Below are 57,671 nucleotides of genomic sequence, written 5' to 3'. Positions count from 1 at the left end.
TACGCAAGCTGTCACGCCGGAACCGCAGTAAACGATGATTTCTTCGGCTGTTTCTACTTCCGCCCACCGCTGTTTTTGTTCGGAGGTCGATCGCACTTTTCGAGTTTCATCCGTCACCGCTTGCCAAGGGTAGTTGACAGCACCCGGAATGTGACCTGCGATCGGGTCGATCGGCTCCCGCAAGCCCTCGTATCTCTCGCTTTCTCGCGAATCAACCAAAACCGTGTTCGGTAGGTCTTTGCGCTCTTTTACAGCCTCAATATCAACCGCCATATCAGGCTGCAATTTCACCACTAATTTACCCTCGCGGGGTTCTGACAAAGTATTTGTTACCGGATATCCCGTCGCTTTCCACGCGCTGAAACCGCCGTCTAACAAAGCGACTTTGCTGTGTCCCATATATCGCAGCAGCCACCACAAACGAGATGCAAAAGCCAGCCGCGAATCGTCATAAGCCACGACTAAAGTTTCTGCTGAATTAATACCGATTGCGCTCAATTTATCAGCTAATTCTTCAATGTTTGGTAGCGGATGTCTGCCGCCGTGCGCGCCAACTGCACTCGCGATATCCCGATTTAAATCTAAATAGAAAGCTCCGGGAATGTGACTTTCTTGATATTGTTTTTCTCCCAATTCTGGGTCAGCGAGGGAAAACCGACAGTCAATAATTACAACTTGCGGATTTGCGGTATTGGCTACCAACCATTCAGACGAAATGATTAAACTGTTGTCAGTCATAACTATTTAATTTTGGGGTTTGACATCATGTCCGGTCGATTGAACGCAATCAGTAAGGTTCGTAGTGCGGACTTCAGTCCGCAGGATAAGAGCGGACTGAAGTCCGCACTACGAACGAACTGTTTTTGTTGTGATTTTAATCGACGGGACATGATATTACTTTTATGTGGGCTGTAACGAAATTGTTCGTAAAAACCGGGTTTATGAACGGTGTTTCTAGGACTAATCTATCGGGAAGGAGTTACTTTCTCCGGTTCGGCTTTTTCAGAATTAGCTTTTTTGGGAGTTTCTTTCTCAGGTTCGGCTTTTTCAGAATTAGCTTTCTTGGGAGTTTCTTTCTCAGGCTCGGCTTTTTCAGAATTAGCTTTCTTGGGAGTTGCTTTCTCAGGCTCGGCTTTTTTGGGTGTTGCAGGAGTTGGCTCTGGCGGCGGGGGATTTACTGCTGATTCTTGAGCGTAAAGCAGATATTTCTGATACTCGATTACTTTTGTCTGAGCTAGTTCGTGGTTGGCGCTAGACACGGGTACTCTTCTCATCAACGATACTGCTTCTTGCCAGCGATCGGCAACGATCGTCCAATCTTGCTTGGTTTTTGCTGCTCGCCCTAACTCTGCTGCTTTGACTGCGCTGTTAACTGCATCTCGAAAAAAAGTATCCGCTACAGTTGCTACATTGGCTGTTTCATCTGGATTCTTCAGAGCAGTTGCTGGCTGCTGGTTCAAAATCTTGCTGACAAAAGCCACCACGGCTAGGGCCAACATACCCGTCACCAGCCCGACTACAATGAAAGTCGATCGCAGCCGCTTCTCAAATGCAGCCAATTCTGGCGATTTCTCTTCATCCATATTACTTTCCGTTTCTGTGCGATCGTCCACATTAGCAACCGCAATATTTGAGACGGATTCTCCTGCAAATCTCTGTGGTGCCAAAATGCTGCTCTCCAAACTAAACTCCTGACTCCAAGCAGCCGCAATCTCACCGCTTTCTCGCCCCTGCACCTTCACTTTCCGAATCGCCTCCGGCTGCAAATTCGCCAGTTCATCGCGGACAAAATCAACTAATTTATCTTCTTTCGGTACTTCCTCGGCCTCCAGAATTACATCCAAACAGTCGCCGTCGAGATTCGCGGAGGCTGCGATGCCTTCTGATTGTAACTTGCTGTTGAGCCAAGATGCGATCGCCTGTGGATTTCCCTGCTTGGCAAGTTCCGGAAAATTAAGCTCAGTCATAGCTGGACACCTGATGAAGAAGGAAGAAGGAAGAAGGAAGAAGGAAGAAGGAGGAATGAGCAACTAATAGTTTTTTTGAGTTAAAAACACCATAACTGAAATTCAACGAATAGTATAATCTATCTCGGTAAATTCAACCCCAAAGATGCAAATAATCTCTCTCCGTCTCCGTCGCGTCCCTTGGGGAAGGACTGAAGTCCGAACGATCGAACCTGAGTTCGGTTCTTAGTAAGGACTTCAGTCTTCAGAAATTTGATACCGGGCGCGCAACTCCAGATACCACAACCGTAGCGCCTCAAACGGACATCCGGCCCGAAAAAGACGCTGTACGCCAGGATTTGAGATCGGAGATTAAAAAATTGTGCGATCGCACCACCACCGACAGACAGCGAGTGATATCATCATTTAGTCAATATTCTAGTTTTTATAGCAAATAGCTCGATCGCACAATGATAGCAATAGCAATTTTAGCTGCTGGACGCGGCACGCGCATGAAATCTGACTTACCCAAAGTTCTACACGAGTTGGGCGGGCGAACCCTAGTTGAGCGAGTCCTCCAAAGTTGTCAAGAAATTGAAATTTCCCGGCGGCTTGTCATCGTCGGTTATCGAGGAGAACTTGTTAAAGAAGCCCTCCTGAGAAGTCAAGAAATACCCGAAAGTTCCGAATTTCCTCCCCTAGAATTTGTCGAACAAACTGAACAATTGGGAACCGGCCACGCCATCCAGCAATTGTTACCTCATTTAAAGGGATTTCCAGGAGATTTGCTGGTTTTAAATGGCGATGTACCTTTGCTAAGAGCAGAAACAATCAAACAATTGATGGCAATTCACCAACAGCACCAAAACTCTGCTACTATATTGACAGCTAATTTGCCGAATCCCCAAGGATATGGGCGAGTATTTACCGACAGTCAAAACTTAGTGCAGCAAATTGTCGAAGACCGCGACTGCACAACAGCTCAAAGGAAAAATCAGCGAATTAATGCAGGTGTTTACTGTTTTCACTGGCCGCATTTAGAGAAAATTTTGCCAGATTTGAAAGCAGACAATGACCAAAAAGAATATTACTTAACTGATACCGTAAGTATCCTGTCTCCCGTCATGGCGGTGGATGTTGAAGATTATCAAGAAATCTTGGGAATTAACGATCGCAAACATTTAGCCACAGCTTCTGATATTTTGCAAGCGCGGGTAAAAGACAAGTGGATGACGGCGGGCGTGACGCTGCTCGATCCGCACAGCATCACGATTGACGATACCGTAGAGTTGCAGCCGGATGTGGTAATTGAACCGCAAACCCATCTGCGGGGGAAAACTTCGATCGCCTCTGGGAGTCGCATCGGGCCCGGTAGTTTGATTGAAAACAGTCAAATTGCAGAAAATGTGACTGTGCTTTATTCAGTAATTTCTGATAGTATGGTGGCTGAAAATTCCCGAATTGGCCCCTACGCACACCTGCGGGGACACGCGCAAATAGGTGCGAACTGTCGCGTCGGCAATTTTGTCGAATTGAAAAATGCTCAAATTGGCGATCGAACTAATGTCGCTCACTTATCTTATTTAGGCGACGCAACTTTGGGAGAAAAAGTCAACATCGGTGCTGGGACAATTACCGCCAATTATGATGGCAAAAACAAGCACAAAACTCAAATAGGCGATCGAACTAAAATCGGTGCCAACAGCGTGCTGGTGGCACCAATAACTTTGGCAGAAGATGTTACCGTAGCCGCAGGTTCTGTCGTAACAGAAGATGTCCCAAATGACTCTTTAGTAATTGCCCGATCGCGGCAAGTTGTCAAACCCGGTTGGAAGTTGAAAGATTGAAACAAATAACTAGGTTTGTAGTGAGGACTTTAGTCCGCAGAAGGTTTGCAACTAAAATCCTCACTACAAACACCTTGGAGCGATCGCGCGTGCAGATAGTTGTTAATCGCTTTGGTCATTTCTACTTGCTCGTAGGGGTTCATTGTCTGGGGAAGGGATATGCGATCTCCTCCACAAACTAACAATCTCACTTGATACCAAATATCATGATCCCGATCTATGGTGCGATCGACTTCCACCCCATAAATGTCGCCCAGACAGCGTTGCATTACTGTACGCCCCAACAAACCCCGCCGTTTAACAGTCAAGGTGTTTGAACTTCCATCGAAGCTGTAGGTTTCTTTATTTCCCAAGGCGATGACTCCGACTCCTGCGAGCAAAAATATGCCTCCTGTCCATCCCAAAAAGCGATCGTCTTGGCTTAAGCGCAGCAAGCGAGATTTTGCGTTTTTAACAAAAAAATTAATGTCCGAAGCAGCAGCGTCTTTATTCCCCCAGTTAGTAGAGTTAGCACTGAAAGGAACATCGCCAACAGAAGTCACAAGTATAACTCTGCTTTTGTAGCCCAATCTTTCTACTTTAGCTCCCTGCAACGTAGCAAGCTGAATTTCTTGGATGTTCGATCCCAGTAAGTGCGATCGTACCAACTGGCAATTTCCTTGCTTTTGGTGCGATCGCTCGCAGCTAAGTGTTACTGCATGATAGTCAAAAGTCAGCCCGATCAGTCCAAATGTCATTAATAAACAACTAGCCAACCAAAAATCTAATATGCTTTTAGTCTGAATGATTAGTTCATCTGCTGTCTGCTTGATTATTTTCATTTATTTTAGCCTTTAACTCCAAAATTGCTACCACCGATCGACTTGCTGACCCATCTCCGCCCAATTGTTAACTTATATATTATTTGAAGTAGTCCTATGCCATGACTATTTTCATATTAATAATAGGCTAACACTAAAATTTGTAACCGACAACAAATGTCGCAAGTTCACCTGCGCCTTTGTTGGAGATAGCCTTCCGTTATTTATCGTTGGTGATTGACTTTGGCGATCGCTCGTCGAGATAGCCACGAATCAAATCAGCCATTTTTTGTTGCTCTTCCCGATTTGAGCTACGGCTTAAACATAGGATATCTCCCTCATTCATTAGCAAACGTACCTCGTACTCGTGGATATAGCTGTCCATATGTTCTGTTTTGTATTGAACTGTTTTTAATTCGACTTCAGAAATTTTACTGAGCGATTTCTCGACCACTTTATTCGTCCTTATCCCCCTTTTTTTAAGAGTTAAGATACTTGTATTTTTGTCAAAAATGTAAGTATCAACACTGAATAAATCATCGATCATAGAATACACCGCAGCGAAACCAATAACGACAAAGCTACCAAAAATAAGTATCCCACCGAAATCTAACACCCGATTATCTTTTTCTATTACTAATTTTTCAACAGAGTTTTGTATATATTGATTGAACGAGTTTGCATCGTCAACAGTTTGGGACGGTAGGTAAACACTTCCTTGGTTAGTTACCAAAAATACATTGTGTTTGAAAGTTGAGTTCCCATCGCTATCAGTAGTATCTATTTTGTCAACTCTAGCCTCCTTGACTTGTGGGATGGACTGTAATTCTCCTTTAACTAATCCCATAAAACTTGACTTACTCATTTCGCAACTTGCGATTTTTGGCTCAATTTTTTTGCACGAAAGTCTTTCCACTCCTGAAGAGGACATCGGGATAAGTATCATTGACAAGGGTATTCCCGTAAATCCTATCAGCCATAGAGCAGGAAATACCAAACCAAACAAACTTAATCCATTTTTAAGTTTGAGAAGATGTTCGGTTTTTTCAATTATTTTCATCATCGGTATTAACTCCTGTTTAATTGATTGACATCTTTTGCAGAATTTTCCAGATCACTTTTGAGGTAAGTGTATTTATTCAGACGGATCGCCCGTCGAGATAGCCACGAATTAAATCAGCCATTTTTTGTTGTTTTTTATGGTTCAAGCTACTACTTAAAAATAGGCGATCGCCCCCATCTATTAGCAAATATATCTCGCATAAGATACCATTTTCGGTGTGTTCTGTTTCTAATTTGACTTCCGAAATTTCAGCGAGCGATCGTTCGGCAACTTTATTCACCCATATTCCCCTTTTCTTCGTAGTTAAGGTACTTGCAGTCTTGTCAAAAATGTAAGTTTCAACAATAGAATAACGCAATGTACGAGAAAATACTCTAAAACCAATAACTAAAAACAAGCTGGGAAAAAGCATTATCCCAAAAAATAATAACCGATTATCTGTTTCTATCACCAACCCTCCGGTCGATTTTTGTATATATTTATTGAATGAATTTGCATCCTCGGCACTTTGAGTTGCCAGCAATAATTCCCCTTCCTTAGTCACCAAAAATACATTTTTAACAGTCATGGGAGTGCCTTCACTATCGGTAGTCTTGCTTGTCTCAAATCTAGCTCCTTTCACTTGCTCAATCGGTGTTACTTCGCCTTTATTTAATCCCATAAAACTCGATCTACTGAGTTGGCAAGTTGCGATTTTTGGCTCAATTTTGTTGCAGGAAAGTCTTTCCACTCCAGCAGATGCCATAATCAAGAGCATCATAAATAAAGGTATTCCTGAAAATCCCATTACCCATACTGTAGGAGATATCGCACCATAAATCATTTCTCCTAAATTATTAAGCTTTAGAAGATGTTCGGTTTTTTTGATAACTTTCATCTTAGGTATTAACTCCTGTTTAATTGATTGACAATTGTTAGACAACTTTTGAAATCGTTAATTAAGTAAGCTGAATTAACATTGATTAATCACCGCCACCGCCACCACCGCCACCGCCACCGCCACCGCCACTATCGCCACCACCACCGCCACCGTAGCTTCCACTATCGCTACTACCGCCACCACCGTAGCTTCCACTACCACTACTAGGCTCTGTGTAAGTTGTCACCACTATTTTTTCATCGTGATAACCACAACTCTTACAGTCACAAATATTTTTAGTCTCCCCATGATTACTTCGGGTTGGCGAAGAGATTACTTTCGTCCTCTTGATTAGTGTTGGCTTTTTACAGCTAGGACATCTTTTGCTAAAAAAAGACCAAACTTTCATTACCAAAAGCAGAGGTATCCATATCGGTGATGTAAATACTATGAACATTATCGATCCTAGTATGAATCCGAGAAATCCTCCTAGTGGAGAGGAACCATCTATTGTGAAACCGCCGGCACTATTGCTAGCCTGTGCAGATGGAGTTGACAACTGAAGAATACCTGTAGGAAACGTAACTTGAACTTCTAATTCTTGTTTGGGTGGTAGTGCTTGGTTTCCTGTGAATACAAAGGTTTGACCGTCCACTTGACGCACTGTTGTCGGTATCCCAAAGCTTTTGAAGGAAGAGACTTTGGCTGCTAAAACATCCGGTAGTTTAACTGTGACTTGGCTGGCATTAATCGGGGATTTGCGATCGGGCCAAATGGCTTTCCAGTAAACTTGAGTATTTTGACCATTAACCTGCAATCCACCTATCACACGATATTTCACGACAAAAGTATGTGACTCTGGTGGTTTCAATTCATGTTGCCAACGAATCCAAAGTTGATTGTTTTCAATCCCAGTGGTACTGGCAATTATTTGATTATTTTCTGCAACTGTCACATCTTTAATTTCACCAATCTTATCCAAAGGAATATAGCGAGACCGTTGATTACTATAGTTGCCTGTAAACACATATTTTTGGGTTTCCGTAACCAACATATCTCCGTTCGCTTGAACGTCGATGTTGACATTAACATTTTCCCAGTAAAATGGTGCTGCTTGGGCTGCTACATGAGTGACTGTGGCGAAAAATAAGCTCAAGGAAGCAATTAATAAAAAAACAAGTTTCTTCAGGATTCGTTTATTCATATTTCCTCATGTGTGATTAGTTGATTTAGAACTTGATTCGTTATCAATGTTTTATAGCTAAGTTACTAGCTACAATTATTCAACAGTTTTCTTGTTAGGTCAATTCATAAATGTCATTGATTAACCTCATAAAAGTCATAATTGTATTCTTGAAAATGCAGCCCAGAAACCGGGTTTTTCTGGAAATACTTCGTTTCAGCCGGCGATTTGGCAAAAAACCCGGTTTCTTGAGTCTAAGTGCATCAATCTTGATAATCTGAACCTCACTTTCCCATCATTCCCCAATAAGCCACACTGTAAAGTTGTAAAGCCTGCGTAGCTTCCTCGTCATAGCCTTGAGCTTTGAACAAAGTCTGGGCTTCTTTTAGATAGCCCATTGCTTCTTCTTTGTTGTTGGTTGCATCTTGAAGCATCAAAGCTAATCCCAATTTCATGTGAGCATCAGCATCATTGGAATCACTTTTAATTGCTGTTTTCCAGTGGGTAATCTCCTCTTCTATACTGTCCCATTTAAGTTCATTAGAGTTGTCTGTGGGAAAGCCGTCAAGACCGTAATTTCGGATATTCAAGAATGTCGCAATGATTTCGGCTTTTTTGTCCTTGTCTCCTAAACCAGTGCTGAACGAAGAAGTTAGAGGAACACGTCGCTTACCTGAGTCCAACACCAGACAGACGCGATAGGTATTGCCCTCGCTACTTGATGTCCCCTGTATTTCCACACCTGAAATATCTTGAAGTAGATGCTTGATAATTTTCTTTTTGGTAATCAGTGGTTGATGCCGCTTGATAGTCATGTGACCGAGATTTTTGTCAAGGGTAATTGTCTCGATCTCTGCTAATATCATAATAATCAAGCCAAGTGGAGCGAATAAATAAACCCAAAAATTGCCGGAAGACGAACCCACAAATAAACCAGTTACAAAAAAAACTCCCCCAACAAATAGCGGCATCCAAAATGCGAACATTTCTACGAATTCTAGTTTGTCTGATGTCTGTTTCATAATTTTATGTTGAATTGATTTTAAGTGGATGTGTATGTAGATTATTTAGCCTTTGCTTGGGCGATCGCCTTTTTGGTATCCGCAATACCCTTGAGGGCCTCAGTTGTAGGGTGCGCCGCTATGAACAATCCCTAAATTTTACGGCAGATCTGATAGCGACGCACCTTACACATTGGGGTGGACGAAACCAACCCAACAATTCTATTGTAGTAAGCTTTTTTCTACATGGCATAACTTTGCATCCCACTAAATTATCCAGAGATATTTCTTGAGTCTTTGAACCCGACAAGCTCGATTCTGTGAGTTTACAATTGCCTTATTTAGCTTCTATTCGTTGGCAAGTTATAGTTCAATACGGTTTACTTAAGACCCTCCTAGGGGTAAAACACGATGAAAAATCAACTCTGCGATTGCTTCGTTCCTCGCAATGACAATCTTAAGTAAACCGTATTGAGTTATAGTTGTATTTGCTAAATAATAATCCATATTTCTGCCAAAATAAAGGGCAACCTATACAACAGATTCAGTAAAAAGCAGGCTTGGCTGATAATCTTCATGAATTCATCTTTTTGATGAAACAACAACTTGAATCTATGATTTTTGTGTTGTTTTGATTTTATCATATACAGATTATTTGACAAGACCTCCGGTGCACTTGCTTGGCAAAAATATTGCTTGATTGCGACGATCGCTCGTCGAGACATAGGTGCGAATCAAGTCAGCTATTTCGCATTTTTCTGTTACTGAATTGCTTCTCAAATAGATGCGATCGCACCCCAACATTAACAATTCAACATAGTAACTAGAATTTCCCTCACTATCTTCTATTTCGCCTAATTCCACCGCACAAATATCGCGATTTGAGCGTTCGGTAACATCCCCGCGCGACAAACTCCGTCGTTTAGCCGTCATTTTGCACAAAGTTCTATCAAAGATATAGATTTCAGATATCGCGCCGTCCGATAAACACAGCGAGAATAATAGAAAGATACCTCCACCTATCCAATTTGATGCAAAGATAATCTGCAATAATCCAATGATAATGAAGGGAGAGATTAATCGCCAACCATCCCAAATGCTAGAAGTTTGAATTGTTAGTTCATCTGGTGTTTGGCTGAGAACTTTCATCCGTTTATCCTTTTACTTTTACAAACAACCTGAATTACTAATCTCTCCGCTGTACGCAATTTATCATGGAACAATTATTTGACACGGCCTTGGACGATCGCACTTTTGGTATTCTCAACAGCCTTGACAGCATAGGTATTGCTAGGGCGTACCTGCAAAGCTCTGTTAAAATTGATTAAAGCTGTTTGATAGTCTCCCTGTCCGTAGTAGGCATAGCCGAGTTTCATTGATTTTGTGAAGTCATATAGTTGAGCGCCAACAGTACCAGAAGTAGGCTCAGGAATAGGTGCTGGTGAAAGTTGAGGGGATGACTCGGAACTAGGAGATTGCTCTGGAGTTGGTGATGAAGAAATACTGAAATCTGAAGGAAAAGAAGAGGGGGATTGCTCGCTAGATCCTTCGCTTATGGTTATGGTTCCAGACTGAGACATTTTTGTAAACTCTGTCCCATAAGTGACCATAGTAATAATCCCTGATAATAAAAGCATTGGCCATGCAGCAAGTTGAATAAACAATGTTTTTCTGATTTTTTTATTGCTCCATTTTTTAATATAAAAAACTAATGAAGCAAATGGAATGAACCAGTAAAGCAATCCCCAAACAACGTCTTCTTGGAAAGCTTGAACTAATCCCCAGATATAACCAACAATACTTAAAAGAATACCGAGAACAAAAAATAAGCCGATCGCAATTCCAGACATTTTATATTTCTCCGTTTGATATATAGTTGTTTGGCAAATCGATTGCTTCAAGTCAGATGGTTGAGCAGCAACAAGCACAGAATTAAGCTCCGAAGGGTTGCTGCACAAACTTAAGGAGATGATTTTGGTTTGGGAGCAGGCGATTTGTTAGGTGATGGAGAAGTGTTGAAATCCGAAGGAAAAGCAGAGGGCGATTGCTCGTTAGAACCCGGATCTACATTAGGTGATACTGGGGGTGGAAAAATTGCTGTAGTAATACCTCCCAATACAAACATGAATAATCCAGCACATTGAATTAAAAAGGTTTTTCTGATTTTTAGATTACTCCATTTCTTCGCATAAAAAACGTAGCCAGCACATGGGACAAAGAAGTAAAGTAATCCCCAAACAATGTCCTCTTGGAAGGCTTGAACTAATCCCCAGATAGAACCAACAATAGTTAAAAGAAAACCCAGACCAAAAAATAAGCCGATCGCAATTCCAGACATTTTCTATTTCTCCGTTAATGTATAATTGTTTGGCAAACTGTCAAGGTTAGGATTAAAAGGTATTTTTAACCCGAAACTCTTTTGGCTTTTTGCTGTGTTAAAAATAGATTAGCGGTGAATGCAGTTCGATCGCGCACAGCGAATGTTAGGATTTTGGTTAGGAATTTGACTAGGAACCCGATCGCGACTGCCACAAATGACACCCTCAAACCTCGATCGACCCGAAGAGCCATTTACACGGGCAATCCATGACTGGGACATCGAAAAGCTTTACAGCGACTTGGCAAACGCCAAACTAGAATTTGCCCCCCACACCAGAAGAGGGCTGACACCCGTGGAAAAAAGGCACTTGTGCGGCTTGCTGTGTGGCTACAGCCCCGCTGAGATGGCGGTATTTCTGAACAAACAAATCAAGGGCGTAGAGGTTGACTTATCCAAAACTTTGTACCGATACATAGAAATATTGACAAATAGACCCCGAAATGCACTTAAAAATTGGAGAGATGCGATCGACTGGCTGGTAATAGCCGGGTATAAAAAACAACAGAAAACCTCATCCGGTGCGATCTTAAAAGCTACTCTCCACCATTCAGACAGCATTCTCTCCGCCGCCATCAGTCCCGACGGAAAATTACTCGCAACCGGTTCCCACGACAGTACAGTGAAAGTCTGGAGTTTGCACAGCGGGGAATTGTTGCGGACTATTTCCGGGCATTCAACAGCGGTGTTGTTAGTGGCTTTCAGCCCCGCTAGCAAAACGCTGTTAACTCGATCGCGCGCGGGGACAGTCAAAATCTGGAACCTGCAAAACGGCGAACAGATCAAGCGTTTAGCAGACGTACACCGCCACGAATCTGTCGCTGTGAGTCCCGACTGGCAAATTTTGGCGATCGGCACTACCTGCGGCACTGTCAAGCTGCAACACCTCAACAGCGGCCAACTGCTGCAAGTTTTGAAAGGCTATCAAGGGGATGACATAAGTGCGATCGCATTGAGTCCCAACGGTAAAATGTTAGTAGCTAGCGGGCTGAATGCAGCCAGTGGTTTCTGTCGCGCTACCGTGACTTTGTGGGAATTGCCGGGGGGAGAAGTGCGGCGAACATTTGGCAGCGAAAATTATGTGGCAATTACTCCAGATAGCCAAACTCTCGTCTGTCACGGTAACAAAATGATCTCCCTGTGGAATTTGGAAACAGGCGAATTATTGCATTCCCTGCAAACCGGAATTCGCATCACTTCCGCGGCCGCGATTAGCCCGGATGGGAAATACTTTGCAGTGGGCTGTTTTGATGGTACCGTCAGACTCTGGAATCTGCGCGGCGAATTGTTGCACACTTTAGACGGACATTCTAGCCCGGTGTCGGCGCTGGCGATCGGGCAGTTGGGGGAAACTTTGGTTAGTGGCAGCGATAATGGTACAGTTAAACTTTGGCAGTTGCGAATTTAATAAATTACTCATTAAATATCGGAAGAAGGTGAACAGTTTACGCACTACGAATATTGTTTTATTTAGCGCGACTAACTGCTAAACGTGCAGCGTTTAAATTTTGCTGATACTGCACAACTCTATTCTTAGCTACAGCATAGTTAGAATTTGAAGGCGGCACAGATTTCATAGACGCGAGGGCTTCCTCCCAGTGAGTTGCCACGAACTCCCACTCAGCTTTAGATTTAGCTGTTGTAGCAAAAAAAGCTGCATTTTGAGCTGCATCAATTCCCTGTTGAAAAGGGCGACTGATTCTGCGCTTAATCGCAACTACATTATCCTGGTACTGTACAACTCTATTTTGAGCTACATCATAATTTTCACTCGACTGTGGGACAGATTTCATTAGGGCGATCGCCTTTTGCCACTCAGCAACTACCGCCTGCCACTGCGTCTGAGTTTGAGCATTCTGAGCAAGATTTGCTGCATTAGTTGCTTTATTTACTGCATCCCCAAAAGAGTCTGATTTAACTGTTTCAGGATTCGGAGGTAATGGTTTGGCTGTGGGTGCAGTTGGTAAAGAAGGTGTTGGCTCAGAATTCACTGCAATCGGTACTTTTGTCTGTTCAGGGAAATTTATAGCCTGCCTAACCTCTGAATTTTTCGACAGCAGCGAACTCGCTGAAACTGCCAAAAAAGCTAAAAATCCCAGTAGAATTAATTCTGCTAGTGTTTTTATAGAAAAGTTATTCCGAATCAAATAATCTATTTGGTAAAGATATGCAGATGTCACTATCCAAATTACTCCCGCAACTTCAGTAATAGTAGATAGATAATTTGATACATCTGCTTCATGAGACTTCAGACAACTAGCTAATTCAAATTCTGCTCCGTAGTTGCAGCTTGGAACAATTGGGAAAAATGGTAATAGCAAAACTACTACCATTATCAAAGATAACAGTACCACAATAGGGGCATATACACCTTCCCACAAACTTCTGGGACTGGGAAACCACCTGTACGGTGTCTTGGCTTCATCAAAAAACAAAATGTGGTGAATGTAAGATAGTATGGCTACAGACAGAGGTATGATTAGTCCCAAGCCTCGCCAAAATGAACCCATATCTTCTTCAAGTGCTGATAAAGTTATGCCGATGACAGCAATCCAAAAAGTGACGATTCTCACCACAACAGCTATCCACAATGTTAAAGCTACAGCTCTTAGCCAAGAACTGGGGTAGGGAAACCATGCAGGCCACTTTCCGTTTTTAACTTGCTGATTATTAGCTGTTTTCCAAGGAGTTTGTCCTGTTAAGAATTCAACTTTTTTTCTAGCTCTGAGAATAGCGGCGCAGTTGTCAATAGTAATTCCCAGGGAAACCAGTAAAGACACTGTATAAAATGCAGTAATAGGAATTGTACTGCCATTGGGTATTGGTCTAGAAAAAACTATGAATATCGTCAGTAAACCAATTAAACCGCCAAGCAGAAGAGAAATATAAGCAGCAATTCTTCGTTTAGTGTAAATGTAGGCAAAAATTGGAAATGTCAAGCCCAATACAGCAGCTACCCACAGACTGCGCCCAGATAAATTGATTAACTTTTCTAAGTCTTTTGGATCGATCGCAGGTTGAGCGATCGCATTGAGATTGCTCTGTGGAGTCATAGGTATTGGCGGTGAGGAGGATGTAAATTACGATACCACGCCGCCAATACAGGTTTCCAGCAATTTGTCAAAAATGTTCTAACTTGTTGTATGCCGAAAATCAAAGGCCTTTTCTAAGCACTAAAAACTAGCGTTCCCTTGTTTGTTTCCAAAGTGTCGCCCATTTCTGTACCATTGTGAAAAGCACCGAGAATGATCTCGCTAGTTTTGCCGATCGCGATCGCACCATTAGCATCAATCCCGATCGCACCAAAGTCTCGTTTGCGATCGTCAGCCTCCGCAAAAGAACGCTCAAAAGCAGCTTTCAAACTCAAACCATCCGTTACCCGAATCACAATTCGCGCCGCCAAACACTCATCCATGATGTGCTCGCCGATACCCGTACAGCTAACCGCCGCATTCGCAGTCGCGTAATTCCCCGCAGGCATTGCAGAGTCGCTCACCCGCCCGATGCGCTCAAAACCCTTGCCGCCAGTCGAAGTTCCAGCAGCCAAGCGTCCCTGAGTATCCAAAGCTACAACTCCGATCGTGCCAACACCCGCAGGTTCTGCCACCACATTAGCCATTGCTCTGTTAAAATTGCCTTGGCGTTCCTGCATCCACTCGTGCAAACGCAAATCCGTCATCGGATCGTAAATCGGCAAGTGAAGTTCTCGCAGCAATTCCGCCGCACCAAAATCAGATAATACGCGATCGTCCGAAGTCTGTAAAAATTGAGCAAGTTCGATCGGATTTTGAACCCGAGCCACATTAATCGTACCGCTGAAACGCTGCATCAAGCCGTCCATCAGCGAAGCACTCATGCGAATTTGCCCGTCCGACTGTACCACAGAACCCGTACCCGCATTAAATCGCGGGTCATCTTCCAACAACCGACAGCCATGCACCACTGCATCTACGGCACTTGCGCCATTTTTCAGCAGCGGATACACTGCCTCCAAAACATCGTAAAGCGATTTGCGTACCGCTTCAATTCCGCCCTTGCTTTGCAGACAACTACCGGCACCGCCGTGAATAACTAGCTTTGGTTGCACCTGTTGCGATGCCATACTTCTAACCGTGAAATTTTTCCTTTGCAATCTTAGCCTCAGTTTGGCAAATGGCAAGAGATTCTTAACTTTCGGTGCTATTACGGCGGCGGCGACAGCGATCCGAGCAGTATTTTACTTCATCCCAGCAGTCGGCCCATTTTTTGCGCCAAGTAAAAGGTCGATCGCACACCGGACACATCTTAGTCGGTAAATCGGACTTCAATCGCTGCTTTGCCATGCTAATTTTGACAATACGTTATCTTAAATTATCTCCGTTAATCTGCGTTAATGGGGATGATATCTGCGGTTTCCAATTTTCGATCGAAGATTAATAAAATTCAGTCTAATTTCAGCAAAAAATCTGCCCAGTAAAAATGATCGCAACGGCATTAGCCAACATCCGCATCGTCTTAGTCGAACCCGCCGGGCCCTTGAATGTGGGTTCAGTCGCCCGCGTGATGAAAAATATGGGTTTGCGTCAATTAATTTTGGTGAATCCTCAGTGCGATTATTTAGGGGAAGAAGCCCGATTGATGGCTGTGCGGGCGGCCGATATATTGGAAACGGCTAAGGTAGTTGAGAGTTTGCCGGCTGCTTTGGTAGGATGTGTCAGGGCGATCGCAACTACAGGAGATGATAGTCGATCGCACCCAATGCCGCTAGAATCACCAGCAGATGCTTTACCTTGGTTGCTAGAAGCCCCCAGCGCCCTAATTTTTGGTCGAGAAGATTGTGGATTGACTAACGCCGAATTGAACCGCGCCCAGCGCTTGATTCGGATTCCCAGCAGCGATGCTTACACTTCGTTAAATCTGGCTCAAGCTGTGGCTATTTGCTGCTATGAATTGTATCGGGAAGAAGGAAGAAGGAAGAAGGAAGAGGGAAGAAGGAAGAAGGAAGAGAGTTCGGCAACAAGCAATATGCGGGATGTAACCGATGTAACGGATGTAGCGGATGTAAGTTCGGCAACAAGCAATGTGCGGGATGCAACGGATGTAACGGAGAGAAAGAAGCAATCCCAGGGAATATTTTCCCCCTCTCCCCCTCTCCCCCTCTCCCAATCTCCCCCTCTCCCAATCCCCCCCTCTCCCAATCCCCCCAACAGTGCAACCTTGGAAAATTTGGAGGGATATTACGAGCAATTAGAAGGGCTGCTGCTAAAAATTGGTTATTTGCAGCCGCACACAGCAGCAAGTCGGATGGAAAAATTTCGGCGTTTGTACAATCGCGCGTATCCCACGGTGGATGAAGTCTCCATGCTGCGGGGCGTGATTCGTCAAACAGAATGGGGATTAAAAAGTTATCCGCGATCGCCAGTTTCTGATACTCTGGATGGGGCGTTGCCGGAAAATCCGGGCGACATTCAGCCAGAATAGTAGCAATTTGAGATTGGAGATTGTCGATCGCAGATTGTTTTGATATAAATTTGCTGATTTATGGGTATTGTTAGCATAAAGTGCGATCGTCATCCCAAACCCGCACTTTCGTCCCAGATTTCGGTTAAATCCCAAATCCCCAAATCTAAAATCGATAAAATCCCCAAATCTAAAATCTAAAATCTAAAATCTATTGGCTCACAAGCTAAAAAATCTTAAACTAGAAATTTACAGTGCAGAAGGAGTAAGACGTGGCAGAGCGGTTTCCCAAACGATCGATATTATCAGTGATGTCCTCGCTAGCCTCTGCCAACTCCGGCCCAAAGCCGCCTAAATCCGGCGCTGCAACTGAGTCTGGCAAATCCGGCCGCCGTCGCCCTCCTCAAGCGCCAAACAGCAATCCGGAAATTCCCACATCACAACCTGCGATTTTTCCACCCCAACCAACCCGCGCCCCCAGAAGTAGAGCCAATTCTCCCGCACCTTCCCCCGCAGAATTGAGCGCACAGGACTTTTTGTCCAATCCCCAATCAGCAATTAATCCCAAAAAACCCAAAACCGCTAAAATTGGTCAGGCCAAGAGCCGCCAACCTCGCAAAAAAGGCCTTGCTGCTGTCGATATGTTCGCTTTTCCCGAACCGAATGCGCCTGTAGAGACTCCCGCCAGCAATCCCATCAGCGAGCCCCAGACGAAGACTCCCCCGGCACCTAGCAAAAATCGCTCCAGTACCCCTCCAGCGAGCATTCCCGACCAGGTAACACCCGCAAATGTCAAAAAAGCCCCGGTGCCGAAACCGCGCCCCCAAAGAAGCCAGAGACCGGGGAAACGTTCTGCAACTCGGAACGTGCCGCCGTTGGTGTACGCTACTCGGTTGCTGATTTTGGGAGTTGGGATAGCGGTGATTTGCGGTACGCTGCTGTCGGTGGTGAATGCTGTGAGTCGATCGAGTGTAGCGACACAGGAAACCCCCGCAGGCGAGAAAAACCCAGCCGATAGCGCAGTTGCTGCCCCAGCCGCCCCAGAAGCATTGCAACTAAATCAAGAAATAGCAGCTTTGAAAACACAAGTTCAGGTGATAGCAACAGAAAATCCAACTTTAACAGCGGGAATATTTCTAGTTGATTTAGATACTGGAAGCTACCTAAATTTTAACGGCGATGCTGCTTTTGCTTCAGCGAGCACGATTAAAGTACCGATTTTAGTGGCTTTTTTCCAAGCAGTAGATGAAGGCAAAATCCAGCTAGATCAGATGCTGACGCTAAAACCAGAACACATTGTCGGCGGTTCTGGGGATATGCAAGACGATGCACCGGGCCAGAAGTATTCCGCTTTGGAAGTTGCCAAAAAAATGATTGTTGTCAGCGACAATACGGCGACAAATATGATGGTTGAATTGTTGGGAGGTGCCGAGGTTTTGAACCAGCATTTTGCAAGCTGGGGATTGAGGGCGACAGTGCTACGCAATAAGTTGCCGGATTTGGAGGGAACGAATACTAGCAGCCCGAAGGATTTGATCAATATTATCGCTCAAGTCGATCGCGGAAATTTGGTTTCTGTCAAATCGCGCGATCGAATTTTGCAAATCATGCGCCAAACCAAAAACGATAGTTTGCTACCAAGAGGCTTGGGTGAAGGAGCAGTAATTGCTCACAAAACCGGCAACATCAATACAATGCTAGCCGATGCGGGGATGGTGGATTTGCCAAACGGGAAGCGTTATTTAGTAGCCGTGATGGTAAAACATCCGCCGGAAACCGAGAAACCAGCTCAAAGTTTAATTAGAGATATTTCTCGCATGAGTTACCGCTATTTGAACGACGGGGAAACAGCCGCCGAGTCAAAAGTGAAAATTAAAAATTAAACACCGCACAACCGTTCGTAGTACGGACTTCAGTCCGCTTCAACCGTTCGTAGTAAGGACTTCAGTCCGCGGAGGGCCCAGAACTCCCACAACACACAACCGTTCGTAGTACGGACTTCAGTCCGCGGAGGGCCCAGAACTCCCACAACACACAACCGTTCGTAGTACGGACTTCAGTCCGCTTCAACCGTTCGTAGTAAGGACTTCAGTCCGCGGAGGGCCCAGAACTCCCACAACACACAACCGTTCGTAGTACGGACTTCAGTCCGCGGAGGGCCCAGAACTCCCACAACACACAACCGTTCGTAGTACGGACTTCAGTCCGCGGAGGGCCCAGAACTCCCACAACACACAACCGTTCGTAGTAAGGACTTCAGCCCGCGGAGGGCCCAGAACTCCCACGACACACAACCGTTCGTAGTAAGGACTTCAGCCCGCGGAGGGCCCAGAACTCCCACAACACACAACCGTTCGTAGTACGGACTTCAGTCCGCGGAGGCCCCAGAACTCCCACAACACACAACCGTTCGTAGTACGGACTTCAGTCCGCGGAGGCCCCAGAACTCCCACAACACACAACCGTTCGTAGTACGGACTTCAGCCCGCGGAGGGCCCAGAACTCCCACGACACACAACCGTTCGTAGTACGGACTTCAGTCCGCATTCCGGCCCAGAACTCCCACAACACACTACAAACCTTTTTTGTGATCGTAATCGATCGCCATCAAATAATTAGCTGTTCCGAGTTTTGTAGTTACACAATCAATCCCGCATCCAATCTTACCTCAACAGCATCACATAATTAACTGTTCCGGGTTAGTTAACGCAATTGCCGTAGAGTTTACAAACTATAAATGAGTTTGTATGATGAAACTACGCACCCCACTTGCTTGTTTGCTAGCACTTTCAACATTAGCTGCGGGAGTTTCCCCGGCGTTGAGCAATCCCCTTCGTTCAACAGAAAGTCAACTCACCGATATTACAGTAATTTCCAACAATATCGAACTCAACCGAGCGAAAAACTTAGCCCGTCAAACAGCAGAAAATGCTAACGGAGGCTTGGGACAATATCGAGCCGAAGCATCAATGCACGGTGCTTCAGCCGAATCGCCTTTTGTAGAAAATGCCGATGGTAGCTGGACATTTAATTTTCAAGGACACAAACCCGGTGCGTCTGTGTATACGGTAGAGACGGTGGTTACAGTTTACCCAGATGGGAGAGTGAGAGTCGATTACAACGGGCGCATCCGCAACACGTTTAATATCCGGTAAAATCAGCGCGGTGGCGCCCTCCCGTCGTAGGGAGGGCGACGCTACGGGTTAGCTGAGCCGCTAAGCCCAAAAAACTCTCCGCGACGCGCTTTCAGCTTCGGGCCCCCAGCCGTCGCGGCGATCGCACCTTGGGTACAAGCCATCAGAACAATTGACCTAATCAACAAAAAGGTAGAGGGAATGTTTGGTTTATTTAAATATACTAAAAACCATCAGCTCAACTACTTAAGGTAGTCAGTAACTCAGGGTTAAAGCCACTGAGCTTGTAAGAGTAATCAAACAAGCTGTACTGACCAGCCTAAGACTTTCGAGGTCTACGTTATTTGGGTCACGACACCCTGTGGATGCGAAGCTAGTCCCCTGCTCTGTCGAAGCGTGGTTAAACAGTTTTAAAGTCACTGAAACAGTGCTACCAGCCTAACAAGCCCTCATAACATTGACCGACAAGCTAACATTACCCCGCAAGGGAGGCTCCAAAAGAGCAAACATTATGCGTACAGGATTGTAAGGTTTGAGATGGTAATTGTCAAGAGTGAAAGTACATTACAAAAGTACACAAGAGCCAAGCAATTCCCTTGCGCGGTAATGAAAAGATTCAACGCGACTAAAAAAGTCGCTCGCGTCGTTTTCCTATCAGCCCTAAAGGGACTGAGTTTCCCACTTACCGTATTTCTTTTATGACAAATACAGCATTCGATCAAATATTCCGCGATAGCAACGGCGAAATTGTTATCGCTCAGCCGCCCAACCTACCGCTGATTGTCACGATTGCAGCGAGTGTGCTTAAGCTATTGTTTACAACAGGTAATATCTATACAGGGTTAGACCTAATAGCTTTTGGCTCGTTGTTTACTTGGGCGTGGGAAGAATTATTTCAAGGTGTTAATTATTTTCGGAGAGCGCTAGGTTTCTGCGTGCTGGTTGCTGCGATCGCCTCAAAAATTTGACACTCACAGCGATCGAATTGAAACGCGCTATCGCTTTAATTAAATTTGGGAACGGGCTTTGGGGCCCGTTTCTCGTTATTTTTGCAAGAGATATAAAGTGTACCTGATCTTTTTGAGACTTGGCGATCGCTTAACTAAGAGATAAATTTAGCGATCGCATTCAAACTCCACGGGACTTTAATAGCGATCGCCAACCGGGCTTATTCAGTCTTGAGGCCTCCCTCGCCGATCGAGCAATTCATTACCTAGAACACTGGACATCACAATATTTTGTCCCTAGCGAGGAGCTGTTCTAATTCTGAAGACCGTACAAAAATTATTATTTTTAAGTACACATTAATGCTCTGTAGCCTTTTTTACCCAAATTACGAACAGCTCTTGAGAGTAAATATTTGTTAATAAAACTATTAGCATAGAATATTATTGTGCAATGCCATTGAGTAACATTTTGTTGTCGGGAGCGATCGCGCGCCAGAGCCATCCAGCGTATCTGTTGGTCGCTCTCGTTTCACCTCCCATACAGTCCGATCGCAACTGTATAGGATTGCGAGATCCTGACTGAACAACTATTTTTGTGAATAAAAAAGTAGGTAAAAAATTGTTTTTGGTGTTTGTTAATTTATGTGATGTATTATGTTTTTACTTGAATTGACAAAAATATAAAAAGTCAAGTTTTGTAAATAAAATTGTGTGCATTCACTCAGAAACAGTGAATCTTTAACAGATTTATTAAGATTCAACAAAGCAATGAATGAATAGGCAAGTTTTTATAAAGATTGAGATAAGAACTCGTAGAAGGGCAACATAGTCGGATAACTTGATAACACCTGAAAAAGCTTTAAAATTTAAACAAGGTGACATTAATGAATCCAGAAGCTCTAAATATACTAACTGCTGAAAATTTACTTCCCTCCCAAGGGGCTTTAGGAGCTAAATTTAGCAGGATCGATTTACCCAAGACTATTGAGATGGGCGATCGAGCGCAAGTTAACGTAACCGTGACAAATCAAGGCTCCGCAGCTATCACAGGCCCCGTCACAGTCAAACTCTACGCTTCTACAGACGACGTTATCGATCGCGCCCCAGACGGCAAATTAGTCAACGATTGCTTGCTTACCTCGACTATCAAACAACTCAGCTTGCAGCCGGGACAATCCACAACAGTTAAATTGAAGTATGCCAACAACACCTCAGTGGGAGCTCCAGGGGCTTGTAACCTGATTGCCGAAATTGAGCAAAACAACGGCACCAAACAAATCTCGCAACTAATTTCTGCACCAGGAAGCGATGTAGTCCTCGACTGGAATGCGACTGCTTTAAATGCGATCCAAGCTGAAGGGAAAGCGGGGCGGGGCGTACCGCCTACTTTAGGATCGCGCTTGCTAGCGATTACCTCCCTCTCGGTTTACGATGCAGTCAATGCGTTCGATCGCACTCACAACTCCTACGCCGTCAACACACCCGCCCCCGCCGGCGCATCCCGAGAAGCAGCAGCAGCAGGCGCAGCCCACAAAGCATTAGTCGCGCTGCTACCGAATCAAACAGCATTATTCGATCGACAACTCGCGCTATCCTTAGCAGAAATCAACGACACGCCACAAGCAGAAGCCGATGGAGTCGCCTTTGGGAACTTCGTCGCCGACACCATCATCGCCTCCCGCACTAACGACGGTTCCAGCAACAACGCCCCTTATGTTCCCCCAGCCGGCGATTACGTTTGGCGCCCGAAAACAGAAGGCCCCACCAAAGGCGTAGCGCTGGGCGCCAACTGGGGGAAAGTTAAACCCTTTGCAATTCCAGACACCGCAGCATTTGCACCAAACGGCTTAGATGGCGTACCCGGAAGCGATCGCTTCGTGCAAGACTTAGAAGAAGTTCGACAGTTGGGCGGCAAACAGACTACCGCAAACACCACCGTAACGCGGACTCCCGACCAAACCGAAATCGCTTTTTTCTGGGCGGACGATCGCCCCGACACTTTCCGACCCTACGGACAATTAAACCAAATTGCCGAAGAAGTCGCCATGCGCGAGGAAAGATCCGTCCCGGAAAATGCCCGCTTGTTTGCTGAGTTGAACGTCGCTTTGGCCGATGCAGCAATTGTCGCGTGGGACGCCAAATACAACGGGAAAGTAATTCAACCGCGCCCAGACGATTTGATTACCGGCGGATTTGCGGCCAACCACGGCATTTCAGGAACCGTAACCGATCCGGAATGGGAACCTCTTCTCAATCCAACTCCGCCATTCCCAGATTACATCTCGGGACATTCAACTTTTGCCGGTGCATTTGCGGGAGTGATGACGAACTTTTTTGGTGAAAACTACTCATTTAGCGCAGTTTCCCAAGAAATGCCCGGTGTAACGCGCACTTACAACAGTTTTTACGATGCTGCATACGATGACGCGATCAGTCGCGTTTACGGCGGCATTCACGTGCGCGAGTCTACGGTTGACGATGCACTGCCAACTGGTTTGGCGGTGGGCAATTTCGTCGCGCAAAATCTGTTTAAGACAGTGGTTTAATGGATATAGAAGATGCAACAAGTCTCAGGAATAAGATCGATGACATTTTTTATTGAGACTTGTTGGCTCAATCTTTGATATAGCCAGTCAACCGCAGATTTAAGGCAGATGCAACGCAAATAAACGCAGATAATTTCCCAAGGGTCGGGCCATGAATTCAATCAGGTCTAAGATGGAAGAAAGAAGAAGATTTATTGATGATTTTTTTTCCCTCTTCCCTCTTGCTTATTCTAGGAAGCGTCAACTATTAACTGATATCATGTCCGGTCGATTACTATAACAAAAATGGATCGCACGTGCGGACTGAAGTTCGCAGAATTTTGCGGACTGAAGTCCTCACTACGAACCTTACTTATTGCGGTTAATTGAGCGGACAGGGTATATTAACTGTCAACTGTCAACTGCCAACTGTCAAACGTCAACTGCCAACTGTCAACTCTTCGACTCCCCTCGACTTCGCGGGCGGGCAAGTCGCGAGCGCGCAAGCTGTCAACCCCTCGACTCCGCGGGCGGGCTCTTCTGTCAACTGTCAACTCTTCGACTCCGCGGGCGGGCTCTTCTGTCAACTGTCAACTCTTCGACTCCCCTCGACTTCGCGGGCGGGCAAGTCGCGAGCGCGCAAGCTGTCAACTGTCAACCCCTCGACTCCGCGGGCGGGCTCTTCTGTCAACTGCCAACTCTTCGACTCCCCTCGACTTCGCGGGCGGGCAAGTCGCGAGCGCGCAAGCTGTCAACTGCCAACTGCCAACTATTTAAAATCGCTGTTTTGTACCGAGGATAAATTTGATGTCGCCCGCATCGCTAACACCCACATCTAAGCGAATTAATCCCAAGGACGATCGCACCCTCACACCCAAACCAACACCAGCCCCAGTCCCAGGTTTGCCCCTAACTACCGCCGGTTTTCCCAACACGCTGTCACCCGTGCCCAAATCCGACGCAAAATCTACAAATAGCACGCCGCCTACATCCTCGCCCACAGGAAACCGATATTCGCCCGAAGCCAAGAAATAACTGCGCCCGCTGCCAATTTCCCCACCGTCGTAACCCCGCACAGAATTGCGGCCCCCGAGGCGAAATGCTTCCGTCGGTGGCAAATCTCCAATTACCGTCCCGCCTTGCAAGTTAAAAGCCAACATTTCTGGCAAAGTTTCCGACTCGCTGATGCCGAGTAAAGTTACTGGTACATATTGTATATAATTTGCCAGCAGGCGGTTGCTCACAATGTTACCTCGCCCCAGAGGTATCGACTGCTCGGTGCTGAGGCTGAGAATCGAGCCGCTGGTGGGGTTGAAGGGATTGTTTCGCCGATCGCGCACCGCGCCGAAAGACACAGTGTATAACTCGTCAACGCCCGCACCGCTGAATGTGAGAGGATTGCCGAGTTCGTCGCGGCGGGCAATATTTAAATTGCGATCGCGCGTGCTGATATTGGTATAATTGAGTCCCAAAGTTCCGCGCCAATCGCCCAAAGGTCGCGTAACAGCGAGATTTCCGCCCATCCGAATTTCCCGAACTCGATCGCCGTTGGGCAAATTAATATCCTTGTTGAAAATTTCCGAGATTCTGCGATCGCCAAAACCTCTGACACTGTATCCCAAACGGTCATCAGCCGCAACGTAAGGGCTGACAAACTGGACATCGTACTCGATACCTCGGAGACTCGGCGCAATTTCCACCGACAGGCGCTGTCCGTTGCTGCCGAAAGTGCGATCGACATAGGAAAGAGGAACAGCAACACCAACATCATCACTCAGAGTAACACTCGCGCCAAAAGAACGAGCCGATCGCTCTTGGACATTGTAAATTACATTAATATCCGTCCCCGCTGCTTCAGTTGCAACAGTCACCTTGTCAAACAATCCCAACTGCTGCAACTGCTGCAAATCCGATCGCACAACTTGCGGGCTGTAATTATCCCCCGCCTTGAGTTGGAGCTCACCTCGGATAAAATCTTCCGAAACTCTACCTTTAATCGGATTCCCTTGTTTATCCACAGCTTCGTCTCGGGAATTAACAAAGCGAATTTTCACCTCGGCTACATAAAGGCCCTCAGGATTTGGCGCTTGACTGATTTGTGCAGTACCAGCTAACTCTCCGGCGTTGCGGTTGACAGCTTCCGGGATTTCGCTGGTGGTAGCTATGGTTGCTGGAGTTGGTAACACAGATGTAAAATCTTTAGGGCGATCAAACTTGATTGAGGGCGATCGAACTTCTGGAGCAACTGCAACCTCATCAGATGCCACCATTGTGGGACAGGCGTCTCGCCTGTCAATGGATGTCGGCAAATCCCGCACAGTTAGAGTCACCTCATGATCCTCCCTCTGATCCCTTGTGGGACAGGCGTCTCGCCTGTCAATCTCTGCGGTTTTTTCTGCAACCTCCACCTCAGCCGGTGGGACATTCAGATCGATCGCCCGCGCCACCAATTCCCCACCAGCCACCGCCGCCAGACTCAAAAAAGCAATAATCGGAATTCGCATAAACATAAAACTAAAGCATACTCAACGCATATTACCTAAAACCGGGTCTGATGCCTATTCCCCAAAAAGAAACCCGGTATTTGTGAAGATACCGGGTTGAGGGAATGTTGAAAATTGAGAAAAAACCGATCGCGGGCGATCGTATAATTTGCTAATTGGCGAAACCGAAAAATTATTTAAAGAGATTGCCGAGAAACACGCTTTTCAAAATGAGCCTGAGTCTGCTGCAACAGTTGTTCGCGACTATCCTTAGCAGTGGTAATCGCCGGCAGCAAATTTCGAGCTTGTAAAGTCATGTGAAGCTGTAAGTGTGCCACGTACTCGCTGACATCTTCGCGCAGGGAGCAAGCCGGGTAACGTTTTAAAGTAGAGTTCAAAGTTTTCTCCTGCTTTGATTTTGCAGTATTTTTCAAATAATAATAGAGACTATCACGCTCTCTTTCTAATTCTGTACTCTGTAATGAAGTTTAACCTTTGGACTGCGTTTTTGTTACAATTGTTTACATATAATATTTCAGAAGCCTCAGGAGTCGATCGCCCATGCAGTCTCAAGCAGCAGCAAGCAAGCACACTTTAAGTACAGTTGTCAACGGCAGCAGCCAAACAGCCGCCTACCTCGACATCGGGAGAGGCAAACCCTTATTGCTGCTGCACGGTTTCTTTGGAGAAAAAAAATGCTGGCTGCCATTAATTGAATTATTGCAATCTCAGTTTCGGTGCATCAGTTTAGATATGTTGGGCTTTGGAGAATCCAGCAAACCACAAATCCAGTACGACGTAGCCGTAGAAGTTGCCTTCGTGCGGCAAGTTGTAGAACAACTAAACATCGAACCCTGCACCATCATCGGACATTCTTTTGGCGGTTGGGTAGCATCTGCATATGCCCTCAAATATCCTAATTCTGTCAGCAGTTTAGTATTAGCAGCACCTGCGGGAATTCGGGACGACAGTTTTTGCGGTCAGTACGATGCTTTGCGCCCCTTGCTGTGGCAAACCCCAGTCGTCGATTGGGCATTGCAGTTGGCAAAACCTTTTGCTAGTTTAGCCCGAAAAAGTGACAAATTGCAGGAAATTTCCGGGTGGCGCAGGGAGTTAATGTATCAGCCAGTAGCAAGGTCATTTTTAATGAGCCGGATGCGGCCGGAAGACGCAGTTGATACCGTAGAAAAAGAAGTTCATAAATTGCAAATTCCTACATTAGTCATCGCAGCTATGGGCGACGAAACAATTCCTCTATGGCACTGCCAAACCTACGCTAACGAGATACCGGGAGCAGAGTTAGCAATTATTCCCAATGCTACTCACGGATTGCCACAAACTCAAGCTCCTATCATGGCAAAATTGATTTGTAGTTTTTTGAATAATTAAGAAAAAATGTCCAACCAGCCGAATGCTAAAAAATGTGATATGTCAACCTCCTCCGACGGTTAAAACGCTCTTAATTGAATTTTAGCCATGGGGTTGATTGCTTGTTGGTTCTTCGTTCTGTCGCGACGATAAATAAAGTCTTATTTGTGCCACATCTGCTACCAGTAAGCGACCAATAAAATGTATTTCATTATACTACTTAAACAGAATGTACAGCATATATTTATGACTTACTGTATTGTAGATTTTTTTTATGGCGCTCATCTCTTGTTTAAGTACGAGCTACAAAAAATTAGTTGATTCGAGGATATTACGAATGGCAGCATTGAGCAACTACTTTAATCTGGAAGAAATTACGACAGCCAGAAAAGTTAGTGCAGCGGTAATTAATATTAGCGGTCGCCAGCGAATGCTGTCTCAACGAACCGCATTTTTTTGCATGAGGTTAGTTGGCTCTGAGAATACCGCAGAAAGAGCAACACTGCGCGAGAATTTGTTAGAGGCGATCGAGCTAATGGAAAAATCTCATCGCGATTTAATTAATAGTGACAGCACCAACTTATTAAGCCCACCTTCACCCGCTGTGAAGGCGATGTATTTTGAGGCGCCGCTGTATCTAGACCAGCAAGTATGCGAATATATCGATCGCATCAAAGCATTGGTGCAAGTTCCCGACGGCGAACTCGGGCTGGAAAATCCCCATCTAGCGTACATTGTCCGAGCTGCTGGCGGCGACTTGCTAGCAGCTTTCGATGCTGTGGTGAGTCAGTACCAGCAAGAAAGCGAAATCGAACAATTTGAAATCGACCTCAAACAAGTTGAACTTTATCAAGAAAGCTGTGCTGCTACATCGAAAGCGGAAGCTCAAGCCGCCGAGATCGATCGCGCGCTTCGCGAACTCAAACAAACTCAAGCTCAACTTCTCCACAGCGAAAAAATGTCTTCGCTGGGAGCACTAATGGCGAGTATCGTCCACGAAATTAATAACCCAGTTAGTTTTATTTACGGTAACTTGAGCCATGCCGAAATCTATACAAAAGATTTGCTGTACCTGCTGCGTCTCTATCAAGAACAGTATCCCAATCCCTCTGCTGAAATCAAATCTCAAATCCAACAGATGGATTTGGAATTTTTAGTTGAAGACTTGCCTAAAGTTATGTCCTCCATGCAAATGGGTTCCGATCGCATTCGGGAAATTGTCAAATCCATGGGCAGCTTTTCGCGAACCGATAACAGTAACATGACCCTGTGCGATGTGCACGACAGCATAGACAGCACCATTTTAATTTTGCGAAACCGCCTCAATTCTAAAATAGACCGTCGAGATATTCAAATAGTTAAAAATTATGGAAAACTGCCTCCTGTAGAATGTTATGCCGGACAGCTAAATCAAGTATTTATGAATCTAATTAGCAACGCGATCGATGCTTTGGACGAGGCCGCAAAAAATCAGCCCCATGCTGCCCTAAAAATTTCGATCTGCACAGAATTAGCTGGGTTCGATCGCGTGAGAGTGCGGATTGCTGACACGGGATCGGGAATAACAGCAGAGGTTAAAAAACGAATGTTCGAGCAGTTTTTTACCACGAAGGCGATCGGTAAAGGTACGGGTTTAGGACTGTCTATTGTCTACAAAATTTTAGTAGAAAATCACCGAGGAACCCTCAGGTGCGAGTCTGAACCGTCCCAGGGAACCGAGTTTATCATTGAACTACCAATGCACCAAACTTAAAGACTTGACAAACATCCAAATTGAGCTGTAAAAATTGTGTGTGGCAGAGGCGGGTTTGTAGTACGGTGACATGAAATATTAAAATCCCTCGCAGGCTTTACCAGATTTGCGATCGTCCCCGATCGCACGATAACTGTAACCCAAAAAATCACACACCCGATCTGCTTCCGTTCATTTGCCTCAGAAGCCAGTATGTTTGCAATCAACTTCTTCAACTGATTAACGTATTATACATTAAGACTCTTACACAATACGCTTGGGCTCAGAAACTTAGATCGCAATACAGTTCAGTTAACGGTTTTTTTGTACTTCGAGAGGAACGAAGCAATCTCCGTGTCTACTTTTCAGGTCGTTTTACTTCCAGAACGCTCTTAACCCAACGCTATTGACTTATATCCTGTCGGCTCGATTCACCGCAATAATATTCGATCGTTCGTAGTGCGGACTTTAGTCCGCTTTCAGTCTGCGGACTAAAGTCCGCACTACGAACCTTTTTTTTGTTATGGTAATCGACTGGAGACGCTCCCATTATGCGAAACGTCGCCCTGTTGCTTTAATACTACCAAAGTAATATCATCAAATACTTTTTGTTCACCAATAAAATTCCGTAAATCATTAATTGCTGCTTGCTTAATTTCTTCCGCACTGTGGTGCCAATTCACAGAAATTATTTCACAAAGCCTTTCGATCCCGTAAAATTTTTTGCTACTATTTGTTGCTTCCGTTATCCCGTCAGTGTACAGCACCACCCCGTCCCCCGGTTCTAACTTTACTAAAACATGGGCTATAAAACCAGCAATTTCTTCATCTAAACCGATGGGAAATCCTAAATCTATTGTATCAATTCGTTCAATTTTACCGTCTTTTATGACGACGAGAGTTTCCTCGTGCTGGCCGCTAATGCTAATTCTGCCGTCGGCGTAGTTGAGGAGAGCCAGCGTCAGGTTTTTATCCGAATTCATGCGCTGAATGTTTTTGTATATAGTGCGGTTGAGAGTATCTAAAAAGCGTACCGGATCTGATTCTTGCATTTCTTGAAGAGTGCGGACGGCAGTTTGAGCCATCACCATCAAAATCCCACTTTCTAGTCCGTGTCCGGTGACATCGCCGATCGCAATCGTTACAATACCCTCAGTGGAAAGTACGTCATAGTAATCGCCGCCAACTTCCTCGGCTGGTTCCATGAATCCGGCAATATCCAAGTCGGCAATTGCTGCGAGTTCTGATTGTTTGGGCAGAATCAACTGCTGCATTTGTCTGAGCATACCGAGTTCGGAGCTCATGCGCCGATTTTCTGCTTTCAGCCGCTTGTTCAGAGCAGCAATTTCTTGATTGGCTGTAGCGAGTTCCGAGGTGCGTTCTTTAACTTTATCTTCGAGAGTTTCAAAGGCTTCTTTTAGTTGTCCCGCCATGATGTTGAAGGAATTAGCTAATATCTGAACTTCAAAAATTCTGCTAGAAGCAACTTTCTGCTTGAGAGCGCCACCTACGAGATTTTCTGAAGCTCGAGCAATTTCCAAAATCCGGCGAGCAATCTTGCTAGCGGTGAGAATTCCCACTCCAACCGAGGCAATTAAAGCAGCAATACAGAGCAATATGGTGTTACGATTGTTAGCATAAATTTGCCCCATAAAGTCGGATTCGGGAACCACAACTACAATCAGCCAGTTGAGACCGTATTTGTCAGTTAGCGGAGAAGCTTGGAGAAATTGCCGCTGACCGTCGAGCAGAAAATTAAGTTCAGCAGTTTCTTGAATGTCTTGCAAACTGTGGAAGCGATCGAGCAAATAAACCACACTTTTTCGCATCAACGAGTTGCTGTTGTCCTGGGTTTTGAGTCGCTTTCTGTTTTGCCCTTCTCCCAGCGACAGAGGCTGATTTTTTAACGAACTGGCGATTAAGTCGCCATTCGGCTCAATGATAAATACTTGACCGGAATTACCGACGTTTAAGGTTTGCAGGAAACCGCGAATTTGATCGAGCCCCATCTGACAAGTCAGCACGCCAATCAGTTTCCCTGCGCCATCATAATAAGGCTGACTGGCATTAATTTGCAGCGTACCGTAGCCAAAATTAATGTAAACGTCGCTCCAAGCTGCCTGTTTTTTCTCAACAACAACCTTGTAAAAGGGGCGGGTGCGAACGTCATAATTAGGCTGAGACCTCTCAAGTTCGATCGGGTTTCCATCACTGTCAATGTTGTAATAGAGCAAGTCGCCACCCCCGGGAATTAGTTGCTGAGCAAGCTGAGGTTGCTCAGCTCCCGCCAGTCGGTTCACCCAACCAATTCGCAGGTACTGACCTTTTTCATTAGCAATTCCCGCGTAGCCGATCGAATTAAAACGCAGAACTTGTTGCCAGAGATACGGTCGAGAGCGCTGTAAATCCTCGAAGTCCAACACTCCTAGCGGTAAAGAATCCTGATTGATTTGATTGACTAGCGGCGGAGCTTCTAAGTAGTTTTGGACGCGCTCGTTAACTCTAGCACTGACGGAGCGTCCCAACTGATTTGCCAGCTCGTTGACTGTTTTCTCTCCGTTTCTGTAAGAGAGATAGCCCACCCAGCCAACAGCAGCGACAATTTGCAACACAAAGGGAATTACCAGGATGCTGCGGAGACGGAATTTTGCCTTGGTGCGGACGATCGCGCGTTGTTGAGAAACCATTGTGAAAAACACTCCCCAGGGCTGTTGGCGTTGTCTCAGCATTGCGAACAAAAGACACAAGGAGCGATCGACTGCCAAATATGCGATCGCCACGACGAGTCCGATCGATCGCGCGATCGTTTCCCAGTCTCAAGCTGCTCAAATTATATCAAATCCGCCACAAAATCCCCGCTTTCTGCCCACAGGTTCCAACCCTCGCTACAGCCACAAAAACCCGCGATTGCGGGTAAATGTAGCAAAGTATTTTGATACAGTATTCTCTGGTGTAGGTCAAGCCTCTTTTGACTTGTTTTCGAGTGCGATCGACTATGCTACTCCAGTTCTAACTTCAAAGTTGGCAACAGCTTTTCTAAATTCTTGAGAGACTTTTGTTGCCAAGGAACATCTGTCGAACCCACTACCAATAGTTGAATAGTTTTCTTTTTTCGCACAGTAATGACAAACTTAGACAGCATATTAATCCCAGAACTATTAACAAAATCCAATTTTTTGAGGTTCAAAGTAATGTGAGGGGGTTCGGGATTGGCGACCCCCTCTAATAAATCAACTATTGGCTTATAATCTGACGCCCCGTCTAAGCAGAGTTCGCCTTGAAAACAGACTGTCATCGATTGTGGATCGTATTGAATACTGTAGTCTTGACCTTTGATTTCCTGAATATCCATTGTTTTGTAGTTTCCTGAGTTAATTATGGCGATCGCACAACAAAGTCAATCGATTTGAGATTTGAGATTTGAGATTATAGATTTACTCCAAACATAAATCTCAGAGATTGAACAAAAGTCAAATATTTTGGGAACCACACGACTTTTGTCGCGGAATTATATTTCTTTTTGGGCTAGTTAACATAGAAACAGTTAAAACTAAACGCTAATTTGAACTAGCGTCGTAATACAGAGCAGGTTGGGACGATCTGGCATTGCTTCAAATTTCCAACCAATCTTAGCTGAATAGTCATTAATCATCGTCAGCAATCCCAGTCCCGATGTTTCACCTTCACATTCAGCATTCTTTTCAAGCTGCTGTAAATACAGTTCATTCGAGTCAGAATTCAACACTTTAGCAATGAATTCCTGCAACTTTTTAGCCACTGGTTCCTGCACGCAGTTAGTGGCAAAAATAACCGCTATTACATCAAATTTTCCCAGAAAATGGATGCCAAAATTAACCTTATAATTACTATTTTCATCTGTAAACTTTATCGCATTTTCTAACAGTTCATTGGCGATATAGCTCACGGCTCCCTTGCTTTGTTTAATCCGTTTTTCGCTGCTAGCATCCTCCTCGTCCACCGGGATAAAACTGGACAAATAATCTGCCACAAAATGAGCAGATACCCTATTGTTGCGCCAGCGCTGCTTGATGGGGCGAGAAGTGGGCGTAAATGTAAGTTCTAGGGAGTCGCGATCCGGTGCAAATTCGTCGATGAATTCTCCAAATATTTGTGGTACAGTTTGTAAGCTTCCAGATGTCATTATTTTTATTACTCCAATTAATCTATCAATGTCACTTCTGGGTAAATTTCCACAGGCTATTCCAGTTAGCAGGAATACTATTTTATAACAGTGCTTGGATGCGTTTTAGCTAGATTCGGCTGGGTTTATCAGCGGGATTTAGCGCCACAATGTGTTCAAAATAAAGTTGAGCCTTAGCAAAATTTCCCTGACAATATTGTTCGAGCCCCTCCTCAAAAACAGGCAAAATTTGAATTTTGAGCGATCGCACTGGTTCCACCTCAACATCTAACACCTCACACACAGTAATCGCTTCTTGTCTGCCTTTGACAATTGCCCGATCCAAAAATCGAATATGATACTTTTCAGGTTTACTAAAACGTTGTACCACATCTCCTGAGATTAATAAATATACGCCATAATACTGAGTTAAGCTTTCCAGGCGAACCGTGAGATCGATCCGAGCCGACAGCGCATCGGCTTGCATCCGATTCGCCTTTCAAATAATCACCACCATCGTATCACTGACATGGATACCAATGCCACTATTCAGCGGAATCTCCCATTTATTATACGGTTTTGATTGAATTTTTGCAACTGTTCAAGCTTCAAAATTCTTGCCTGAACAGCATGATCGACGCCCTCGGGAAAAACGGCCATCAGTCCATTTCCCGTATACTTGACAATAAAACCGTTATGGTTGGAAATTTCGGGACTACTTTGCTGTAAATCAGTGTAAACCACCACCCCATCCCCGGCTCTATGTTTACTAAAACATGACAGAGCCAATCTGAAATATCCTCATCTAAGCCGAATCGCATTTACCATTTACAAGTCTATAAGGACTTGAGAATTAACTCTTGAGTATCAACCACGGCTCCCAGCTCAAAAGTGCTTGACTGTCAACCCATCCTTAAGCTTAACAATTACTAAAGTAATGTCATCAAAAACCTTTTGTTCTCCAATAAACTCTCGTAAATCATCGATCGCCGATTGCTTGATTTCTTCGGAGCTTTTATGCCAATTAATCGAAACCACTTCACACAGTCTCTCAATCCCGTAGAATTTTTTGTAAATATTTCGGGCTTCGGGAATGCCATCGGTATACAGCACCACTCCGTCCCCCGGTTCTAACTTTACTAAAACTTGGTGGATCAACTCTGAAATATTCTCATCCAAGCCGATGGGAAATCCCAAATCTATTGTATCAATCCGCTCGATCTTACCGTTTTTTCTGACAACAATAGTTTCCTCATGCTGACCGCTAATGCTGATTGTTCCACAGGCATAATTGAGAATAGCCAGCGTCAGATTTTTGTCTGAGCTCATGCGCTGAATATTTTGATAAATAGTGCGGTTGATGGTATCTAAAAAACGCACCGGATCTGATTCTCTCAGTTGGTGAAGAGTGCGGACAGCCGCTTGAGTCATCACCATCAAAATCCCGCTTTCTAAGCCATGTCCGGTGACATCGCCGATGCCAATAGTGACCACGCCGTCAGTATGGAGGATATCGTAATAATCGCCACCTACTTCATCGGCTGGTTCCATAAATCCGGCAATATCTAAGTCTTCAATCTCCTGCATTTCTGGGTGTTTAGGCAAAATCAACTGCTGCATTTGTTTGAGAATGTATAGTTCAGCACTCATTCGCATATTTTCGGCTTTGAGTCGCTGATTGAGCGTCACAATTTCGGCGTTAGCTGTGGCGAGTTCACTGGTGCGTTGTGTAACTTTATCTTCTAGAGTTTCAAAGGATTCTTTTAGTTGTCCTGCCATGCTGTTAAAAGAGTTCGCAAGTTTTTTTAGTTCGATAAGGGAGCTAGTTTTTACCTGTCGGTCTAGATCGCCGTTAGCCATGTATTCCGAAGCTTGGGTGATGGCTTCAATCGGGGTAGCAATCCAGCGGGCTGTGAAAATTCCAATTGCCGTTGCCACAGTAAATGCGATCGCACACAAGATAATTGTGGTGCGGGTATTCGCATTGATTTGACCCATAAAATCAGATTCGGGAACCACCGTCACGATCGGCCAGTCCAGCCCAAACTTGTCTTGCCACGGAGCAACGAGGACAAAGTAATTTTCACCTTTAATTTTAATATTAATCCTGGCGCTATTTTTAAGATTTTTAAAGCTACCGAACCGTTCTTGCAACGCTTTAGCAGCAGCTTGGATCGCAGGGTCGGAGATGTTGAGAGCGCTAAAGCGTTTGACTTGATTATTCACCTTGATAAAAGAGGGTTGCGGCCCAGAATTTCCAATCAATTGTCCGTCTCGTTCCATAATGAAAATTCGCCCGGATTTACTAAAGTTTAAGTTGTGCAGAAAATTAGTAATATTGGATAGTTGTAAATCGACCCCAATCACTCCGATTAGCTTGCCCTTGGCATACATGGGACGCATTGCCCCGACAGCAATAAAGTTAAGCTCATCTAGCGAATAGACAGAAGTCCAGATCGGTTTCCCTGCTTGAGCTGCCTGAGTGTACCATTCTAATGTCACCGTATCGTAAGGAGCAACCTGCGTTACCTTAATTCGATTGCCCTTGCCGTCGGTTAAATGCGCGTTAATTTTCCAGTTTGTCCTTGCTGAAACTTCGGCAATGCTGATGCCTTCTCCCGCTCTTACTGGCCCAGCACCAATAAAGCGTCCATCTGAAAGTCCATAGGAAATGAAGCCAAGATTATCGAATGCTTGCACCTGTTTCCAAAAATAAAGTCCTGCAATATCTAAGTCATTTATATCCAGCAATCCTGTTTCGATCGCATCGATATTGATCTGATTAATTTGATGTGGAGTTAAGAGATAATCATCTAAGTGCCGATAAGTGCGATCGCTTACTTGAATCATTAACTGGTTAGCTAAATCTGTTACCGCTTTTTGTCCGTTACGGAAGGAAAGATAGCCGACTAAGCCAACGGCTGCAACGATTTGCAGCACAAAGGGAAGTACGAGGGCGGTGCGGAGACGAAATTGCCAAAGAGTGGAGGCCATATAGCTTTTCTCAGGTTTCTAAAGGTACAGGATTTGATTTTTGATTTTTGATTTTTGATTTTTGATTAGGTAATTGATAAATTGTTAATTGCTTGGTGAATACTTCGCTCATTTTAAAACTGCTATAGCACGAGCTCAATTCAAAATAGATTTAAGAGCAACCGCTCGTGTTATCATATCAATAAAACACAAAATATCAGCCATTCTGCCTTCATCAGCGCAGATATGCCTGGCTCGGTGGTTAAAAAAATCAATGCCAAACACAAATGGAAATTACTAATTGCCTCCACGCCGCCATAATCGTTTCCAATCTCGAAAAATCCCAACACTTTTACAGCAACGTATTAGGACTGCCAAAAATCGATCGCGAATTAAAATTTCCGGGAATCTGGTATCAAATCGGCAACTTCCAGCTCCACCTAATTTTAGCTGCAACAATTCTACCAGATGCCGTAGATTCCGAAAAATGGGGACGCAACCGACATCTAGCGTTTGCTGTGGCTAACTTAGAGGCTGCAAAACAGCAATTAGCAGCCAACAATTGCCCGGTACAAATGAGCGCGTCAGGGCGATCGGCATTATTTACCCAAGATCCAGATGGGAATATCATTGAACTCAGCGAGTAAAAGATGAGATTCGGCAGTTGAAACCGCGTATATAGTAAAACTTTAGTCCTAGCAGAGGGGACAAATAAATAAAGCCGGATTGAGTAAATTAGGTTCTTAATTAGCTACTAAAAACCTTGCTTTTCTTCCTTCCTCCTTCTTCCTTCTTCCTTCTTCCTTCTTCCTTCTTCCTTCCTCCTTCTTCCTTCTTCCTTCTTCCTTCTTCCTTCTTGCTTCTTCTATAAATGAAAATCATCGCCTACTCTTACAGCGAACCGCTGCTAGAACCTGCGCCAGCAGCGGAAATTTGGGGCCAAGAGGTCGATCGCACCTATCAAGACTTAGGAGGGCGCCAGCAACTCCAGCAACTGCTAAAAGACTGCCAAACCGAACCAGTCAAATACCTGTTAATTCAGCGCTTTGAAGAACTCGGCGACACAGTACAGCAAGTGTGCGCCCACCTCGAACAACTAGAAAACCTCGGCATCCAACTAATTGTCACAGACGAAAAACAAACAGAAAACAGAGCCAACTTGCTCAAACTCCTCGCCGAACTCCAGCGCAGCCAGCACAGCCGCAGCCTTCGCAAAGGACACGCCCGCAACCGCATCAAATCCCTTCCCCCACCCGGAAAAGCCCCCTACGGCTACCGGCGCGGCAAAGACAAATATACGATCGACAAAACCGCCTCCCCCGCCGTCAAAGACTTTTTTGAACACTTTCTCATCTACGGTTCCCTGCGCGGTTCCGTGCGCCATTTAGCAAAGAAATACAACAAAAAAATCTCCGTCAGCACAGGCCGCCGCTGGCTGACAAATCCCGCCTACCGAGGCGATTTACAATATCAAAACGGCCAAGTAATTTCTAACACCCACGTCCCGATTATTTCCAGAGAAGAAGCCGCCCAAATAGACAGATTGCTGCGGCGCAACCGCGGCCTTGCTCCCCGCAGCGCCAGCGCCCCGCGTTCCCTCGCAGGTTTAGCAATTTGCGCCGAGTGCAAATCGCCCATGACAGTTGCCAAAGTCACAGCCTACCGCAAAGAGAAAGAATACCTTTATTTGCGACCGATTAACTGTCTGTCACAGCCTAAATGCCGCGGCATTTCCTACGAAGAAGTATTGCAATTAACCATAGCGAGAATTTGTCGCGATTTGCCCGATGCTGTTGCTGGTTTGCAAATGCCGGATCTGAATGTAATCAAAGCAGGAATGGCTGCGGCGATCCAATCTAAACAACAAATCCTAGAGCAACTCCCCGCCCTGATTGCAAGCGGCATTTTAGACACAGAAACCGCTGATTTGCGCTCCTATAAAATACGCACAGAAGTTGCAGAACTGCAAAGCAAATTAGCGCAAATGCCCCCCGTAAATTTGCGAGAAATTGCTCAAACTGTTTCTCTTCCCCAATTTTGGCTCGACTTATCGGAATCGGAACGGAGGTTCTACTTTAGAGAATTTATCGATCGCATTGAAATAGTCCGGAAAAATTCTCAGGTGAATCTGCAAATTATTTTCATTTTTTAATTACCCAAACCATTATATCTATTGCAAAAGTCTTTTCGATCAAATCTAGGAGCGAGTTCTGGGGCCCGTTTCTAGCTATTTTTGCAAGAGGTATATTAATTTTATAGCATTTTTTATTCCTTCTTCCTTCTTCCTTCTTCCTTCTTCCTTCTTCCTTCTTCCTTCTTCCTTCTTCCTTCCGCTCTAACTTACCAATTAGCTGCAACGGATTTTTTTAGCCTTGAGCCAATAAACGCTCGTATCTCCTTTACCTTTAACCGTAATTTCGCCCCGTTCCTCAAATAAATACCGATCTTTTAACTGTTCGTAAACAGCCCCAGTAACTTGAATATATCCCGATAATCCGTGTGATTCCATCCGAGAAGCAACATTAACAGTATCCCCCCACAAATCATAGATAAATTTTTTAGTGCCAATTACCCCAGCAACTACTGGGCCTGTATGAATGCCAATCCGAATTTGAAATGGTTCGCCTGTGTCCGCTTTAAAATTTGCGATCGCCTCCTGCATATCCAAAGCCATATTGGCGATCGCATCTGCATGATCTGCCCTCGGCACAGGCAAACCCCCTGCTACCATATAAGCATCTCCAATTGTTTTAATTTTCTCCAAACCGTGTTTTTCAGTTAGTTCGTCAAACTTAGAAAAAATTTGATTGAGCAAATCCACCAATTCTAGTGGTGAAATTCTCGCAGCAAGAGAAGTAAAATCGACAAGATCCGCAAACAGCACTGTTGCTGACTCAAACCTCTCAGCAGGATAACCTTCGCCTTTTTTCAAATTTTCAACAATCGCAGCAGGTAAAATATTTAGCAATAAATCATCCGACTTTTGTTGAGCCAGCCTTAAAGCTAGCTCAACCGCTTCCCGCTCTTTAATTTCATTTTGCAAACATTCGACAAGTTCTTCTAATTGCTTAGTTTGTTCTAGAAGTAGCTTTTGCTGGCTTTGAATTGTTAACTGATTTGCCACTCGTGCCAATACTTCTTTACCTTGAAAAGGTTTAGTAATATAGTCAACTGCTCCAACATCAAAGGCTTTCACCTTATCTAAAACATCATCTAAGGCGCTTAAAAATATCACCGGAATGGAACTGGTTTGTGCTGAAGCTTTCAACTGCGCGCACACCTCATATCCATTCATCTCTGGCATCATCACGTCCAGCAGAATTAGATTCGGCGGAAACTCCTGCACCGTCGCCAAAGCTCTTGGCCCATTCAACGCTTTACGAACCTGATAGCCTTGCTCAGTTAGGATTGTAGATAAAAGACGCACGTTATCTGGCGTATCATCAACTATTAGAATGATGGCGGAACTTGTCGAATTGCTGTTCATGCGATCGCTAACGGTATTTTTTCAACATCGAACATATTAAGACTGACGCGCCTTAACCGCAGATTTCGCTAAATCTATAATATCATCGAATAGGAAATCATGTGCTAAATCATTTAAAACTTGTGCAGCACTCGCCAACTCTCTAGGCATTTCTTCAATCAATCGCATAATTTTATCGTCGTAGCATTCATGAGCAGCTTTATGGATCTGCTCCACCCAATCAATAGGCATTTGACAGAGTTGGGCTTCTACAGATTGATGATGGCCAGCAATCCCATTAATTTGGCTTTCATTTTCGACATTAACAGAAACAGGTTCCGCGTAAATATAGCGGAGTCCTAAATGTTTCTCTATAATAGAGAATAGTATTTTTGCTTCAAAGGGTTTACGCAAAAAATCGTCGCAGCCTGCGTCTAAGATAGTTTTTCGTTCCTCTTCAAAAGCGCTAGCAGTGAGAGCCACAATCACGGTGTTTTTCCCGAGAGGATGAGATTTAATTTGTCTGGTGGCTTCATAGCCATTCATGACAGGCATCTGCATATCCATCCAAATCAGGTGCGGTTGCCAATCCTCCCATAGAGCAATAGCTTCTTGACCATTTCTAGCTTCTCGCACGAGGATTCCTAGCGGTGATAATAATCTATCTATGACTAGACAGTTATCAGCGCGATCGTCTACTACTAAAATCCGATATTCTGGTTGATTTGGTGCTAAACCAATCACTTTTTTCTGCGGTTTAAGCATTTGAATCTCGCTAGGCTCAGCCAGCCTGAGTTGAATATCAAATGAAAACGTACTTCCCAAATCAGGTGTACTACAAACAGCAATATCACCTCCCATCATTTGTACAAACTTCCGACTAATTGGTAAACCTAGTCCTGTTCCCTGTTGGGATTTATAACCTGCTTTTGTTTGCTCGAATGGTGCAAATAACTTCCCCATTTCTTCTGGGGCAATACCGGGGCCAGTATCTTCAATTTCAAAATGAAGGCCTAAAGATACCGGGCGAATAGAATGGGCGTCTACACAATCAAAATCCCCAGGTGGCGAGGTTTCGGAGTCGATTTCGGCAGTTTTTGTTTCTGCTTCCGCCAACTCTGCCGTTTGGGCAGCCCAATTTTCTTCTACCTGGTTTTTCAGTCGCAACGTAACACTACCCCTCTCTGTAAACTTAATTGCATTTCCTACAATATTAATCAAAATTTGGTGCAATTTACCCTCATCTCCATTGACAAAGTGCGGTACGCTGTTAGCCACCTCAAAATTGAGCTGCAATCTCTTAGATTTAGCTTTCAATCGGAACATATCTTCTAAGGTTTCTAGCAGGCGTATTAAATTAAAACTACCTTCGTTAAGCTGACTTCTGCCTGCTTCAATTTTAGACATTTCCAAAATGTCATTAATCAGGGACAGCAAATGTTCCCCAGCCCGATTAATAATTTCCAGGTGTTGCTGGTGTTGATCGTTGAGAGATGAATCGCGCACCATCACCTGACTAAATCCCAGAATTGCATTCAAGGGAGTACGCAATTCGTGACTCATAGAAGAAAGAAATTCGCTTTTGGCGAGGTTAGCAGCATCAGCAACCACGACAGCTTTTTGCAGCGCTGATTCTGCCAACTTGCGCTCAGAAATTTCTGTTTGAGCTTGTTCAAATAGCGTGCATTGCTGGATGGCAATTGCTAGCTGCACGGAAATTTGCTTGAGAGATTCTATCTCAGAAGAGTTCCAATGTCTTTGACTGTGGCAGTGATGGGCAATTAGCAAGCCCCATAACTTTTCCCCTTGCAAAATGGGAACCACAAGGTTAGCTTTAATTTGAAATTCGCTGAGTAGATTAATGTGGCACTCGGAAATACCAGCAGTGTAAATATTGTCGATCGCCCGAATATGTCCCTGTGCATAAATAGGAACGTAGCCTTCGCGAAAACAATTGTCATTAATATCAATTCCCAAAATCGGCATGACACCTCTTGCAACCGACTCTACTGCTACAAATCCACTCCAATCTGGGCGAAAGCGGTAAATAACTGTTCTGTCAGTTGACAAAAACTGGCGCACTTCTTCAACAGCCATTCTCATAACTTCTTCTAGGTTGAGAGAAGACCGAATCCGCTCTTGAATCGCATCTACAAGCTGCTCCCTTTTAAGTTGCTGCTGCAAAGCTGATTCTGCTTGTTTGCGAGCTGTAATATCTACTCCATAACCAACACACTCCAGAGGTATGCCAGCAGCATCTTTGACCAACTTAACCTCATCGTACATCCAACGATAACTACCGTCTTTGTGACGTTCGCGGTATTCGTAGGAAATCGATTCTTTTTCCAATATTTGAGTGAATGCAGCATCGACAATTTCTCGATCTTCGGGGTGAATGAGGCTGTGCCAATCAAAGGAATCCTCAAAAAAATCTCCCGCTTCGTAGCCGATCAGTGAAACAATGTTATCGCTGACAAATGTTATGTCATGTTTACCCCCTAACTTGCAGCTAAAAATCACTGCCGGAGTAGTAGCTAGCAAATATTGCAAGCGTTCGGTTACAGAGCGCAATTTTAACTCGGCTTCTTGGCGCTCGCGAGCTTCCATTTCTAAGCAACTGTTGGTTTCTCTCAACTGTGCAGTGCGCTCCTGCACTTTAATTTCTAAATCTTCGTAGGCACAGCGGAGAGCTAATTCTGCATCTTCGCGAACGGCGATTTCCCGTTCCAACTTGATATTAATTGCTTCTAATTCCTGAGGAGTCTTTAATGACAAAAACTGGGGTAGTAGCGTTACCATCGATCCGGCAGTGTAGCAAGAAACGAGAGCAGTAATTGCTTTTTCTATCCCCGACAGCCAATAAGCGGAATGCCACAGCGTCCAAATGTCTAGCAAGTGACCGGTGCCGCAGAGAATAATGAATGCACCAAATAAAGCAAATATTCCTAAAAAAGGAACGTCGCGGCGCTTAAACACAAAATAAATCAGCATCGCCGGAATTGAAAAATAGGCGATCGCGATTAAAAAGTCGCCGGTTATGTGCAGCCACACCAAAGGTGTTTGCCACAAATAGCAGTGACCGTGCGGCATATACTGAGTTGGAGAAAAGATATCTTTGACTATTTGCCACATAATGTTTAGTTGCCGATCGGAGCAAGTTAAATGCTCTTCTTGTTATTATGGAGTGGGGTCTTATAGCCAGTCTCATCTTTGGGCTGGAGCTAGCTGTAAGGCCCCACCGCACAAGTTGATTTACAAAAACTGGACTATCCCAATTTTACAGCTTTACCAAAAATTTTTCCGAGCAAGTGGCTTGTGGGTGAGATTTTGATTTCAAGGGAATTTTAATCATCAACTCACTAGCCCTCCCAACCTTGCAAGTGCAGCGCAAATAATCTTCACGGGCTTGAATAATCTGATAATAAATTATGTACCCAGCCCGTACCACAACCGATATATTTCGTCGTATCCCATTACCAGCAATACGAATCTGCACCGACTTGCCATCAACTAAAAACGTGCGAATGCCAATAGTTAGCTGTTGGGAATGGGTAGATTGTAAGCGGTCAGGTAAGTTATTTTTCCAATCGCCTTTGTACGAATTTTCCTGAGGCACCATCTGTTCTCAAGCATCAATACCCTAGAAAAAATATTCATAAATACTTGGTTGAGTTGTGCCGCATATCATTCCCAATGTGGCAAATTTCCATACTATTTCATCACTTTGATAGGCGGACGGTTTTGCTGTTCTTTCGAGCTGTGCTGAAAAATGATTAAAATGCGATCGTTCTCTTCATTAATATTTAGATTTTTCAGATCGGCTTGCTCTCAGCGGCAGAAGATGCGTAAAAATTTAACGAGGTCTTTGATGCCCTATGCTCCAATTTTAATCTAACCCAAAATTTTTGGCAAGTCTTCTCAAATAAAATAGCTCGCGGCTGGGGATAGCCAATATTTTTGGGATTAGTGCCACTAGCACTCGTACTCTACGTAGCTTTATCAACACCGTAATAGCTTCGCTCCAAATTTATAAACCTTAACTTTTACCCTCGGATTTTACTGAATCTTAGAAAATAATGAAGCTCTAATTTAGATTTTGATACCGTATCTTAACGGATAAATGTTTATAAAAAATATAATTTGAAACTTTTAAAATCGCTGATTATGAGTAGTTCTTCTGTGTGACGCGCTGGTATGTGGGCTTGAAAAAAACCAGAGAACCAATAATTAAGATGCCACAGCGTCCATATTTTCATCTGATGGGTAATGAAGCGAATCATATCAAGTTTGCTTGATGAGCAATTATCGCCCAATGCAGTCGGGGGTCAAACTCGAAAGACAAACGAAGTACATCAGCGCTGGTTGTGGCTGTGGCCTTCGCCTGCGAGTTTGACCCCCGAAGCGGTTAAAACTGTCGATCGCTCTGCCGAAGCATAAAATAACTACTGACTGATGAAATCGCTAGCAGTGAGAGTACCGGGCGCTACACCGTTAAGCTTCGCTAACAATTGATTAGTTCCCGTCACACCGATCAAAGTTTGATTGTTGCTCGAAGTAATACTGAGTTGATTGAAACTCAAACCGGGATTCAACCCAATTAAGTCCTCGCCCTTGCGGAAATCGGTAATGATGTCGCTACCCACACTTTGATTTAGCAAAAATACATCTCTTCCCGAACCGCCGGTCAAAGTGTCATCTCCAATATCGCCGCTGAGGAAATCGGCACCAGCACCGCCGTAAAGCGTATCGTTGCCTTTGCCGCCGTAAAGCGTATCGTTGCCGATGTCGCCGCACATCGCATCGTTGTCATTGCCACCGAACAGCCAATCGTTGCCCTCACCAGCATCGAGACTGTCATTTTCTTTACCTCCATAAATGGTGTCATTTCCAAGTTGACCAAACAGCAAGTCTGCACCTTCATTACCAAACACAATATCGCTACCGTTGCCAGCATTAATTGTGTCGTTTTCTAAATTTCCTAACAGATAGTCGTCGCCATCTTCGCCCAGCAAAATATCCTCATCTTTGCCACCAAAAATCGTGTCATTGCCGCTGCCACCTGCAACAGTATCTTTGCCGAAATCTCCTCTCAAAAAGTCGTCGCCATCTCCGCCAAGAACAGTGTCATTGTCTTTACCTGCGTAGACAGTATCGTTGCCGGTATTACCTTGAACAAAATCGGTGCCTTCGTTGCCGAAAATTAAGTCGTTATCGGCGCCGCCGTCGAGGTTATCATTGCCGCCCATCCCGTAGAGAGTATCGTTGCCGGCTAGTCCGTTAATCGACTCGTTAATGGCGCCGCCCACGATCGAATCGTTGCCGCTACCGCCGTTGAAAGTTTGTTGGACGGAGTTGGAAATAATGGCAGCAGGGTCGAGTTGCGGGGCGTTGAGGCCATTGAACAGGCAATCATCTGTACCCGATACGGGCGTGGGGGTTGGCGTGGGAGTCGGTGCGGGTGTGGGAGTTGGCGCCGGCGTGGGGGTTGGCGTGGGAGTTGGTGCGGGTGTGGGAGTTGGCGCCGGCGTGGGAGTCGGCGTGGGAGTCGGTGCGGGTGTGGGAGTTGGCGCCGGCGTGGGAGTTGGCGTGGGAGTCGGTGCGGGTGTGGGAGTTGGCGCCGGCGTGGGAGTCGGCGTGGGAGTCGGTGCGGGTGTGGGAGTTGGCGCCGGCGTGGGAGTTGGCGTGGGAGTCGGTGCGGGTGTGGGAGTGGGAGTTGGCGCCGGCGTGGGAGTTGGCGTGGGAGTTGGTGCGGGTGTGGGAGTGGGCGCCGGCGTGGGAGTTGGCGTGGGTATGACTGCGGTGCTGTATTCAAAAGCGCCGATATCTACGATCGCACTTCCGTTATTATCACCATCTTGAGGGCGACTGACACCGCGCTCATCCACAGCCGGCGCGCCCGCACCTGTACCCGTATCAATGGCAGGACTTCCGGCTAGCAGCGGCAGCACCAAAGCGCCGTTAAAGTTTTGCAGAGATCCGAGTAAAGGATCGGCGATCGTCACATTTTCCGTGACATTATTGTCATTAGGATCGCCCACCGTAAATTTATTGGGAAATTGCAGATTATTTCCCCCGTCAATTAGTGCGCGTCCAGTCTGCTGACCGATTTTATAAATATTACCAGCCGTATTCCTATCAAAAATCGAATTTTTGACAGTAATTGGGGACTTGTTAGGATCGTTAAAGGTAGAAATGCCTCCCGAATATTCCCCAGCGGTATTTTTGGCAAAAGTCGAATTGACGATGTTAGTCGAAAAGGAATCTGCGTTAGCGATTACCATTCCTCCGCCTTGTTGAGCAGCGGTGTTGTTGTAAAATGTACTGTTAACAATGTTGATGTTGCTCTCTTCCCCTATCCACAAACCGCCGCCGTTATCATCGGCTGTGTTGTTGGCAAAGGTACAGCTTGTAACAGTAAAATCGGCATTTCCCTGACGTACTGCGCCTGCTGAACCTCCTGTACCATCTGCTTTTTTGACAGCTTTGTTGTTGATAAAAGTGCTATTTTCTAGCACCATTTTATCTGGGGGATAACCGAACAGAAAGGCTGCCCCTCCTTCTCCGGCTCCAATATTGCCGTCAAAAGTGCTGCCGCGAATAATGATGTTGCCACCGATCGCATCGTTAGTTAATTCGCTAGCCCCATCGACGAAAACTGCCCCACCAACGTTTTTGTCTGTGCGGTTGCCGGTGAATTTAGAGTTTTCGATCGTCATGCTGCCCAACAGGTTATTTACAGCCCCGCCGTAGCTGCCTTTGTTGTTGCTAAATTCACTACCTCTGATAGTCAGAGAACCCCCGCTCTTAGTGGCGATCGCCCCGCCACCGCGTTCGGTATTATCCGCCAAAGAACCGTCATTGCCGCTAAACTTGCTGTTAATCACAGTTGTGCTGCTGCGGAAACCGGTATAAATGCCACCGCCGAAACCCGCAACATTATTATTTACTTGGCAATTTTCTAAAGTTAAATTGCTGCCACCTCCCGTTTGAATGCCACCGCCTGCGCTAGTTGTTTCGTTATTCGGATCGGTTCCAGACACTCGTCCGTTGGCAACAATCAGGTTTTTTAGAGTAACATTGGTTGCATCTTGTGTCAGGATTACCCGCGAAGAGTTGTTACCGCTGACGGTTAAATTGCTAGCACTAACAGCATCAATTGTCAAGTTTTTGTTGATAACCAACTGACCCGAAGTCAAAACAATTGTTTGATTGGCAAGAGTCGAGGAAAATTGAATGGTATCGCCGGCTGCTGCGGAGGCGATCGCATCTCTCAAGGAACCGGCACCGCTATCATTATTGTTGGTAACGGTAACAGTCGCTAAAGCCCCTCGGTAATCGACCATTGTCTCTGGAGTCAAGGCACTGGGTGCTTCAATATCGCCCTTGGCAAACTCCAAATTCCAGTTACCGCCGCGGCCAGTGCGATCGGTAGATGCAGCAATATCAGCTCCGGTTAACTCCGAAAGGCGATCGACAAAATTAGCCCCGTCACCCGCAGCCACATCGCAACCGTAGAGCATGATATCAGCTTTGTCGCTCAGCGTATTTCGCCACCCTTGCAACTGGCTTTCATACTGAGGCAAACTATCCACATTCAGCGTCGCAGAACCAAGCTGCAAGCTACCAGAATTACCGTGAGAAAAAATGTGAACCTGGTCTACAATTCCCCCCGCAGCAGCAATGGATTGCAGTTTCGCAGTAATCTGCTCGACTCCGTTACCATTTTTATCTAAAATAATCGTCTCTGCATTCCCAAGCACCCCGCCCGCAAGAGTTTGATAATCATCTACATCGGAGTCAATGAAGACAAGAGAATGAGGACGAGAATTGCGGAGAAGATATTGTGAATCAATACTGGTCAAATTTGAACTCATTTTGCATACCTAGGAAAATGTTTGCTATTTGCTGGTAGATTCACCTAGAAAATATTAAAATCTCGATATTGACAGATGCAGCATGAATAAAAGATTGCGCGGCATCCGAAATTTGACTTCACGATAAACTTTGGTTTATTTACCTCAGTCAACACTTCGGACAGTTTCAAAGATTACGCATAGCGTTCGTCTCAAAACCAGGTTTATGAGAAAAATTTGCGATGCTTGACAATAAATCTAGTCAGAAACTCGGTTTCAGTCTTGTCGCGAGTGCGTCCTGGAATTGCATTTTCATACGACCAGATAAGCACTGTCCGAAGTATTGCTCAGTCAAATCCGAAAGCTATTTTATTTATCACGAGCTTTCGGTGAAAACAGTAAGTTTTATTTGTATTAAGTGCAGATAATCTAATAAAAATAAAAATTACTGTTTTCACCTTTATGTTGAGGTTGGTATTGCGCGCCTGACTCACCTACTTAGCGCCTAAAACATTTGTTTGAATTACTAACAGTAAATTCAAAAAATAGAGAATGCTCCCGTGTCCGATCGATTACCCCCACTATCAAAGGTTCGTAGTGCGGACTTCAGTCCGCAACCGGAGAGCGGACTTTCTGGTCGATTAAAAACCGTTTCATTATGGCAATCGATAGGAAATGATATTAGCTCAGACTTACGAAAAATTGCTCTAGCTATCGCGCCATACATTCGCCTGACTTAGAACCCGAATAATTGCGCCAAAGATGGGTCAATGTAACCTGTTTTTGCGATGTCCAAACTTGCCAGAGCTCGGAAATTTAGTTGGTGAGAAAGCTTGTTTGATGCCAATAGACTTGGGTTAGTGTTTTTTGTCTGAAGAGAGGAACGCTATACATGAACGCGCTCCGTAGGAAAGCAAACAAGAGAGTCTATTTTTCACATCTTTCTTCGATATCTCTTGACGGTTTTAACAATCAATCGCGTATGGTGTTTTATTCGGGCGGTGCGCCCGCGCGGGCGCACCTACCCAATGTTTTGCCCGCAGTAAGGTGCGCGTTGCACACCCTACCCGAGGCAGTTAGATTGTTACCTGAGTGAAATCGCCAGCGCTGAGAGTACCGGGCGTACCGTTAAGCTTAGCTAACAATTGATTGGTGCCCGTCACGCTAATCAAAGTTTGATTGTTGCCCGACGTAATGCTGAGTTGATTGAAACTCAAACCGGGAGCCAAACCAATTAAATCCTCGCCCTTACGGAAATCAGTAATGATGTCGCTACCCGCACTTTGAGTGAGGAAGAATATATCACTTCCCGAACCGCCAGTCAAAGTATCGTCCCCAACATCGCCGCTGAGGAAATCGCTGCCAGCACCGCCTGTGAGGAAATCGTTGCCTTTGCCACCGTACAGGGTATCGTTGCCGCTGTCGCCACAGAGAATATCGTTTTCATTGCCGCCGAACAGCAAATCGTTGCCAATACCGCCATCGAGACTGTCATTGTCTTTGCCGCCGTAAAGCGTGTCATTTCCTACGTCACCAAACAGCAAGTCTGCACCTTCATTACCGAACACAATATCGTTGCCGCTGCCAGCATTAATTGTGTCATTTCCTAAGTTGCCTAACAGATAGTCGTCGCCATCTTCACCGAGCAAAATATCGTCATCTTTGCCGCCAAAAATGGTGTCGTTGCCCATACCGCCGGCAACAGTATCTTTGCCGAAATCTCCCAGCAACCAGTCGTTGCCATCGTCGCCAACAACAGTGTCATTACCCTTGCCACCATAAATGGTGTCATTCCCAGTACCACCTTTGATTAAATCGTTGCCGTCATTGCCGAAGAGCAAGTCGTTATCGGCACCGCCGTCAATGTTGTCATTGCCGCCCATCCCGTAGAGAGTGTCGTTACCAGCAAGTCCGTTAATCGACTCGTTGATGGCGCCCCCCATAATCAAATTGTTAGCGTCGCTGCCGTCTAAAGTTTGTTGGACGGGGTTGGGGGTGATAGTCGCAGGGTCGAGTTGCGGCGGGTTGAGGCCATCAAGCACGCAAGCATCCGATACCGGGGTGGGTGTCGGCGCGGGTGTCGGAGTCGGCGCCGGAGTCGGTGTGGGAGTGGGTGTCGGCGCGGGTGTCGGAGTCGGCGCCGGAGTCGGTGTGGGAGTGGGTGTCGGCGCGGGTGTCGGAGTCGGCGCCGGAGTCGGTGTGGGAGTGGGTGTCGGCGCTGGCGTCGGAGTCGGCGCTGGCGTCGGTGTGGGAGTGGGGCCGACTGGAGTCGGAGTCGGAGTCGGTGCGGGTGTTGGAGTTGGCGCCGGAGTCGGAGTCGGAGTCGGAGTCGGCGCGGGTGTTGGAGTTGGCGCCGGAGTCGGAGTCGGAGTCGGAGTCGGCGCGGGTGTTGGAGTTGGCGCCGGAGTCGGTGTGGGAGTCGGAGTCGGCGCGGGTGTTGGGGTTGGCGCCGGAGTCGGAGTCGGAGTCGGAGTCGGTGCGGGTGTGGGAGTTGGCGCCGGAGTCGGTGTGGGAGTCGGAGTCGGCGCGGGTGTGGGAGTTGGCGCCGGAGTCGGTGTGGGAGTCGGAGTCGGTGCGGGGGTTGGAGTTGGCGCCGGAGTCGGAGTCGGAGTCGGCACGACAGCAGTGGTGAATTCAAAAGATCCGCTGTCAAAGATCGCCCCGGGAATGGTGTCGCCGTCTTGAGGGCGAGTGACGCCTCGCTGATCGGCAGCCAGCCCGCTGTCAACGCCTTTATCGATCGCCGGACTTCCTACCAGCAGGGGCCTGACGACAGCACCGTTGATGTTTTGCAGAGGGCCAAGTAAAGGATCTGCCACCGTCACACTTGTCGTCACCTTCGTATCGCTGCCAGTCAGCGGCCACTGAAAATTTCCTCCTTGATCGCTGTATTGGGCGGTGGTGTGTTGGTTAATTCCCCAAGGGTTTCCTCCGTTACCCGCTGTATTGTTGGCAAAAATCGTGTTTTTGAGGGTGACATCATTGGCAGCGGCGAAGATACCTCCACCAATCCAGCCAGCGTAATTATCGGCGATCGTCGTGTTGACAATAGTTGTGGGCGCACCAAGAGTCATTGCACCGCCGAGTTTGCCGAAGCCATCAGCCACAGTAGTAGGAACCGAGTTACCAGAAAACGTACTGTTGGTAATCGTCGCAGGGGCATTTTTCATCCACAGCCCGCCACCTTGCTCGCCAGCTTTGTTGCCGGCAAAGGTGGTGTTGGTAATGGTCAATCCCTGGTTGGTGCTGTCGCTCAAATTTGTTACCGCACCACCGTTTCCAGGGCTGCCACCGTTGGGTAGCGCCAGAATTTCGTTATTTTGGAAGGTGCTGTTTTCCAAAATTACCTTGTCTTGGCTGCCTGTGAACAGATAAGCTGCACCTCCTTCACCTCGGCCTTTGTTGTCTTGAAATACGCTATTGGTAATCTTAATTGTCCCGGAAGCTTCAGTTAGAGAACTGGCTCTGTCTGTGTAAACTGCGCCACCAAAACCCCTTAAAAAGGGATTATCTTGGCCTGTTGCGTAAACGGCTGCGGTGGTGTCGTTGCCGATGAATCGCGAGTTGTCAATTGTTAACTTGCCCTGAAGGCTGTTAATTGCCCCACCGTTAATTCCCTTGTTGTTGGTGAAGTCGCTGTTGGTGACAGTAAAAGCTTTGGAACTCAAAAAGCCGATCGCACCTGCACCGCGTTCATCATTACCTGCGGTGGCAATGTTGCCGTTGAATTTACTGTTCGATACAGTCAGGGTATTGTTGAAATTTCCGAAGATTGCCCCACCACCCTTGTCGGCAACGTTGTTATTGAACTGAACGTTGTCTACTGTCAGATTTACTTCATCGGTTGTGCCGATCGCGCCACCTGTCCCTGTCGTTTTAGCGTTGGCAATAGAGAGATTTTTGACGGCAAAACTCGTAGCAGTCACCACGTTTGCATTGACAAAAAAGGCGCGGGATGCGTTGTTGCCACTGATGGTTAAACCTGCTGCTGCGGTGCCGTCAATCGTGAGGTTTTTGCCAACAGGAATGTCGATTTGACCGCTAGTCAGACTGATTGTTTGGCCAGCCAAACCAGGAGCGAAGGTAATTGTATCCCCGGCTACAGCAGATGCCACCGCAGCCCTCAATGAGCCTGGGCCGCTATCGCTATTGTTGCTGACGACGATAGTAGCTAAATCACCTTGGTAATTTGCCATCACGTCCGGTTTTAAGGCTAAGGGAGATTCTATTTGACCCTTAGCAAATTCTAAGTTCCAGTCGCCGTCTTTGCCAGTAATGTTGGTGGATGCGGCAACGTCAGCGCCGGTTAATTGGCTGAGCTTGTCAACGAAATTAGCGCCTGTACCTGCTGCTACATCGCAGCCGTAGAGCATAATGTCTGCGGATGGTGCCAGGGAAGTCTGCCACTTTTCCAACTGACCTTTGTATTGCTCTATGTTATCTGAACCTAGAGCGGTATTGCCGAGTTGCAGGTTGCCAGAACTGCCGTGAGAAATAATGTGAACCGAGTCGATCGCCCCGTTGGTAGAAGCGTATTTTTCAATTTCAGAGGAGATTTGTTCGATGCCGTTTTTGGTGCCGTCGAGGATTACGACCTGCTGTCCTGGCAGCACTCCCGCTGCAATTCCCTCGTAATTTTTGACCCCAGAATCAATGAACACTAAGGAACGTAGGGGCAGTTTTTCCAAAGAAGATTGTGAATTGGTTTGAGCGAAGGTAGAACTCATTTTTGATTCTCCATTAAGGGCGTTATTGGTAGATACAGCCCTGGAGGAATCACATCAGCGTTATTTGGTTACATCTTAACACCTATTTCGGAAATAGTGCAATATTTAAAATTATTTTTTTTGATGATTTTTTTTCCGGATTGCACTTGTTTGTGATTGTAGCTCATGGTTTTTATTTTCAATATTTCTGCATAATAAGCAATATCTTTTATAAAGATATTGAAAATAATCCAGTTTTTTGCAACCGGATTATTTTATGATATATGGGCTGTAATTCCCTGAAAATAAAGGACTGGAGGAATAGTTGCTCGGTGATTTACTATTCGGGAACCCCTATAAATTAGATAAATAATTTGTGATTTTAGTGTCGTAGTTTAGGCAAACGGACACGACATTACCGTGTTCCAACTCTGTTTCAGATATGGAAAAATAGGTCATATAATACGTTGTGAATAATTCAGCTAATCACAACAAAAAATAAGCTGTCGCGCATTTAAATTACATATTCGGTACGCTGCTCAAAGCCATACCACTCATTGTTTGATAGATTTTTTATACACAATTTAAATGTAGAACAGCTTACAGCTTCAGGCGCGATCGCAATTACGATCGACCTCAGTCAGTCTTAATTCTCAAATCTAAAATCCTTTGAAATCTGCTCCCGAAGCTAGGGGCGAGATTTGTTATACCCCAGAATACTCATACTCGCTTGGTTTTGTGGGTGTTACTCACACTCAAAACTGTCTGGTATTAAATGTTTGCTCGTCGATCGCCCCGATCGAGTGGTTTCTCCTAGCGGCCCGGGGACTTTGAGGAATTGGGCCGTGACTACAAAGGTTAGGACAATTATTTAGATCAGTTGAGACGATCGCTCTGTTATCGAGCTCGATCGCATCCTTGATGCCGATCGCCAAACCTTGGCCGATCGCCATTGTATTCGATTCTATTGCCTTCAGCACGCTGCACACCCTCAATTAGATCGATCTCCTTATTAGCAAACAATCGATCGCGCTGGAGGCTGTTGCTGAGTGTGTCGCTATCTCGATCGGCATAACACGAACCGAATCCGCTGTTGTCGCCAGCCAAGACTCTGCCATTTTAACAATTGCGGGTGTTCGGGTGCGAGATTGTCCCAACACCTGCCACAAATTCGGGAAACTTTGTCAATCTTTCTCAGGATAGAGGCGTATTTTTGAAGTGCAGAGCTCACTTGCTCAATGCCATCAGACTTGAACTCGACTAAAATTACTGCAACCGCCGCCAAAATTCGAGAGACAACAAAATACAGACAGCGATCGATGCTGGAGTCATTTAACGTAAAGCTTCTGGATGCGGGATTGGTTTCTGTCAAAGAAGTGAACATATTCCTTCCTCCAAAAGGGTGTTGAGTGGTAGATACACCCCGGGAGTCAGACCGCAGGAAACTGGCAGGGAACTAATTTGTGTTGCTGATTTCCATTTAACCTACTTATCAGTTTCCCCTATTTTGGCGACCCTGCCATCCGCGATCGCACGGAATTTATGTTTTTTATATTTTCCCCAACGGCTGGCTGGCCCGTAATTACCCATAGATACAATATCCTGTAGGTGACAGCACCTTCACACCAGAATGCAACCGCCAGCCGGTACTTCAAACCCTTAGCCAGTCAATCGATTTTTGACTTTTGATTGAGCGCGCCAATGAATCTGGGAAGCGAAACTTGAGTCGAAAATTTTGCCAGATCCAAGCAAGTATCCGTTTTTGCGGGGTCATTCCCATCTAAAATCAAAAATCGTATAGCGTTTCTCAGAAAGATGAGGTATGCTAAATTATGCTACAACCCTTACAGCAGCAAGCTTTTCAGGTCAAGATTCATCCGCGAATTAATGTGAGAAAGGCTATATGACAGTTGGTCGATCGGGCGGATCGCACACAACGCTCAAGATTCTGTAGAAGAGGGCGGTTTCTTCCCTGCATTGCGAATGTTGATAATCTTGTTGAGCGCCTCGAACCAAAAACTAGCTCCCATAGAAATAGCTACGCCGCTCAAAATCCAACCTAACAATTTTGCCATCGCAGCGGGCAAAAATAATTTTCCCTGGGAGTCTAGCTCTAACCTGTTAGGTTCGCCCCAGCCAAAAGGTAGAGCTACATTATCCAAAGCGCGATCGACCTGATTTTGAACTTTGGTGAGATTGGTTAAATTATCCAATTTAGTGTTAGCGTTTTTTTCCACCAACTGCTTAGCGTACAAATTAACAGTCGATCGCAACATCGAATCCTTCGACAACCGATTGATAATATTAATCGTATCAGCGTTAGCAGCCAGGGCGATCGTAGTACCGAGCAAAATCGCCACCCCTCTAGCGTTCCGCTTGTAAACGCCTGAAGCGCGCTGCATCGATTGGTCAAACCAAATTTCAACTTCTTTCTGAAACCGCTCCAACTGCTGTTGAGTATCTCCGCCGCCTGTTTCAGCGCGCTGCGCTAAGATAGAAAGGCTGCGTTTCAGAGATTCTGGCATAATGTCCAAGGTTTCTTGAATTTGTTGGTAAATCGGACTGTCCTCTTTTTCGTCCATAATTTCTGCTACCGTATCCTGAGTTTTTCTCACTTTCCTAGCAGTATTTAACAGATTGCTCAAACTCGGTTGCAGTTGGGCCCGCAGCGCCGCCCGCTCAAATTCGCTGTCAAAACTCGCCTTAATAAAAGCCATCTGTCGCTGAAATTCTCTCCCCCCCTGCTCGGTTTCCGGCAGGTAAACCTGAGAATCGTTAATATAAAACCCCAGCTTTTCCGACATCCGATCCAAACTGTTGTTCAAACTACCCAAATCGTTTTTATAATCTTCTACAACTCGATTGAATTCCGCAGTCAGCCAGCCAAATTCTTGCTCGATGATCGGTTTAGTAGACTCCGGCAAATTCAGCCCTTCTCCAATCACTTGAATTTGGGCTAATTGTAAATCTTTAAATCTTTCCAATCGGTTCTTAGATATAGAATGCGCCAAATTAGAAACTTTTAAAGTGTCCAAAAGGCTCGCCGCAAAACAATCAGCCGGAATATAAGAAGGCGCGGTTAATTTATTGCCAAAAACATTCTTGGTGCCAGTTATTTGGCGGTAAAAATTACCCATTTTGTGGGTGACAGATCGGAATCCTTGGGATAAAAGCCCTTTCGCTCCCTGATTCAAATCTTTAACGATCGGATTGGCGTAAATCAAATTAGCCAACTGTGCGACTCGCTGTAGTTGCAGCGGTTCTTTGGCGCCTTCGCTACCTCCTGAAATCAGCACTTCGATCGATTTCTTTAAATGTTCGGCGCGCCACTGCAAAACAGTAGCAATCAGTTCCTGAATTTCGGAAGCTAGCAAGCTTAAAGTTAGGTAGATAAACACTAACCCAATTATAATATCTATGATTACCGGCAAGTTCATGGCATTTCCCCGATCGCAAATAACTGCTGTCTAAGTTTACCTTCTGTTTGGGACGCTAAAAAAGCTCTTAACACCAGTTTCCCCCCAGCATCCAACCCCAGCCCGGTACTCCAAACCGTTAATTCATAAGTCATCCCCAATTATTCAATTCTTCAATCGCCAATTAAAAATCTATAATTGTATACTTTTTTATGTCAAACATCTTTCGATTCCCGGGGCGCCAATCCAAAACTCGCTTCAATGACAGCTTGACAGACAAACTGTGGATGCTGGCTTTGTTGTTGGCTGCGGTGCTGATTTTCGGGCTGAATCTGGGCGGTGTGGCTTTGCGGGATTGGGATGAAGGGATTGCGGCGCAGGTAAGCCGGGAAATTTGGCGCGGTAATTTAAATTGGTTGTATCCGACGATCGGCTCTATGCCCTATTTGAACAAGCCACCTCTGGTACACTGGCTGATCGGGCTGTGTTTTCGCGCCGGCGGTGTCAGCGAATTGACGGCGAGGCTGGTACCGGCGATGCTGACGGCTGCTTCGGTGCCCCTGCTTTACGCGATTGGGCGGGAGTTGTTTGTGCAGCGCTCGATCGCCATTTTTTCGGCTCTGGTGTATCTGACGCTGCTCCCGGTAGTGCGGCACGGACGTTTGGCGATGTTAGACGGGGCAGTTTTGTGTTTTTTGGTGGCGTCGATGTGGTGTTTGCTGCGATCGCGCCGCGATTTGCGCTACGCTTTGGGGGCGGGGATTGGGTTCGGACTCATTTGCCTGACTAAGGGCGTGATGTTGGGGCTGCTGCTGGGGACGATCGGCTTTGTTTTCCTGGTTTGGGATACCCCGCGACTCCTGACTTCTGGGTATCTGTGGGGCGGATTGGCGATCGGCACTTTACCAGTAGCTGCATGGTATTTTGCCCAATGGCTGCACTACGGCCAAGATTTCATCAACGCTAATTTAGTTAACCAATCTTTCCGGCGCATTTGGGAGCCCGTCGGGAATCACAAAGGCGCGCCCTGGTATTATCTATTAAAAATTTTAGAATCAGCTTGGCCTTGGCAGTTATTTTACCTGCAAGGGCTGCGTTTGAGTTGGGAAAATCGAAATTTTCCCGGGCCAAAATTAGTATTAGTTTGGACTGGAGTATATCTACTGGCGATTTCTGTGATGAATACCAAATTACCTTGGTATGTTTTGCCAGTTTATCCAGCTTTTGCGATCGCCGTTGGCAGCTATCTCGCCGAAGTTTGGGATCAAATGTGGCTGCCGGAAGAACCCATAAAAGATGAAGTAGAAGAACATTTTAATGCTATATCTTTGTTGCCTCATCCCGCTATTTTGGCAGTAATAGCCGTAGTTGCTATCGTCGGTTGTGCGTACTTCAGCGGCTGGGTAAGGTTTGGGGGACAAATTGTGCAGCCCCAGCGAGATTTGCAGTTAATGCTAATGTTTGTAGTTTTGACAATGACACTGGCGGCCGTATTATTGCACCGCAAGGATCGGCAGTTTATTTTAGTTTTAATTTGGGGAACTTACGTCACGCTCTTAGTATTTGTTGCTTCCGATAACTGGGTTTGGGAACTCGCCGAGGATTATCCAGTTAAGCCGATCGCCGAAATAGTCCGCCAAGGAACCCCAGCCGGCAAGGAAGTCTTTACCTCTCATAAATTACCTCGTCCGTCGCTAAATTTTTACAGCCAGAGGCAAGTTATTGTCGCCGACAGCGAAACGCTGAAACAGAAATGGCAATCTCTCCCGCAACCTTATTTTCTGTTGGAAAAACCTGTGCTTAAACATCTAGCCTTGGAGAATCCTCAGGTAGTCAAGACAGCGGATGATTGGGTTTTAGTAACTCGGAAGTAATACCAATTTTTAGAACGCAAAATTATTCTTAGGGTGCATCACCATCGATAATCCCTCAAGCAAAACCGACAATCTCATCACGACGCATCTTATACCAAGCGTGAACAATTAATGCAACAATATTCGTAGGGTGTGTCGCCACGAGCGATCGCAAAAACACACGAAAAATCTAGCTAGCGACGCACCATCGATAATATTTGAGCAAACTTTTCTCAGTATCAATTATTGTAGCAATATTTTTTTAAATTGGTATTACATAATCCTTGAGAAAACAAGCAAACTAATTATTTTGTAACCAGCTTCTTGATAGATGGTATAAATCAATACGGTTTACTTAATATTGTCCGAAGAGAGGAACGAAGCAAACAAGAGAGCTTATTTTTCCAGAAGTGTTTTACCCCTAGGAGGGTCTGGTAGAGTCGATAGGGGCATCACTACCCCTACCTCTCCTTCAGAACGGAACGTGAAACTTTCGCTTCATTCCGCTCCTTGATATCTTCATCCTTTTTAAGGATACAATCCAAAACGGATGTTATAA

At 45.5% G+C, this 57,671-nt stretch carries 46 protein-coding genes (1 of these 46 running past the window's edge); 14 read left to right on the top strand and 32 right to left on the bottom strand.

Annotated features, from left to right (window positions below; all coding sequences use genetic code 11):
* Both QZW47_RS19855 and QZW47_RS19850 read right to left on the bottom strand, forming a co-directional pair.
* Nucleotides 1–738, bottom strand: the 5' portion of a protein-coding gene (locus tag QZW47_RS19855) for a sulfurtransferase (protein ID WP_293130216.1). It extends 87 nt beyond the left edge of the window; the window shows 738 of its 825 coding nt (coding positions 1–738); it begins with the start codon at nucleotides 736–738; its stop codon lies beyond the left edge, outside the window.
* A gap of 227 nt (nucleotides 739–965) precedes the next feature.
* Complete coding sequence (locus tag QZW47_RS19850) at nucleotides 966–1,967, bottom strand: hypothetical protein (protein ID WP_293130213.1); 1,002 nt, start codon at nucleotides 1,965–1,967, stop codon at nucleotides 966–968.
* 449 nt (nucleotides 1,968–2,416) lie between these two features.
* Between QZW47_RS19850 and glmU the strand changes: the two genes are divergently transcribed.
* Entirely contained in the window at nucleotides 2,417–3,793 is a 1,377-nt protein-coding gene (gene glmU, locus QZW47_RS19845) for a bifunctional UDP-N-acetylglucosamine diphosphorylase/glucosamine-1-phosphate N-acetyltransferase GlmU (RefSeq protein WP_293130210.1), read from the top strand.
* A 29-nt stretch (nucleotides 3,794–3,822) separates the two neighbouring features.
* On the opposite strand, the gene QZW47_RS19840 is transcribed toward glmU, so the two are convergent.
* From QZW47_RS19840 to QZW47_RS19805, 8 genes are all read right to left on the bottom strand, one after another.
* Entirely contained in the window at nucleotides 3,823–4,614 is a 792-nt protein-coding gene (locus tag QZW47_RS19840) for a hypothetical protein (protein WP_293130207.1), read from the bottom strand.
* Between the two features lie 199 nt (nucleotides 4,615–4,813).
* Entirely contained in the window at nucleotides 4,814–5,656 is an 843-nt protein-coding gene (locus QZW47_RS19835; RefSeq protein ID WP_293130204.1) for a hypothetical protein, read from the bottom strand.
* 76 nt (nucleotides 5,657–5,732) lie between these two features.
* Nucleotides 5,733–6,533, bottom strand: a complete 801-nt coding sequence (locus tag QZW47_RS19830) for a hypothetical protein (RefSeq protein ID WP_293130201.1) — start codon at nucleotides 6,531–6,533, stop codon at nucleotides 5,733–5,735.
* 85 nt (nucleotides 6,534–6,618) lie between these two features.
* Entirely contained in the window at nucleotides 6,619–7,719 is a 1,101-nt protein-coding gene (locus QZW47_RS19825) for a DUF2207 domain-containing protein (protein WP_293130199.1), read from the bottom strand.
* A gap of 263 nt (nucleotides 7,720–7,982) precedes the next feature.
* The gene (locus QZW47_RS19820; protein WP_293130196.1) at nucleotides 7,983–8,720 is read right to left on the bottom strand and encodes a hypothetical protein; all 738 of its coding nucleotides are present in this window, start codon (nucleotides 8,718–8,720) and stop codon (nucleotides 7,983–7,985) included.
* A gap of 630 nt (nucleotides 8,721–9,350) precedes the next feature.
* Complete coding sequence (locus QZW47_RS19815; protein WP_293130193.1) at nucleotides 9,351–9,848, bottom strand: hypothetical protein; 498 nt, start codon at nucleotides 9,846–9,848, stop codon at nucleotides 9,351–9,353.
* Between the two features lie 74 nt (nucleotides 9,849–9,922).
* Nucleotides 9,923–10,627, bottom strand: a complete 705-nt coding sequence (locus tag QZW47_RS19810) for a tetratricopeptide repeat protein (protein ID WP_293130190.1) — start codon at nucleotides 10,625–10,627, stop codon at nucleotides 9,923–9,925.
* Nucleotides 10,628–10,659: 32 nt separating this feature from the next.
* Entirely contained in the window at nucleotides 10,660–11,037 is a 378-nt protein-coding gene (locus QZW47_RS19805) for a hypothetical protein (protein WP_293130187.1), read from the bottom strand.
* 196 nt (nucleotides 11,038–11,233) lie between these two features.
* On the opposite strand from QZW47_RS19805, the gene QZW47_RS19800 reads away from it, so the two are divergent.
* Nucleotides 11,234–12,484 (top strand): WD40 repeat domain-containing protein, encoded by a 1,251-nt coding sequence (locus tag QZW47_RS19800; protein WP_293130184.1) that lies wholly within the window; start codon nucleotides 11,234–11,236, stop codon nucleotides 12,482–12,484.
* Between the two features lie 58 nt (nucleotides 12,485–12,542).
* Here the strand turns inward: QZW47_RS19800 and QZW47_RS19795 are convergent, their stop codons facing one another.
* The 3 genes from QZW47_RS19795 to QZW47_RS19785 all read right to left on the bottom strand — a co-directional run bounded on the left by QZW47_RS19795 (nucleotide 12,543) and on the right by QZW47_RS19785 (nucleotide 15,398).
* Nucleotides 12,543–14,129, bottom strand: coding sequence for a hypothetical protein (locus QZW47_RS19795; RefSeq protein WP_293130181.1), 1,587 nt, complete (start codon nucleotides 14,127–14,129; stop codon nucleotides 12,543–12,545).
* A 113-nt stretch (nucleotides 14,130–14,242) separates the two neighbouring features.
* Nucleotides 14,243–15,178 carry an isoaspartyl peptidase/L-asparaginase gene (locus QZW47_RS19790; protein WP_293130178.1) on the bottom strand — a complete coding sequence of 312 codons (936 nt, stop codon included), beginning with the start codon at nucleotides 15,176–15,178 and terminating at the stop codon, nucleotides 14,243–14,245.
* 64 nt (nucleotides 15,179–15,242) lie between these two features.
* Complete coding sequence (locus QZW47_RS19785; protein ID WP_293130175.1) at nucleotides 15,243–15,398, bottom strand: DUF2256 domain-containing protein; 156 nt, start codon at nucleotides 15,396–15,398, stop codon at nucleotides 15,243–15,245.
* 136 nt (nucleotides 15,399–15,534) lie between these two features.
* On the opposite strand from QZW47_RS19785, the gene QZW47_RS19780 reads away from it, so the two are divergent.
* The 5 genes from QZW47_RS19780 (at nucleotide 15,535) to QZW47_RS19760 (ending at nucleotide 23,142) form a co-directional block, all read left to right on the top strand.
* Nucleotides 15,535–16,536 (top strand): RNA methyltransferase, encoded by a 1,002-nt coding sequence (locus QZW47_RS19780; RefSeq protein ID WP_293130172.1) that lies wholly within the window; start codon nucleotides 15,535–15,537, stop codon nucleotides 16,534–16,536.
* 251 nt (nucleotides 16,537–16,787) lie between these two features.
* Nucleotides 16,788–18,398, top strand: a complete 1,611-nt coding sequence (locus tag QZW47_RS19775) for a serine hydrolase (RefSeq protein WP_293130169.1) — start codon at nucleotides 16,788–16,790, stop codon at nucleotides 18,396–18,398.
* 864 nt (nucleotides 18,399–19,262) lie between these two features.
* A complete protein-coding gene (locus tag QZW47_RS19770) occupies nucleotides 19,263–19,670 on the top strand; it encodes a hypothetical protein (protein ID WP_293130166.1) in 408 nt (135 codons plus the stop codon).
* A 677-nt stretch (nucleotides 19,671–20,347) separates the two neighbouring features.
* Nucleotides 20,348–20,617 (top strand): hypothetical protein, encoded by a 270-nt coding sequence (locus QZW47_RS19765; RefSeq protein ID WP_293130163.1) that lies wholly within the window; start codon nucleotides 20,348–20,350, stop codon nucleotides 20,615–20,617.
* Between the two features lie 863 nt (nucleotides 20,618–21,480).
* A complete protein-coding gene (locus QZW47_RS19760) occupies nucleotides 21,481–23,142 on the top strand; it encodes a vanadium-dependent haloperoxidase (RefSeq protein ID WP_293130161.1) in 1,662 nt (553 codons plus the stop codon).
* 383 nt (nucleotides 23,143–23,525) lie between these two features.
* Here QZW47_RS19760 and QZW47_RS19755 read toward each other — a convergent pair whose 3' ends face one another.
* From QZW47_RS19755 to QZW47_RS19745, 3 genes are all read right to left on the bottom strand, one after another.
* On the bottom strand, nucleotides 23,526–23,708 hold the full coding sequence (locus QZW47_RS19755; RefSeq protein ID WP_293130159.1) for a hypothetical protein: 183 nt from the start codon (nucleotides 23,706–23,708) through the stop codon (nucleotides 23,526–23,528).
* A 186-nt stretch (nucleotides 23,709–23,894) separates the two neighbouring features.
* A complete protein-coding gene (locus QZW47_RS19750; protein ID WP_293130156.1) occupies nucleotides 23,895–25,625 on the bottom strand; it encodes a BamA/TamA family outer membrane protein in 1,731 nt (576 codons plus the stop codon).
* 176 nt (nucleotides 25,626–25,801) lie between these two features.
* The gene (locus QZW47_RS19745; protein WP_293130153.1) at nucleotides 25,802–26,002 is read right to left on the bottom strand and encodes a hypothetical protein; all 201 of its coding nucleotides are present in this window, start codon (nucleotides 26,000–26,002) and stop codon (nucleotides 25,802–25,804) included.
* Nucleotides 26,003–26,165: 163 nt separating this feature from the next.
* Between QZW47_RS19745 and QZW47_RS19740 the strand changes: the two genes are divergently transcribed.
* The gene (locus tag QZW47_RS19740; RefSeq protein WP_293130150.1) at nucleotides 26,166–26,993 is read left to right on the top strand and encodes an alpha/beta hydrolase; all 828 of its coding nucleotides are present in this window, start codon (nucleotides 26,166–26,168) and stop codon (nucleotides 26,991–26,993) included.
* A gap of 316 nt (nucleotides 26,994–27,309) precedes the next feature.
* Nucleotides 27,310–28,725: an ATP-binding protein gene (locus QZW47_RS19735; RefSeq protein WP_366930903.1), complete on the top strand. Its 1,416-nt coding sequence runs from the start codon at nucleotides 27,310–27,312 to the stop codon at nucleotides 28,723–28,725.
* A gap of 500 nt (nucleotides 28,726–29,225) precedes the next feature.
* Here QZW47_RS19735 and QZW47_RS19730 read toward each other — a convergent pair whose 3' ends face one another.
* Nucleotides 29,226–31,391: a SpoIIE family protein phosphatase gene (locus tag QZW47_RS19730; RefSeq protein ID WP_293130144.1), complete on the bottom strand. Its 2,166-nt coding sequence runs from the start codon at nucleotides 31,389–31,391 to the stop codon at nucleotides 29,226–29,228.
* Nucleotide 31,392: 1 nt separating this feature from the next.
* Between QZW47_RS19730 and QZW47_RS19725 the strand changes: the two genes are divergently transcribed.
* The gene (locus QZW47_RS19725; protein ID WP_293130141.1) at nucleotides 31,393–31,752 is read left to right on the top strand and encodes a hypothetical protein; all 360 of its coding nucleotides are present in this window, start codon (nucleotides 31,393–31,395) and stop codon (nucleotides 31,750–31,752) included.
* Here the strand turns inward: QZW47_RS19725 and QZW47_RS19720 are convergent.
* From QZW47_RS19720 to QZW47_RS19705, 4 genes are all read right to left on the bottom strand, one after another.
* Nucleotides 31,703–32,056 (bottom strand): STAS domain-containing protein, encoded by a 354-nt coding sequence (locus tag QZW47_RS19720; RefSeq protein WP_293130138.1) that lies wholly within the window; start codon nucleotides 32,054–32,056, stop codon nucleotides 31,703–31,705. The two genes, QZW47_RS19725 and QZW47_RS19720, sit on opposite strands and share 50 nt — an antisense overlap.
* Before the next feature lie 198 nt (nucleotides 32,057–32,254).
* Nucleotides 32,255–32,866, bottom strand: coding sequence for a DUF6272 family protein (locus tag QZW47_RS19715; RefSeq protein WP_293130135.1), 612 nt, complete (start codon nucleotides 32,864–32,866; stop codon nucleotides 32,255–32,257).
* A gap of 109 nt (nucleotides 32,867–32,975) precedes the next feature.
* Nucleotides 32,976–33,332 carry a hypothetical protein gene (locus QZW47_RS19710; protein ID WP_293130132.1) on the bottom strand — a complete coding sequence of 119 codons (357 nt, stop codon included), beginning with the start codon at nucleotides 33,330–33,332 and terminating at the stop codon, nucleotides 32,976–32,978.
* A gap of 398 nt (nucleotides 33,333–33,730) precedes the next feature.
* Nucleotides 33,731–35,839 (bottom strand): SpoIIE family protein phosphatase, encoded by a 2,109-nt coding sequence (locus QZW47_RS19705; protein ID WP_293130129.1) that lies wholly within the window; start codon nucleotides 35,837–35,839, stop codon nucleotides 33,731–33,733.
* A gap of 266 nt (nucleotides 35,840–36,105) precedes the next feature.
* Here QZW47_RS19705 and QZW47_RS19700 point away from each other — a divergent pair, with 266 nt between their 5' ends.
* Nucleotides 36,106–36,465, top strand: a complete 360-nt coding sequence (locus QZW47_RS19700; RefSeq protein WP_293130126.1) for a VOC family protein — start codon at nucleotides 36,106–36,108, stop codon at nucleotides 36,463–36,465.
* Nucleotides 36,466–36,565: 100 nt separating this feature from the next.
* On the opposite strand, the gene QZW47_RS19695 is transcribed toward QZW47_RS19700, so the two are convergent.
* Nucleotides 36,566–36,700: a hypothetical protein gene (locus tag QZW47_RS19695; protein ID WP_293130123.1), complete on the bottom strand. Its 135-nt coding sequence runs from the start codon at nucleotides 36,698–36,700 to the stop codon at nucleotides 36,566–36,568.
* On the opposite strand from QZW47_RS19695, the gene QZW47_RS19690 reads away from it, so the two are divergent.
* Nucleotides 36,690–37,970, top strand: a complete 1,281-nt coding sequence (locus QZW47_RS19690; RefSeq protein WP_293130121.1) for a recombinase family protein — start codon at nucleotides 36,690–36,692, stop codon at nucleotides 37,968–37,970. The two genes, QZW47_RS19695 and QZW47_RS19690, sit on opposite strands and share 11 nt — an antisense overlap.
* On the opposite strand, the gene QZW47_RS19685 is transcribed toward QZW47_RS19690, so the two are convergent.
* From QZW47_RS19685 to QZW47_RS19670, 4 genes are all read right to left on the bottom strand, one after another.
* Nucleotides 37,960–38,175: a hypothetical protein gene (locus QZW47_RS19685; protein ID WP_293130118.1), complete on the bottom strand. Its 216-nt coding sequence runs from the start codon at nucleotides 38,173–38,175 to the stop codon at nucleotides 37,960–37,962. The genes QZW47_RS19690 and QZW47_RS19685 overlap by 11 nt on opposite strands.
* Entirely contained in the window at nucleotides 38,166–39,305 is a 1,140-nt protein-coding gene (locus QZW47_RS19680; RefSeq protein ID WP_293130115.1) for an adenylate/guanylate cyclase domain-containing protein, read from the bottom strand. Before QZW47_RS19680 ends, QZW47_RS19685 begins: the two co-directional genes overlap by 10 nt.
* Nucleotides 39,306–39,341: 36 nt before the next feature.
* Nucleotides 39,342–42,416, bottom strand: coding sequence for an ATP-binding protein (locus QZW47_RS19675; protein WP_293130112.1), 3,075 nt, complete (start codon nucleotides 42,414–42,416; stop codon nucleotides 39,342–39,344).
* Between the two features lie 145 nt (nucleotides 42,417–42,561).
* Nucleotides 42,562–42,903 carry a hypothetical protein gene (locus QZW47_RS19670; protein ID WP_293130109.1) on the bottom strand — a complete coding sequence of 114 codons (342 nt, stop codon included), beginning with the start codon at nucleotides 42,901–42,903 and terminating at the stop codon, nucleotides 42,562–42,564.
* A 647-nt stretch (nucleotides 42,904–43,550) separates the two neighbouring features.
* Between QZW47_RS19670 and QZW47_RS19665 the strand changes: the two genes are divergently transcribed.
* Nucleotides 43,551–43,721 (top strand): hypothetical protein, encoded by a 171-nt coding sequence (locus tag QZW47_RS19665; RefSeq protein WP_293130106.1) that lies wholly within the window; start codon nucleotides 43,551–43,553, stop codon nucleotides 43,719–43,721.
* A gap of 5 nt (nucleotides 43,722–43,726) precedes the next feature.
* Here QZW47_RS19665 and QZW47_RS19660 read toward each other — a convergent pair whose 3' ends face one another.
* The 6 genes from QZW47_RS19660 to QZW47_RS19635 all read right to left on the bottom strand — a co-directional run bounded on the left by QZW47_RS19660 (nucleotide 43,727) and on the right by QZW47_RS19635 (nucleotide 55,414).
* On the bottom strand, nucleotides 43,727–47,158 hold the full coding sequence (locus tag QZW47_RS19660) for a DUF4347 domain-containing protein (RefSeq protein ID WP_293130103.1): 3,432 nt from the start codon (nucleotides 47,156–47,158) through the stop codon (nucleotides 43,727–43,729).
* Between the two features lie 1,055 nt (nucleotides 47,159–48,213).
* Nucleotides 48,214–51,864: a DUF4347 domain-containing protein gene (locus QZW47_RS19655; RefSeq protein ID WP_293130100.1), complete on the bottom strand. Its 3,651-nt coding sequence runs from the start codon at nucleotides 51,862–51,864 to the stop codon at nucleotides 48,214–48,216.
* Between the two features lie 734 nt (nucleotides 51,865–52,598).
* Nucleotides 52,599–52,823, bottom strand: coding sequence for a hypothetical protein (locus QZW47_RS19650; protein WP_293130097.1), 225 nt, complete (start codon nucleotides 52,821–52,823; stop codon nucleotides 52,599–52,601).
* Between the two features lie 77 nt (nucleotides 52,824–52,900).
* A complete protein-coding gene (locus tag QZW47_RS19645; protein WP_293130094.1) occupies nucleotides 52,901–53,227 on the bottom strand; it encodes a hypothetical protein in 327 nt (108 codons plus the stop codon).
* Nucleotides 53,228–53,783: 556 nt separating this feature from the next.
* Nucleotides 53,784–55,280 carry a hypothetical protein gene (locus QZW47_RS19640; protein WP_293130091.1) on the bottom strand — a complete coding sequence of 499 codons (1,497 nt, stop codon included), beginning with the start codon at nucleotides 55,278–55,280 and terminating at the stop codon, nucleotides 53,784–53,786.
* The gene (locus QZW47_RS19635; RefSeq protein WP_293130088.1) at nucleotides 55,277–55,414 is read right to left on the bottom strand and encodes a hypothetical protein; all 138 of its coding nucleotides are present in this window, start codon (nucleotides 55,412–55,414) and stop codon (nucleotides 55,277–55,279) included. Before QZW47_RS19635 ends, QZW47_RS19640 begins: the two co-directional genes overlap by 4 nt.
* A gap of 57 nt (nucleotides 55,415–55,471) precedes the next feature.
* On the opposite strand from QZW47_RS19635, the gene QZW47_RS19630 reads away from it, so the two are divergent.
* Complete coding sequence (locus tag QZW47_RS19630; protein ID WP_293130085.1) at nucleotides 55,472–57,133, top strand: glycosyltransferase family 39 protein; 1,662 nt, start codon at nucleotides 55,472–55,474, stop codon at nucleotides 57,131–57,133.
* Nucleotides 57,134–57,671: the final 538 nt, after the last annotated feature.

The sequence above is a fragment of the Microcoleus sp. bin38.metabat.b11b12b14.051 genome (genome assembly GCF_013299165.1).
GTDB lineage: Bacteria > Cyanobacteriota > Cyanobacteriia > Cyanobacteriales > Microcoleaceae > Microcoleus.
This window is presented reverse-complemented; position numbering and strand designations above follow the sequence as displayed.

Coding starts and splice junctions, on each gene's coding strand:
- QZW47_RS19635 (WP_293130088.1), bottom strand. CDS start 55,414: ATGACTTATGAATTAACGGTTTGGAGTACCGGGCTGGGGTTGGATGCT.
- QZW47_RS19720 (WP_293130138.1), bottom strand. CDS start 32,056: ATGGATATTCAGGAAATCAAAGGTCAAGACTACAGTATTCAATACGAT.
- glmU (WP_293130210.1), top strand. CDS start 2,417: ATGATAGCAATAGCAATTTTAGCTGCTGGACGCGGCACGCGCATGAAA.
- QZW47_RS19770 (WP_293130166.1), top strand. CDS start 19,263: ATGATGAAACTACGCACCCCACTTGCTTGTTTGCTAGCACTTTCAACA.
- QZW47_RS19675 (WP_293130112.1), bottom strand. CDS start 42,416: ATGTGGCAAATAGTCAAAGATATCTTTTCTCCAACTCAGTATATGCCG.
- QZW47_RS19660 (WP_293130103.1), bottom strand. CDS start 47,158: ATGAGTTCAAATTTGACCAGTATTGATTCACAATATCTTCTCCGCAAT.
- QZW47_RS19840 (WP_293130207.1), bottom strand. CDS start 4,614: ATGAAAATAATCAAGCAGACAGCAGATGAACTAATCATTCAGACTAAA.
- QZW47_RS19800 (WP_293130184.1), top strand. CDS start 11,234: ATGACACCCTCAAACCTCGATCGACCCGAAGAGCCATTTACACGGGCA.
- QZW47_RS19710 (WP_293130132.1), bottom strand. CDS start 33,332: ATGCAAGCCGATGCGCTGTCGGCTCGGATCGATCTCACGGTTCGCCTG.
- QZW47_RS19740 (WP_293130150.1), top strand. CDS start 26,166: ATGCAGTCTCAAGCAGCAGCAAGCAAGCACACTTTAAGTACAGTTGTC.
- QZW47_RS19645 (WP_293130094.1), bottom strand. CDS start 53,227: ATGTTCACTTCTTTGACAGAAACCAATCCCGCATCCAGAAGCTTTACG.
- QZW47_RS19780 (WP_293130172.1), top strand. CDS start 15,535: ATGATCGCAACGGCATTAGCCAACATCCGCATCGTCTTAGTCGAACCC.
- QZW47_RS19700 (WP_293130126.1), top strand. CDS start 36,106: ATGGAAATTACTAATTGCCTCCACGCCGCCATAATCGTTTCCAATCTC.
- QZW47_RS19750 (WP_293130156.1), bottom strand. CDS start 25,625: ATGCGAATTCCGATTATTGCTTTTTTGAGTCTGGCGGCGGTGGCTGGT.
- QZW47_RS19790 (WP_293130178.1), bottom strand. CDS start 15,178: ATGGCATCGCAACAGGTGCAACCAAAGCTAGTTATTCACGGCGGTGCC.
- QZW47_RS19630 (WP_293130085.1), top strand. CDS start 55,472: ATGTCAAACATCTTTCGATTCCCGGGGCGCCAATCCAAAACTCGCTTC.
- QZW47_RS19640 (WP_293130091.1), bottom strand. CDS start 55,280: ATGAACTTGCCGGTAATCATAGATATTATAATTGGGTTAGTGTTTATC.
- QZW47_RS19730 (WP_293130144.1), bottom strand. CDS start 31,391: ATGGTTTCTCAACAACGCGCGATCGTCCGCACCAAGGCAAAATTCCGT.
- QZW47_RS19820 (WP_293130196.1), bottom strand. CDS start 8,720: ATGAAACAGACATCAGACAAACTAGAATTCGTAGAAATGTTCGCATTT.
- QZW47_RS19695 (WP_293130123.1), bottom strand. CDS start 36,700: ATGATTTTCATTTATAGAAGAAGCAAGAAGGAAGAAGGAAGAAGGAAG.
- QZW47_RS19705 (WP_293130129.1), bottom strand. CDS start 35,839: ATGGCCTCCACTCTTTGGCAATTTCGTCTCCGCACCGCCCTCGTACTT.
- QZW47_RS19825 (WP_293130199.1), bottom strand. CDS start 7,719: ATGAATAAACGAATCCTGAAGAAACTTGTTTTTTTATTAATTGCTTCC.
- QZW47_RS19665 (WP_293130106.1), top strand. CDS start 43,551: ATGAAGCGAATCATATCAAGTTTGCTTGATGAGCAATTATCGCCCAAT.
- QZW47_RS19795 (WP_293130181.1), bottom strand. CDS start 14,129: ATGACTCCACAGAGCAATCTCAATGCGATCGCTCAACCTGCGATCGAT.
- QZW47_RS19735 (WP_366930903.1), top strand. CDS start 27,310: ATGGCAGCATTGAGCAACTACTTTAATCTGGAAGAAATTACGACAGCC.
- QZW47_RS19760 (WP_293130161.1), top strand. CDS start 21,481: ATGAATCCAGAAGCTCTAAATATACTAACTGCTGAAAATTTACTTCCC.
- QZW47_RS19830 (WP_293130201.1), bottom strand. CDS start 6,533: ATGAAAGTTATCAAAAAAACCGAACATCTTCTAAAGCTTAATAATTTA.
- QZW47_RS19850 (WP_293130213.1), bottom strand. CDS start 1,967: ATGACTGAGCTTAATTTTCCGGAACTTGCCAAGCAGGGAAATCCACAG.
- QZW47_RS19765 (WP_293130163.1), top strand. CDS start 20,348: ATGACAAATACAGCATTCGATCAAATATTCCGCGATAGCAACGGCGAA.
- QZW47_RS19715 (WP_293130135.1), bottom strand. CDS start 32,866: ATGACATCTGGAAGCTTACAAACTGTACCACAAATATTTGGAGAATTC.
- QZW47_RS19690 (WP_293130121.1), top strand. CDS start 36,690: ATGAAAATCATCGCCTACTCTTACAGCGAACCGCTGCTAGAACCTGCG.
- QZW47_RS19680 (WP_293130115.1), bottom strand. CDS start 39,305: ATGAACAGCAATTCGACAAGTTCCGCCATCATTCTAATAGTTGATGAT.
- QZW47_RS19785 (WP_293130175.1), bottom strand. CDS start 15,398: ATGGCAAAGCAGCGATTGAAGTCCGATTTACCGACTAAGATGTGTCCG.
- QZW47_RS19815 (WP_293130193.1), bottom strand. CDS start 9,848: ATGAAAGTTCTCAGCCAAACACCAGATGAACTAACAATTCAAACTTCT.
- QZW47_RS19805 (WP_293130187.1), bottom strand. CDS start 11,037: ATGTCTGGAATTGCGATCGGCTTATTTTTTGGTCTGGGTTTTCTTTTA.
- QZW47_RS19835 (WP_293130204.1), bottom strand. CDS start 5,656: ATGATGAAAATAATTGAAAAAACCGAACATCTTCTCAAACTTAAAAAT.
- QZW47_RS19670 (WP_293130109.1), bottom strand. CDS start 42,903: ATGGTGCCTCAGGAAAATTCGTACAAAGGCGATTGGAAAAATAACTTA.
- QZW47_RS19655 (WP_293130100.1), bottom strand. CDS start 51,864: ATGAGTTCTACCTTCGCTCAAACCAATTCACAATCTTCTTTGGAAAAA.